This is a genomic window from Cytobacillus sp. BC1816, assembly GCF_051353635.1.
Taxonomy (GTDB): domain Bacteria; phylum Bacillota; class Bacilli; order Bacillales; family Cytobacillaceae; genus Cytobacillus; species Cytobacillus oceanisediminis_C.
Genome location: NZ_CP195611.1, coordinates 219,236 through 276,906, shown reverse-complemented (window position 1 = coordinate 276,906; position 57,671 = coordinate 219,236). Strand labels below are relative to the sequence as shown.

The following is a 57,671-nucleotide window of genomic DNA, read 5'->3' as shown; positions in this document are numbered from 1 at the left end:
TCATTCATAAAACGGAAAGTTAAGGATTTATTCATACGTTCGCTTCCTCATCACTATAGCTTTTTTTCTTGGTTTGCTTTTATCCAATTAGCTTCAGCTTCAGCAATCCTAATATAATTAGGAACAAAAGAGTGAACTTCCTCAGGCTCTCTGTCTCTGCCTAACAAGGCGAGTTCTGCCGGCCTTGGATTATGTTCTGCAGGCGAAGCGTACACAGCCCGGTCTCTAAGGGATTCTGCAAATACCTCTTTATGTAAAGGCAAATCATTCCCAATAAAAAGGACCTTCTCTTGCTGCTCAGAAAGCATTGCTGCCCAATCTTTTGCAAGAAGGAGCTGGTCTTTCATAAGAGATGCTAACTGCCCTTCCTTATATTGATACAGGCCAGTATATATTTGTCCTCTCCGTGCATCAAATAGAGGAGATATGACGCCATTAAAGTATCTGCCAGCCGAAGCCGCATAAATTTCCAGGCTGGATACCCCAACCAGCGGCTTCTTTAAAGTCCAGGCCAGAGTTTTTGCAATTGTTACCCCAATACGGACACCTGTATAGGATCCAGGTCCTTTCGCAACAACAATTTTGTCTAACTCAGCCGGCGTAACACCACAATCTTTCATTAATATATCAATTGCCGGCATAACACGAACAGAGTGATTCTTTTTTACATTGGTAATATACTCGCCTATAACCTGATCACCATCCAAAAGAGCTACTCCCAAAGGATAATTGGATGTATCAATGGCTAAAACCTTCATAATATTATCTCCTTACACAATTCCTCATATCTTTTTCCCTGGGGATCCAGGACAAGCTTTCTTGAATCATTATCATCAAGATATAAATAAATCGTCAACAGCTCTTCGGGCAGCTGTTCTTTAACTAGATGAGCCCATTCTACAACTGTGACCCCATTGCCTTCAAAATATTCATCAAACCCCAAATCCTCAAAGGAATCTTCAACTCTATATACATCCATATGATAAAGGGGCAACCTTCCTTGGTATTCTTTTATAATCGTAAAAGTGGGGCTATTTACATTACGGGTAATATTAAGTCCTTTTGCCAGCCCCTTGGTGAATGTCGTTTTTCCTGCTCCCAAATCTCCTTCTAGAGCAAGGACATCCCCCGGCTGAAGCAGGCTGCCCAGCCTTTCCGAAAACGCCATCGTATCCTCTGGCTTCTTAGAGATAAACTCAAACTGACTCATATGATTCATCACCTTTTATAGTCTAATCTATAAATGAAAAGAAAAGCGGAAGCGCCTTGTCCTCCCCCGACAAGCACAAGACGAGCCGTACGGAAAGGTGTTCTTTACCTTTCTGGGCTTATTGGCTTGTGACCTCGAGGGGGTAGGCGCTGGAGCTAGACAGTTCTCGAAGTACAAAGATATAAATTCTGATATTACAAAAAAACCTTAGGATAAATCCTAAGGAGAATAATCTATATGTAGTTTACCTTATTTTACAGCAATGGGCAAAGTAAGCTATTTTCGTAAATGGAATATAAGCTTAAGATAAAAAAGCATAAAAAAAGACGAAACCAGGTTTCGTTTTGCTTTTTTTAACATTAGAAAATGGCGGTCCGGACGGGACTCGAACCCGCGACCTCCTGCGTGACAGGCAGGCATTCTAACCAACTGAACTACCGGACCAGATTGCGGGGGCAGGATTTGAACCTGCGACCTTCGGGTTATGAGCCCGACGAGCTACCGGACTGCTCCACCCCGCGATAGTATTATTTATGTGATTTTTCATCACAAATTGTTGTTTCGCCCGGCAGCGTCCTACTCTCACAGGGGGACAGCCCCCAACTACCATCGGCGCTGAGAAGCTTAACTTTCGTGTTCGGTATGGGAACGGGTGTGACCTTCTCGCTATCGCCACCGGACTATTTGGTTGAAGAAACTTCGTTCCCTCAAAACTAGATAATGTATGAAGAAGCATATGCCGAGTATTCACCAATGTGGTTAAGTCCTCGATCGATTAGTATCAGTCAGCTCCACATGTCGCCACGCTTCCACCTCTGACCTATCAACCTGATCATCTTTCAGGGATCTTACTAGCTTGACGCTATGGGAAATCTCATCTCGAGGGGGGCTTCATGCTTAGATGCTTTCAGCACTTATCCCTTCCGCACATAGCTACCCAGCGATGCCTTTGGCAAGACAACTGGTACACCAGCGGTGCGTCCATCCCGGTCCTCTCGTACTAAGGACAGCTCCTCTCAAATTTCCTGCGCCCACGACGGATAGGGACCGAACTGTCTCACGACGTTCTGAACCCAGCTCGCGTACCGCTTTAATGGGCGAACAGCCCAACCCTTGGGACCGACTACAGCCCCAGGATGCGATGAGCCGACATCGAGGTGCCAAACCTCCCCGTCGATGTGGACTCTTGGGGGAGATAAGCCTGTTATCCCCGGGGTAGCTTTTATCCGTTGAGCGATGGCCCTTCCATGCGGAACCACCGGATCACTAAGCCCGACTTTCGTCCCTGCTCGACTTGTAGGTCTCGCAGTCAAGCTCCCTTGTGCCTTTACACTCTGCGAATGATTTCCAACCATTCTGAGGGAACCTTTGGGCGCCTCCGTTACTTTTTAGGAGGCGACCGCCCCAGTCAAACTGCCCACCTGACACTGTCTCCCGCCCCGATAAGGGGCGCGGGTTAGAATTTCAATACAGCCAGGGTAGTATCCCACCGACGCCTCCACCGAAGCTAGCGCTCCGGCTTCTCAGGCTCCTACCTATCCTGTACAAGCTGTACCAAAATTCAATATCAGGCTACAGTAAAGCTCCACGGGGTCTTTCCGTCCTGTCGCGGGTAACCTGCATCTTCACAGGTACTATAATTTCACCGAGTCTCTCGTTGAGACAGTGCCCAGATCGTTACGCCTTTCGTGCGGGTCGGAACTTACCCGACAAGGAATTTCGCTACCTTAGGACCGTTATAGTTACGGCCGCCGTTTACTGGGGCTTCGATTCAAAGCTTCGCTTGCGCTAACCTCTCCTCTTAACCTTCCAGCACCGGGCAGGCGTCAGCCCCTATACTTCGCCTTGCGGCTTCGCAGAGACCTGTGTTTTTGCTAAACAGTCGCCTGGGCCTATTCACTGCGGCTCATCAGGGCTATTCACCCTAATGAGCACCCCTTCTCCCGAAGTTACGGGGTCATTTTGCCGAGTTCCTTAACGAGAGTTCTCTCGCTCACCTTAGGATTCTCTCCTCGCCTACCTGTGTCGGTTTGCGGTACGGGCACCTTTTCCCTCGCTAGAGGCTTTTCTTGGCAGTGTGGAATCAGGAACTTCGGTACTAAATTTCCCTCGCCGTCACAGCTCAGCCTATGTGGTAACGGGATTTGCCTCGTTACCGGCCTAACTGCTTGGACGCGCTAATCCAGCAGCGCGCTTACCCTATCCTCCTGCGTCCCCCCATTGCTCAAACGGTAAAGAGGTGGTACAGGAATATCAACCTGTTGTCCATCGCCTACGCTTTTCAGCCTCGGCTTAGGTCCCGACTAACCCTGAGCGGACGAGCCTTCCTCAGGAAACCTTAGGCATTCGGTGGATGGGATTCTCACCCATCTTTCGCTACTCATACCGGCATTCTCACTTCTAAGCGCTCCACGGGTCCTTGCGATCCCGCTTCAACGCCCTTAGAACGCTCTCCTACCACTGACATCGTAAGATGTCAATCCACAGCTTCGGTGATACGTTTAGCCCCGGTACATTTTCGGCGCGGAGTCACTCGACCAGTGAGCTATTACGCACTCTTTAAATGGTGGCTGCTTCTAAGCCAACATCCTGGTTGTCTAAGCAACTCCACATCCTTTTCCACTTAACGTATACTTTGGGACCTTAGCTGGTGGTCTGGGCTGTTTCCCTCTTGACTACGGATCTTATCACTCGCAGTCTGACTCCCATGGATAAGTCTTTGGCATTCGGAGTTTGTCTGAATTCGGTAACCCGATGGGGGCCCCTAGTCCAAACAGTGCTCTACCTCCAAGACTCTTACTACATGAGGCTAGCCCTAAAGCTATTTCGGAGAGAACCAGCTATCTCCAAGTTCGATTGGAATTTCTCCGCTACCCACACCTCATCCCCGCACTTTTCAACGTGCGTGGGTTCGGGCCTCCATCCAGTGTTACCTGGACTTCACCCTGGACATGGGTAGATCACCTGGTTTCGGGTCTACGACCACATACTCATTCGCCCTATTCAGACTCGCTTTCGCTGCGGCTCCGTCTCATCAACTTAACCTCGCATGTAATCGTAACTCGCCGGTTCATTCTACAAAAGGCACGCTATCACCCATTAACGGGCTCTAACTACTTGTAGGCACACGGTTTCAGGATCTCTTTCACTCCCCTTCCGGGGTGCTTTTCACCTTTCCCTCACGGTACTGGTTCACTATCGGTCACTAGGGAGTATTTAGCCTTGGGAGATGGTCCTCCCTGCTTCCGACGGGATTTCTCGTGTCCCGCCGTACTCAGGATCCACTCTGGAGGGAACGAAGTTTCAACTACAGGGCTTTTACCTTCTCTGGCCGGCCTTTCCAGACCTGTTCATTTACCTCGTTCCTTTGTAACTCCGTATAGAGTGTCCTACAACCCCAGGAGGCAAGCCTCCTGGTTTGGGCTAATCCCGTTTCGCTCGCCGCTACTCAGGGAATCGCGTTTGCTTTCTCTTCCTCCGGGTACTTAGATGTTTCAGTTCCCCGGGTCTGCCTTCCATACCCTATGTATTCAGGTAAAGATCCTATCCCATTACGGATAGGGGGTTTCCCCATTCGGAAATCTCCGGATCAAAGCTTACTTACAGCTCCCCGAAGCATATCGGTGTTAGTACCGTCCTTCATCGGCTCCTAGTGCCAAGGCATTCACCGTGCGCCCTTTCTAACTTAACCGTATTTGACAGGTTCATCGAAGATGAACAAGATCAAAGGTTTTTTACTCTATTTAACATAGAGAGAATTCACTAAAATGGCGATTACTCGGTTATTGCTTCTTCATAATCATTATCTAGTTTTCAAAGAACGAATCTTTCATTGAGAGATTGAACTCTCAAAACTGAACGAACAAAACGCGTCACGTTTCATGTAAATATCCTTAGAAAGGAGGTGATCCAGCCGCACCTTCCGATACGGCTACCTTGTTACGACTTCACCCCAATCATCTGTCCCACCTTAGGCGGCTGGCTCCAAAAGGTTACCCCACCGACTTCGGGTGTTACAAACTCTCGTGGTGTGACGGGCGGTGTGTACAAGGCCCGGGAACGTATTCACCGCGGCATGCTGATCCGCGATTACTAGCGATTCCGGCTTCATGCAGGCGAGTTGCAGCCTGCAATCCGAACTGAGAATGGTTTTATGGGATTCGCTTAACCTCGCGGTCTCGCAGCCCTTTGTACCATCCATTGTAGCACGTGTGTAGCCCAGGTCATAAGGGGCATGATGATTTGACGTCATCCCCACCTTCCTCCGGTTTGTCACCGGCAGTCACCTTAGAGTGCCCAACTGAATGCTGGCAACTAAGATCAAGGGTTGCGCTCGTTGCGGGACTTAACCCAACATCTCACGACACGAGCTGACGACAACCATGCACCACCTGTCATCCTGTCCCCCGAAGGGGAACGCCCTATCTCTAGGGTTGTCAGGAGATGTCAAGACCTGGTAAGGTTCTTCGCGTTGCTTCGAATTAAACCACATGCTCCACCGCTTGTGCGGGCCCCCGTCAATTCCTTTGAGTTTCAGCCTTGCGGCCGTACTCCCCAGGCGGAGTGCTTAATGCGTTTGCTGCAGCACTAAAGGGCGGAAACCCTCTAACACTTAGCACTCATCGTTTACGGCGTGGACTACCAGGGTATCTAATCCTGTTTGCTCCCCACGCTTTCGCGCCTCAGCGTCAGTTACAGACCAAAGAGTCGCCTTCGCCACTGGTGTTCCTCCACATCTCTACGCATTTCACCGCTACACGTGGAATTCCACTCTTCTCTTCTGCACTCAAGTTCCCCAGTTTCCAATGACCCTCCCCGGTTGAGCCGGGGGCTTTCACATCAGACTTAAGGAACCGCCTGCGCGCGCTTTACGCCCAATAATTCCGGACAACGCTTGCCACCTACGTATTACCGCGGCTGCTGGCACGTAGTTAGCCGTGGCTTTCTGGTTAGGTACCGTCAAGGTACCGGCAGTTACTCCGGTACTTGTTCTTCCCTAACAACAGAGTTTTACGATCCGAAAACCTTCATCACTCACGCGGCGTTGCTCCGTCAGACTTTCGTCCATTGCGGAAGATTCCCTACTGCTGCCTCCCGTAGGAGTCTGGGCCGTGTCTCAGTCCCAGTGTGGCCGATCACCCTCTCAGGTCGGCTACGCATCGTTGCCTTGGTGAGCCGTTACCTCACCAACTAGCTAATGCGCCGCGGGCCCATCTGTAAGTGATAGCCGAAACCATCTTTCAGCTTTCCCTCATGTGAGGGAAAGAATTATCCGGTATTAGCCCCGGTTTCCCGGAGTTATCCCAGTCTTACAGGCAGGTTGCCCACGTGTTACTCACCCGTCCGCCGCTGACTTCAGGGAGCAAGCTCCCATCTGTCCGCTCGACTTGCATGTATTAGGCACGCCGCCAGCGTTCGTCCTGAGCCAGGATCAAACTCTCCATATAAGAGTTGATTAAGCTCATAAGTTGTCTTTTCAAAAAAGACTAATGATTTAACGTTGACGTTTTTGTTCGTTCAGTTTTCAAAGATCAATCAAGCAACTATATTAGAATAACATCTTAGAAATGATTCGTCAATACTTTTTTTAAAGTTTATTGAGAAATTATTTGCTGTATGTCTTTCTAATATTAAATTCATACTGGCGTTAGCAATGAAAAATATTCCAGTATGTAAGGATTAAAAAAGACAAAGAGCAAGACTCTCTGTCTTCGCCCGGCAGCGTCCTACTCTCACAGGGGGACAGCCCCCAACTACCATCGGCGCTGAGAAGCTTAACTTCCGTGTTCGGTATGGGAACGGGTGTGACCTTCTCGCTATCGCCACCGGACTATTTGGTTGAAGAAACTTCGTTCCCTCAAAACTAGATAATGTATGAAGAAGCATATGCCGAGTATTCACCAATGTGGTTAAGTCCTCGATCGATTAGTATCAGTCAGCTCCACATGTCGCCACGCTTCCACCTCTGACCTATCAACCTGATCATCTTTCAGGGATCTTACTAGCTTGACGCTATGGGAAATCTCATCTCGAGGGGGGCTTCATGCTTAGATGCTTTCAGCACTTATCCCTTCCGCACATAGCTACCCAGCGATGCCTTTGGCAAGACAACTGGTACACCAGCGGTGCGTCCATCCCGGTCCTCTCGTACTAAGGACAGCTCCTCTCAAATTTCCTGCGCCCACGACGGATAGGGACCGAACTGTCTCACGACGTTCTGAACCCAGCTCGCGTACCGCTTTAATGGGCGAACAGCCCAACCCTTGGGACCGACTACAGCCCCAGGATGCGATGAGCCGACATCGAGGTGCCAAACCTCCCCGTCGATGTGGACTCTTGGGGGAGATAAGCCTGTTATCCCCGGGGTAGCTTTTATCCGTTGAGCGATGGCCCTTCCATGCGGAACCACCGGATCACTAAGCCCGACTTTCGTCCCTGCTCGACTTGTAGGTCTCGCAGTCAAGCTCCCTTGTGCCTTTACACTCTGCGAATGATTTCCAACCATTCTGAGGGAACCTTTGGGCGCCTCCGTTACTTTTTAGGAGGCGACCGCCCCAGTCAAACTGCCCACCTGACACTGTCTCCCGCCCCGATAAGGGGCGCGGGTTAGAATTTCAATACAGCCAGGGTAGTATCCCACCGACGCCTCCACCGAAGCTAGCGCTCCGGCTTCTCAGGCTCCTACCTATCCTGTACAAGCTGTACCAAAATTCAATATCAGGCTACAGTAAAGCTCCACGGGGTCTTTCCGTCCTGTCGCGGGTAACCTGCATCTTCACAGGTACTATAATTTCACCGAGTCTCTCGTTGAGACAGTGCCCAGATCGTTACGCCTTTCGTGCGGGTCGGAACTTACCCGACAAGGAATTTCGCTACCTTAGGACCGTTATAGTTACGGCCGCCGTTTACTGGGGCTTCGATTCAAAGCTTCGCTTGCGCTAACCTCTCCTCTTAACCTTCCAGCACCGGGCAGGCGTCAGCCCCTATACTTCGCCTTGCGGCTTCGCAGAGACCTGTGTTTTTGCTAAACAGTCGCCTGGGCCTATTCACTGCGGCTCATCAGGGCTATTCACCCTAATGAGCACCCCTTCTCCCGAAGTTACGGGGTCATTTTGCCGAGTTCCTTAACGAGAGTTCTCTCGCTCACCTTAGGATTCTCTCCTCGCCTACCTGTGTCGGTTTGCGGTACGGGCACCTTTTCCCTCGCTAGAGGCTTTTCTTGGCAGTGTGGAATCAGGAACTTCGGTACTAAATTTCCCTCGCCGTCACAGCTCAGCCTATGTGGTAACGGGATTTGCCTCGTTACCGGCCTAACTGCTTGGACGCGCTAATCCAGCAGCGCGCTTACCCTATCCTCCTGCGTCCCCCCATTGCTCAAACGGTAAAGAGGTGGTACAGGAATATCAACCTGTTGTCCATCGCCTACGCTTTTCAGCCTCGGCTTAGGTCCCGACTAACCCTGAGCGGACGAGCCTTCCTCAGGAAACCTTAGGCATTCGGTGGATGGGATTCTCACCCATCTTTCGCTACTCATACCGGCATTCTCACTTCTAAGCGCTCCACGGGTCCTTGCGATCCCGCTTCAACGCCCTTAGAACGCTCTCCTACCACTGACATCGTAAGATGTCAATCCACAGCTTCGGTGATACGTTTAGCCCCGGTACATTTTCGGCGCGGAGTCACTCGACCAGTGAGCTATTACGCACTCTTTAAATGGTGGCTGCTTCTAAGCCAACATCCTGGTTGTCTAAGCAACTCCACATCCTTTTCCACTTAACGTATACTTTGGGACCTTAGCTGGTGGTCTGGGCTGTTTCCCTCTTGACTACGGATCTTATCACTCGCAGTCTGACTCCCATGGATAAGTCTTTGGCATTCGGAGTTTGTCTGAATTCGGTAACCCGATGGGGGCCCCTAGTCCAAACAGTGCTCTACCTCCAAGACTCTTACTACATGAGGCTAGCCCTAAAGCTATTTCGGAGAGAACCAGCTATCTCCAAGTTCGATTGGAATTTCTCCGCTACCCACACCTCATCCCCGCACTTTTCAACGTGCGTGGGTTCGGGCCTCCATCCAGTGTTACCTGGACTTCACCCTGGACATGGGTAGATCACCTGGTTTCGGGTCTACGACCACATACTCATTCGCCCTATTCAGACTCGCTTTCGCTGCGGCTCCGTCTCATCAACTTAACCTCGCATGTAATCGTAACTCGCCGGTTCATTCTACAAAAGGCACGCTATCACCCATTAACGGGCTCTAACTACTTGTAGGCACACGGTTTCAGGATCTCTTTCACTCCCCTTCCGGGGTGCTTTTCACCTTTCCCTCACGGTACTGGTTCACTATCGGTCACTAGGGAGTATTTAGCCTTGGGAGATGGTCCTCCCTGCTTCCGACGGGATTTCTCGTGTCCCGCCGTACTCAGGATCCACTCTGGAGGGAACGAAGTTTCAACTACAGGGCTTTTACCTTCTCTGGCCGGCCTTTCCAGACCTGTTCATTTACCTCGTTCCTTTGTAACTCCGTATAGAGTGTCCTACAACCCCAGGAGGCAAGCCTCCTGGTTTGGGCTAATCCCGTTTCGCTCGCCGCTACTCAGGGAATCGCGTTTGCTTTCTCTTCCTCCGGGTACTTAGATGTTTCAGTTCCCCGGGTCTGCCTTCCATACCCTATGTATTCAGGTAAAGATCCTATCCCATTACGGATAGGGGGTTTCCCCATTCGGAAATCTCCGGATCAAAGCTTACTTACAGCTCCCCGAAGCATATCGGTGTTAGTACCGTCCTTCATCGGCTCCTAGTGCCAAGGCATTCACCGTGCGCCCTTTCTAACTTAACCGTATTTGACAGGTTCATCGAAGATGAACAAGATCAAAGGTTTTTTACTCTATTTAACATAGAGAGAATTCACTAAAATGGCGATTACTCGGTTATTGCTTCTTCATAATCATTATCTAGTTTTCAAAGAACGAATCTTTCATTGAGAGATTGAACTCTCAAAACTGAACGAACAAAACGCGTCACGTTTCATGTAAATATCCTTAGAAAGGAGGTGATCCAGCCGCACCTTCCGATACGGCTACCTTGTTACGACTTCACCCCAATCATCTGTCCCACCTTAGGCGGCTGGCTCCAAAAGGTTACCCCACCGACTTCGGGTGTTACAAACTCTCGTGGTGTGACGGGCGGTGTGTACAAGGCCCGGGAACGTATTCACCGCGGCATGCTGATCCGCGATTACTAGCGATTCCGGCTTCATGCAGGCGAGTTGCAGCCTGCAATCCGAACTGAGAATGGTTTTATGGGATTCGCTTAACCTCGCGGTCTCGCAGCCCTTTGTACCATCCATTGTAGCACGTGTGTAGCCCAGGTCATAAGGGGCATGATGATTTGACGTCATCCCCACCTTCCTCCGGTTTGTCACCGGCAGTCACCTTAGAGTGCCCAACTGAATGCTGGCAACTAAGATCAAGGGTTGCGCTCGTTGCGGGACTTAACCCAACATCTCACGACACGAGCTGACGACAACCATGCACCACCTGTCATCCTGTCCCCCGAAGGGGAACGCCCTATCTCTAGGGTTGTCAGGAGATGTCAAGACCTGGTAAGGTTCTTCGCGTTGCTTCGAATTAAACCACATGCTCCACCGCTTGTGCGGGCCCCCGTCAATTCCTTTGAGTTTCAGCCTTGCGGCCGTACTCCCCAGGCGGAGTGCTTAATGCGTTTGCTGCAGCACTAAAGGGCGGAAACCCTCTAACACTTAGCACTCATCGTTTACGGCGTGGACTACCAGGGTATCTAATCCTGTTTGCTCCCCACGCTTTCGCGCCTCAGCGTCAGTTACAGACCAAAGAGTCGCCTTCGCCACTGGTGTTCCTCCACATCTCTACGCATTTCACCGCTACACGTGGAATTCCACTCTTCTCTTCTGCACTCAAGTTCCCCAGTTTCCAATGACCCTCCCCGGTTGAGCCGGGGGCTTTCACATCAGACTTAAGGAACCGCCTGCGCGCGCTTTACGCCCAATAATTCCGGACAACGCTTGCCACCTACGTATTACCGCGGCTGCTGGCACGTAGTTAGCCGTGGCTTTCTGGTTAGGTACCGTCAAGGTACCGGCAGTTACTCCGGTACTTGTTCTTCCCTAACAACAGAGTTTTACGATCCGAAAACCTTCATCACTCACGCGGCGTTGCTCCGTCAGACTTTCGTCCATTGCGGAAGATTCCCTACTGCTGCCTCCCGTAGGAGTCTGGGCCGTGTCTCAGTCCCAGTGTGGCCGATCACCCTCTCAGGTCGGCTACGCATCGTTGCCTTGGTGAGCCGTTACCTCACCAACTAGCTAATGCGCCGCGGGCCCATCTGTAAGTGATAGCCGAAACCATCTTTCAGCTTTCCCTCATGTGAGGGAAAGAATTATCCGGTATTAGCCCCGGTTTCCCGGAGTTATCCCAGTCTTACAGGCAGGTTGCCCACGTGTTACTCACCCGTCCGCCGCTGACTTCAGGGAGCAAGCTCCCATCTGTCCGCTCGACTTGCATGTATTAGGCACGCCGCCAGCGTTCGTCCTGAGCCAGGATCAAACTCTCCATATAAGAGTTGATTAAGCTCATAAGTTGTCTTTTCAAAAAAGACTAATGATTTAACGTTGACGTTTTTGTTCGTTCAGTTTTCAAAGATCAATCAGTAAGTTTGGAGCGGGTGAAGGGAATCGAACCCTCATCATCAGCTTGGAAGGCTGAGGTTTTACCACTAAACTACACCCGCATATAATTATCGTTTCCCGAATGGTCGGGAAGACAGGATTCGAACCTGCGACCCCTTGGTCCCAAACCAAGTGCTCTACCAAGCTGAGCTACTCCCCGTAATATGGCGCGCCCGAGAGGAGTCGAACCCCTAACCTTTTGATCCGTAGTCAAACGCTCTATCCAATTGAGCTACGGGCGCATCTTTTAAAAGCAACTCTTATATTATATCAACATGAAATTCAAATGTCAACAACTTTTTTGGTGCGGCCGAGAGGACTTGAACCTCCACGGGGTTGCCCCCACTAGGCCCTCAACCTAGCGCGTCTGCCATTCCGCCACGACCGCTTAATGAAGCGACAAGTAACATCATACCAAAACGTAGTACTTATCTCAATGGTAATTAATGGTGCGGGTGAAGGGAGTCGAACCCCCACGCCTTGCGGCGCCAGATCCTAAGTCTGGTGCGTCTGCCAATTCCGCCACACCCGCAATATGAAATTAAAATGGTGAGCCATGAAGGACTCGAACCTTCGACCCTCTGATTAAAAGTCAGATGCTCTACCGACTGAGCTAATGGCTCATCAAAAATGGCTGGGCTAGCAGGATTCGAACCTGCGAGTGACGGAGTCAAAGTCCGGTGCCTTACCGCTTGGCTATAGCCCAATAACAAATGGCGGTCCCGACGGGAATCGAACCCGCGATCTCCTGCGTGACAGGCAGGCATGTTAACCGCTACACCACGGGACCATCCACATAAAACCGTCGAAAACAAAAAAAGTGACCCGTACGGGATTCGAACCCGTGTTACCGCCGTGAAAGGGCGGTGTCTTAACCGCTTGACCAACGGGCCATTGTGAGAATTTTCTGGCGGAGAAGGAGGGATTTGAACCCTCGCGCCGCTTACGCGACCTACACCCTTAGCAGGGGCGCCTCTTCAGCCACTTGAGTACTTCCCCAAATATGGCTCCGCAGGCAGGATTCGAACCTGCGACCGTTCGGTTAACAGCCGAATGCTCTACCACTGAGCTACTGCGGAATAATAATAAACTTTATCGATAAAACACTTAACATCTTATCGACTCTTCATATTATAAGGACGCAGGCTATAAAAGTCAAGCTTGTTTTTAGAAGAATTTATTAGCCGTTTATCCTGTTTTGTCCTGCGACAATTATTAAATATAAAGTGAACTTAATCTAATGTCAATTCTTTTTTTAAAACTAATTTCCCCTTGCATTTACCGCAAACATATTTCTTCGTATCAACTATTCTTTTTCTTTGATAAGTTTGACGGCAATCCTTACACATATAAACAAGAATCTTAGCAGATCTATTTGTTTTTGGACGATCAGGCAAGGCCGAACAAAATCGGGGTGCTCCCACTTTTTTCATTAGCAATCTGAAATCCTGATCGCGATGTTTATATCCTTTTCCTTCTAAATGCAAATGATAATGACATAGCTCATGTTTAATAATTCCTTCTAATTCTTTGGCCCCAAGCTGCTCATAATACTTTTTGTTTATTTCAACATGATGTGATATCAGCATATATCTTCCGCCAGTCGACCTGAGGCGCGAATTAAAATAAGCCTGATGGCGAAAGGGCTTGCCAAAGCTTTCTAAAGATATCTTTTCAACAAGTGTCTGAAGCTCCTGGTCATTCATAAAAATGTTTTTCCTCTCTTATCGTAAACATGACAACCTATTATAGCATACATTATATATACCTTTTATAGCTCTGAACTCGCTTTGCTGCCCAAGGGAGCGATCATCAGATTCCAATCACGGGAGGTAATTCAGATGCCTGTATGGTTTCAAAATCAAATCCAGCGTGCTTTTTATGAAAAGGACCGCTATCAGATCAAACTGCTGAATCAGTGCTGGTTTTTCTATAGGAAGAAACACTGCTCATAAAATATGGCGAGCCTGAGATATACCCGCTTAAATCAGCTACAGCCCTTTATAAACCTTACAAGCATAAGCCAAATCACGCTAGAAATATTAATTTCCGTCGTGATTTGGCTTATGACTCGAAGAACTAGCTTTTTAACCCAGCAAAACAAAGGAATGTAATTTAGTTAGGCCCAAGCATAGTTAAGGCAACTCTTCCCTTGTGCTTATCAACAGAGTCAACCCAGACCGTTACTACATCCCCAACGGACACGACATCCAGCGGGTGTTTGACAAATTGGCGGCTAAGTTTGGATATATGAACAAGGCCATCCTGTTTGACTCCGATATCAACAAATGCACCAAAGTCGACAACATTTCTCACTGTCCCTTGAAGCTCCATCCCTTCCTGCAGATCTTCAAGTTTCAGCACTTCTTTCTTTAGCAGCGGCTTTGGCAGCTCATCACGCGGATCCCTTTCAGGTCTCATTAAGGCATCGATAATATCTCTCAGTGTAAGTTCACCAATTTCAAGCTCCCGGGCTGCCTGGCTGATATTTATGCCTTTTAGAGCTTCCCTTAATGATAGTGTTCCAAGGTCACTGGATTTAAAGCCGAGATTAGCAAGCAATTTATTTACTACTGCATAGGTTTCCGGGTGGATTCCAGTCCGGTCCAGAGATTCTTTCCCATCGATAATCCGCAGGAAGCCAATTGCCTGTTCATAGGTTTTGGCCCCAAGGCGCGGAATCTTTTTCAGCTGCTTGCGGTCTGTAAATTTCCCTTCTTCTTCCCGTTTCTTGATTATATTCACAGCAACTGTTTTTGAAAGGCCAGCTACATGCTGCAGCAATGAAGATGACGCTGTATTTACATTGACACCCACTTGGTTTACCGCTGTCTCTACAACAAAAGAGAGTGATTCTGTCAGCTTTTTCTGGGATACGTCATGCTGATATTGACCAACCCCCACGGACTTGGGATCAATCTTAACCAATTCTGCAAGAGGATCCTGGAGGCGGCGGGCGATGGATACGGCACTTCTTTCTTCTACCTGGAAATCAGGAAACTCTTCTCTGGCCAGGTCTGAGGCAGAATATACGCTCGCCCCTGCTTCATTGACAATTAGGTAGAATATCTCCTCTTTCATGTCCTTTAAAATGTCAGCGATGAACTGCTCGGTTTCCCTTGAGGCGGTTCCATTGCCGATGGCAACCATTTCTACTTTGTATGTGTTTAGAATATGAACTACTTTCTCTCGTGCTTGTTTCGTTTTGGAAACAGGCGGATGCGGATATATGACACCGATATCAAGTACTTTTCCTGTTTCATCTACAACAGCCAGCTTGCAGCCAGTTCTGTAGGCAGGGTCTACACCCAGTACCACCTTGCCTTTTAACGGGGGCTGAAGCAGAAGTTTTCTGAGATTTTCAGAAAAAATCATGATTGCCTGTTCTTCTGCTTTTTCAGTTAGTTCATTGCGGATTTCACGTTCAATCGAAGGCATAATCAGACGCTTGTATCCATCTTCAATGGCTTCCTTTACAAGTGCCCCTGCAGGGGAGCGTTCATCCTTTACCCACTTTTTATACAAGTACTTTAAAATAAATTCGGTATTTGGCTTAATGTTAATCCTTAAAACTTCTTCTTTTTCACCGCGGTTTAATGCAAGTGTGCGGTGTGGAACAATCTTGCTCACTGGTTCCTCATACTCGTAGTACATTTCATAAACGCCTTTTTCGTCAATCTCTTTATTCTTCACAGATGACTCAATAGTTCCCTTTTTGGCTGTTTCCATACGGATCCATTTTCTGCTTTCTGCTTCATCTGATGCCCATTCTGCGATAATATCTTTCGCTCCAGCAATTGCCTCTTCCGTTGTGGCTACTTCGTTTTCATCAGATAAGAACTCTTTCGCCTTTTCAGCAGGGGTTTCATTAAGGGGAAAGGTGAGAAGCCATTCAGCAAACGGTTCAAGCCCTTTTTCCTTTGCTGCAGTTGCTTTTGTGCGGCGCTTTTGCTTGTATGGCCGGTATAAGTCCTCTACCTCCTGCAGCTTCACCGCTTTTTCAATGTTGGATTTTAGCTCTTCTGTCAACTTGCCCTGTTCTTCAATTAAGCGGACTACCTCTTCTTTACGCTGATTGAGATTTTGTATGTATTGCCAGCGCTCCATGATATCCCGAATTTGAACTTCATCCAGTGCACCTGTCTGTTCTTTTCTGTATCGGGCAATGAACGGGACTGTGTTCCCTTCTTCCAATAAGCTGATTGTGTTTTTTACTTGTTTAATGGCTATGGATAATTCTTCAGCGATTAGGTTTAGTACTTGATTTTGTCTATCCAATGTTTTTTCCAAGATCATTCCTCCATCATAGAGTCTCACATTTCATTTTATCAAAAAGAAAAACAAAAAGCTTACCCTGTTCTAGAGTAAGCTTCCAAGTATGAAAGTAGCATCATCTGAAGTAGATGGATACTGCTTTTTTATATCTTCCGAGATAAGGTCAATAGGGAGAAATGCTTTCAGCAAAGATTTAACCCCTTGAATATTCAAGCCATCTGAGTATATCAAAAACTTAGATTCCGCTTCATACGTAAACCGCTGGGTATGAAACACCTGCGGCCTTCCTGACAGATATCCAGTTACAGGCAGGGGATAGGTGAGTTTTCCAGTAGACGAATACAGGAAAAACCGAATATTCCCTACACAGCTGTATACAAATTCCCTGGAGGCAAAATGGACTTTAAACAGTGCTACTGCTGCTCCTCTTTTTTGTAAAAGAACATCGTTGCAAAGCTTCATGAGCGTATCTACATCTTTCTCATGATGCTGCTCTACGACAGAAACAACAGCAGAAGAAGCTTCGTACGCGAATTCCCCGCTTCCAAGGCCATCTGCCAGCACACATACAAAGTATTCATCAGTTGCAGTGAAGTAATATCCATCACCGCAAAAAGCTTTGCCATCTTTAGCTGTCTGGTGAGCAATCACTTCGATGTTATCCCCAACCAATTTGGTCATGAAAGGCACTCCGAGTTATTTGTTTCAGAGTGGATCGCTTCCTGAAGCTTTTTGATTGCACGGCGCTGAAGTCTCGAGACATGCATCTGGGAAATCCCCAGTTTATCTCCAGCTTCTTTTTGGCTCATATTCTCAAGATATGTGTATTGTATAATTAATTTCTCTCTCTCAGACAGGACATGCAGGACTTTTTCAAGAACAAGCATTTGATTTACTTTTTCATAGCCCATGTCTTCATTTCCGACGATATCCAGTAATGTGACTGTTCCGCCATCAGAATCAGCCTCGATTGAATGGTCAACAGAAAGCGCCTGATAGCTTTTTCCCATTTCCATTGCTTCGAGCACTTCCTCTTCAGATACACCAAGCACATCGGCTATTTCGTCCACTCTTGGAGACCTATGAAGTTCTGTTGTCAGCTCTTCAACGGTCGCTTTAATTTTTGGGCCTAATTCCTTTATGCGGCGCGGAACATGAACGCTCCAGGTTTTATCCCTTAAAAAGCGCTTAATTTCGCCGATAATCGTAGGAACTGCAAAGGCCTCAAACGTTTTGCCAAAAGACTCATCATATCGGCGGATAGCCCCTAATAAGCCGATAATGCCCACCTGGACAATATCCTCATGATAAGATCTTCCCTTTGAGTACTTCCGGGCAATGGCTTCAACTAAATTCTGATATTGAAGTACCAGGGCGTTTTGAGCTTCTTCATCCTGGTGAAGCTGGTAGGCTTTGATTAAAGCATTTGTTTCTTCTTTGGATTTTTGGTTAGGTTGAGATTGTTTTTGCATCCCTCTCCACCTGCTCTCCCTCTAGGTATTTGGTCATGAAGACCGTAACACCCTCTTTGTGATGAATTCTTACTTCATCCATCAATGTTTCAATCAGGTATAGACCCAAGCCTCCTTCACGCAGGAATTCCACAGAATCAGTCTGGTCGTATGGTCCAATGCCTTGTCTTGCAGATTGGAAGTCAAAACTTTTTCCGCTGTCTGCGACCATTACTTCAAGACGGTCAGTGTATAAACCGAACCCGATGACTACTTCCCCTTGCTCATTCTGCTTGTATGCGTGTTGGACTGCATTGGTGCAAGCTTCACTTGTAGCGATTTTAAGATCCTCAATTTCTTCATATGCAAATCCCATTCTGCTGGCAATCCCTGATAGCGTCAGGCGGATTACTCCAACAAATTCCGGCTTGGCCGGAATTTTCACCTCAATATAATCAAATGGCTCGTTCATTGTACTCCACCTTCAATCCCGCTGTTAATATCGATAATATCGGCTAGGCCTGTAATTTCGAAAAGTCTCTTTAAACGGTCCGATAAGCCAACAATCTGGAATTTGCCGTTATTGGCACGGACATTTTTAAATACACCAACAAATACACCTAAGCCGGTACTATCCATATAAGAGACTTCAGATAGGTTGACCACCATTTCCACGCCTTCTTTTTCTGTTAAAGGAAAAAGTTCTTCACGGAGTTTAGGTGCTGTGTACGCATCAATTTCTCCGCTTACCATTGCCTCAATCAGCATATCATTTTCTTTTACATCTATTGTAATATTCATAACTGACCCACCTCTTTACATGTCAACTGCTTTTTACTACTTACCCGTTCTTAAAACCCGTTAAACATTTCTTTTTAAAATAATTAAGGTAAAATCGTCCCGCAATTGAAAATGCTGAAGTTTTTCAAGTTCTTTATATACGCTATTAACAATTTCCTGTGCACTTAAATGAATGTATTTCTTGATTAATTCCAGCAATGATTCCTTTTCTATAAACCCTTCTTCTGTACGGCATTCAGTAACCCCATCTGACATTAATATAATCATATCTCCGGGATTTACTCCTTTTTCGTACTGGCGGTATTTTGTTTTTTTATCAATGCCGAGGAGCAGGCCTTTCGCTGCCAGTTCGGTAAATTCACCTGTCTCAGCCACAAAGAAAAGTCCTGGTTCGTGTCCGGCAGAACCATAAGAGAACATATGGCTGTTCGTATCATATATTCCATAAAACATAGTAATGAACATCGTTAAATCTACGTTCTGTTCTACGACCCGATTCAGATTTTCCAGGACGGTTTTAGGGTCATTGCGGTTTTCAGGCAAACTGTCCATGGCATATTTAATCATGGACATACACAAGGCTGCCGGAAGACCTTTACCAATGACATCAGCAACCGCAATGCTGATCGTGCTGTTTTCATCCTGAACAAAGTGGAAATAATCACCGTTCATATGTTTGGCAGGTACACTTATGGCACCAATATCCAAACCTTCTACAGAAGGAACCTGCGTCCCAAGCAGGGTTTGCTGGACGTTCGCAGCTATCTCCATTTCTGTCCTGAGTTCCTGCTGAATATGCTTTAAGTTCTGATGTTCCCGATAGGCAAACCCATAGCCTATCATGACTTCCAGAAGGATATCAAAAGAATGGTGAACATACTCAGGCAAGTCCGGATAAAGTTCACCCATCAGACTTTTATGAACGCTGATAATCTCTTCAGGAGAGATTTTGTGCTCGATCGACTTCCTGCTGAACTTCTGGCCTTGATACAAAGCCTGTTCAGATTGTTCTTTAATATAATTCTCAAGAATATCCCGATACTTTGATTCCATCATTTCTCGGAAATCCATACTGCTTCCCCCTAACGAAGCCACTTAGTTGCTTTTATATCTGTTCCGGTTCCAGGATTGGAGTCAATTAAGAACTCATCCATTAACCGCTTCACACCCGGCAGGCCGGCTCCTAATCCCCCTGATGTCGAGAATCCGTCTTCCATTACTTGGCGTAAATCATTGATTCCAGGGCCGCTGTCTACCGCAACTATACGCAATCCCGCTTTTCCGCCGTCGTATATTTTTTCAATACAGACTTGCCCCTGTCCGGCGTATAAATATATATTCCGGGCAAGTTCACTAATGGCTGTAGTGATTCTAGCCTGGTCAACTGTACCAAAACCAAGCTCTTTAGCAACATTCCGCCCAAGCTGGCGGGCTGCAACGATGTCCCATTCGTTTATGATTTTAACGCAGGATTGGTTTTCCATACAGTTACTCCCCCAATTCCTGTTGTAATTTCTCCAAACCTTTTTCTAGATCTAATGCAGTAAGGACATCATCTAACCCAATACCTAACTCAATAAGCGTAATGGCTACGGCAGGCTGTATCCCGGTTATGACTACTTTTGCACCCATCAGTTTGGACATATTTATTACGTCGCCGAGAACTTTTGCGATGAATGAATCAATAAAGTCAATGGATGTTAAATCAATCACAACTCCATTTGCGCTGGTCTCATGGATTTTATGGAGCAGATCCTCCTGAAACTGCAGAGCAGTCTGGTCATCCAATTCCCACTGGATGGAGACTAATAGGCAATCGTTCAGTTTTAAAATTGGGATTCTCACTCTCATTCCACTCCCTCCACATTAACAATTTTGCGGCTGGTTAACTCAAGCGCCGCTTCTACACCCTTTTTCAAGGTATTCTTTGTAGTAAACTGATTTAAATCAATTCCCAAGTTTACAATGGTTTGGGCAATTTCCGGACGGATGCCTACAAGCATGCATTTCGCTCCGACAAGCCTTACAGCATCAGCTGCCTGTATGATATGATGGGCTACCATCGTATCAACAACCGGCACACCTGTTATATCAATAAGCACCACTTCTGAACGGTGTTTTACTACTCCATTTAAAAGGTTCTCCATAATCTGCTTCGCCCGCTCCGTATCAATTGTACCAACAAGAGGCATGACTGTAATTCCTTCGAATACAGGAATAAGCGGCGCAGAAAGTTCCTGAAGCGCAATTTTTTGAAGGGAAACAGTTCTTTCCCAAGTGCTTGAATACATATTTACCACTTCATTGACCATGGGAGTCATCCAGCTGTCAAACTCGTAAATGACTTTCATTTGGTTTTCCTGGGTGACAATCCCCGTTTCCTGCATGTCCTCAAACACAATTTTCCCGAAGGTTTGGAGACCTTTTGTCACAAAACTTAGCGGCCAGCCCAACCGTACGATTTTCTCAGAGAAATCACTCAATTTTGAAGTGAATTCCTCATTTGAACTTTTTATATTTGAAATAATCAGGTCAATGAATTCCCGGCTTGTCCCGATAAATACCTGATCAGATACTACCTTTGTAACTCTTTCATCCGCATTTTCCTTTGTGGCATCAAGCCACTCATTGAATATGGAATCTTTGTTGTTTTGTATATAATTCAATATTGTGGAATTCATTTGTTCCTCCCTATTTTAGCATATATCTATTATTAGCCTTCCAATTCCCCTTTATTGTACAGAAGGATAAAAAAATCTTCCTGTCCCGTATATATCAATTAAATGATATCAGTGAATGCCAGTCAAATGATACCTATATGATGCCGAATGAATAAACTCCAATCTTTGGTTAATTCGACAATTTATAATTAAATCCCTTTTTTACCTTCATAACTCAGCGGATTCACATCGAATTTTGAAGTGTATGCTCTATATGAAACGGGTATATTTACAAAACCAGTCAATTTTATATAATAAACGACTCTCTTTTTTACCCTCTTTATAAGAAACTAAACCTTTTTGCTGTATAAAAAAATAAAAAACGCCCTTCAAAAGAGCGTTTGTTAAAATTCGATGAGGCCTAAGCTGATTTGCACGGCTTCATCCACTTTTTCCATCATTTCGTCATCGAGATGGGTTATTTTATCGGTTAAGCGTTGTTTATCAATTGTACGAATCTGTTCTAATAAGATGACCGAATCCCTTTCAAAACCATAACGCTTCGCATCAATTTCAACGTGAGTAGGCAGCTTCGCTTTTTGAATCTGAGCTGTGATTGCTGCAACAATTACTGTGGGACTAAACCGATTCCCGATGTCGTTTTGGATGACAAGCACTGGACGGACGCCGCCTTGTTCTGAACCAACAACTGGGGATAGGTCTGCAAAATAAACGTCACCACGTTTGACAATCAAGGGATTATCCTCCGCTTACTAGACGTTCAACTGTGTGTTCTGCCTCGTATTCCGCTTGAAATGCTTCAGATGCAATCGTCAAATTTATTTTCGCCATCTCCATGTAGCCTCGTCTCATGGACTCGCGAATTTGTCTCTTTTTGCGTTCGCGCAAATACATTTTGGTTGCCTGATAAATGAATTCGCTCCGGTTAACGTTTTCCTGTTTTGCAAATCCGTCTAACTCGGTTAAAAGATGCTGCGGTAACTTCACCATTATCTCTGTTGTTGTGCTGGAATCAGACACAAACATACACCTCCACCATCACTACACACCATTTTTATATCTACCATTTTCAATATTACCATTAATAAAGCCCAATGCAAAGGGGATTCTTTAATTCTTCTGTATTATCGTCCAAAAAAATAGTATTTTATGCATGATTTCAGAAAAGCGGAAGCGCCTTGTTCACCCCCGACAAGCACAAGACGTGCCTCACAGAAAAGCGTTCTTTGCCTTTTTGGGAGGAATGCCCGAAATGTGGCGGCGACTGTTCAGGGACGACAAGCATAAGACGAGCCCTGCAAGAAGGTGTTCTTTCCTTCTGGAAGGGATTGGCTTATGTCTCGAGTACACCTAGGTGCCGAAACAAGACAAGCTTGTGACCTTGAGGGGGTAGGCGCTGAAGCTAGACAGTTAACTAACTTCAGAATTCATCATTCTTATCGTTTCAGAAAGCCGCCGCGCTTATTCCATCCCTTTTTCCGGACGATAGCTCAGCTGGGCAGCAAATAAAGTTTTTACGATTATAACAGATAATTAATTCCCCCGATAATTTTACCATCTCTTTTATATATGCGCGGAACCCGGGAAGATACCATGCAGGTTACTTCATAGTTGATGGTTTCAAGTTTTTCGGCTATTTCATCAACCGGAATCTTTTCTTTCCCCTGCTCGCCGATCAGGGTTACTTTTGTACCGACTGGCATTTCATGCGGAAGCTTAATCATGCATTGATCCATACAAACTCTTCCAACAATTGGAACTCTCAATCCTTCAGCAAGAACCTCCTGCCCCTGAAGTTTTCGTATCCAGCCGTCAGCATAGCCAATCGGCAAAGTTGCAATCCATTCATCTTCTTGTGCCTCATAAGTCGCACCATAGCTGACTTTCTCGCCTTTATGAAGCTTTTTCACATGAACAATAGAGGTATGGAGAGAAAAAGCTTCTTTCAGCTGGAAAGGAAGGTCTGGCTTAATTTCCATGGAAGGAGCCAGGCCGTACATACTGATCCCCATTCTGACAGCATTGAAGTGGGCTTTGGGAAATCTAAGACCCGCAGCGCTGTTGCTGGTATGGATGTACTTCGGCAAAATCTCCAGCCAGCTGGTCATTTCCTCAAATCTGCTCAACTGTTTTTCAAAATAAGCATTCTCCAATGAATCCGCTGTGGCGAAATGCGTAAACACCCCTTCAAGCAGAAAACGCTTGTCCTTTTTGATAACGCTCTCAATTCCCGCAAGCTCATCACGGCTTCGAATCCCCAGGCGTCCCATGCCTGTATCAAACTTTAAATGAATATTCAGGACTTCTCCATCTTCCACATATTCGTATGCCTGTGATAGCCACTCCTTTTGAAAAACGGTCAGGGCAATATTCTTTGCCGCTGCTTCGCCTGCATGCTCCGGGCGGCTCGCTCCCATTACTAAAATCGGCGCTGCAATCTTTTTATTTCTCAATGCCATCGCCTCATCCAGGGTGGCAACAGCCAGAGAGGATGCGCCCGCCTGCAGGGCCGCTTCTGCCACAGCAGCATCTCCATGCCCATACCCATTTGCCTTCACAACCGCAATGACGTTTGTTCCTTCTTCTGCATGTTTTTTCATTGACTCTACATTATATGAAATATGATCCAGATTTATCTCTGCCCAAGTGTCCCGGTACATTTTTGTTTGTTCATTCATCGATGCATTCACGTCCTTTAGCCATTGCTTCTCTACATGTCGATTATCAAACTCGGGCAGAGGATTTGTCAAATGGTTATTTTTTATCAAAAGGCTTTGAAAGCTGATTCCTATGCCGGCAGCATAAAAAAACAGGCCCCCTTCTGGGACCTGCTTTTTTCCGGTGATTTATTTCACCATTTCTCCCTGTACAGTGCGGGCAATTTCGGACATTTCTTCAGGTGATAAATCATTGGAAGCAATCATATAATCCACACCCTGGTAGGTCCAGGAAATGGTGTTGTCAGAAAGTGCACCTATAGTAAAGCCAAGGTCAACAGGCTCGCCTTTCACTGAAGTAACGACGGATGATGTCGGCATGACAGCGGCCTTTTCCTGCACAAGAGTGAAGGATTTTTCTCCATCGTACGTCAATACAACACGCTTGCCATCTTCTGTTTTAACTTCCTGCTCATCAACCAGCTTTACATCAGCCATATCCATCTGCGGATATTTTACAGCGAATTCCTGATCCTCCACCTCAGCCATCACCGGCACTTCGAGCTGGGCGCCCGTCATGTTCTTTTGCATGTCAAAATCTTTCTTATCGAAGCTGGCATTAAACTTTACATTTGAAAATTCTACTGTTACAAGTGCATTTTTATCAGGATCCATAACCTTCACACTGACTGGGGATAAATCGGACTTCTTGAGCTTGATTTCCTGGACAGGAAGCATCTGATTATTTTGATAGCGTGTTTTTGTTTCAAACACATAATGATCTTTTGTAGCGGAGAACTTTGCTTCTTTATCCTCCATAATGTCCTTGACTAATGATTCATATAAATAAGCCTGGCTGCTGTTCTGCGGCCAATCGCTCTGGAAACGGAAGCTCTTGTTCAGCGCAGGAGTGAGGACAAATACACCGTCATCGTTACGCAGAATCATTTGGCTTTGTTCCTTTTGCGCGTTTTTCAGGTTCACCCGGTAAAAGTCAGGCTCCTTATGCCATACTTCTATTTCGTAGGTTTGCGGGTCAGTCCCCATCTGCAGAGTCATCTTGGCCTCCGCCTTGTATCCTTTAACGTCTTCAAGCTTATTGTTAAGATCCTTTACGACGTCTTCCTGTGATTTAGTCCCACAGGCAGACAATGCAAGAACTACCAAAAGCCCGGCAAGCAGCATGAACCACTTTTTCTTCATTCCTTCAGCCCCTTTGTCTCATTTCAGTGAGATCGGCCCAAACTTCCGGCCTGTCTCTCCTATCGCATTATGAATATATGAGACAACCTTAGGGAATATGCTAGAAGGAATGACAAGCTTTTGAAATTCTTCAGCATGCCAAATATCAAGCTTTTTCTATAACCACCTGAGCCACCGCATATTCTCTGCTATGGGAAATCGACAAGTGTATCCCATCTTTAAATGGCTTCGAAATATAAGGCTTTCCCTTTTCATCCTTTTCAATTTCAATATCCTGAAAGGAAAGTTCTTCCCCAATCCCTGTGCCCCATGCCTTTGAAAAAGCTTCTTTTGCCGCGAACCTCCCGGCAAGATATTCAGCCCGTCTCTTTTCCGTCAAGCAGCGATAGCCATCCAGCTCTTTGGATGTCAAAATCCGTTCAGGAAACCGCTCCTGCCTGGCAATAATTTTTCGTATGCGCTCCAGCTCTGCAATATCAATTCCAATACCGGAAATCATCTCTCATCTTCCTTCTATTTATATTATTCGCTGCATAAAGAATACAGTAGAAGCAGTATTATGTACACATTATCAAGTGAATAAGTGCTATCACATGCTGAAAAACCGCTTTTCAGGCTATGATGTAGATACACGGTCCAACAATTCAAGCACGGAGGAGAGCCATGTTTACAAGAACGGAAAGCTTTAAGGAATTTATCCGCTACTACCCTGTTGTTTCTGCTATCATTTGTATCCATATGATCATCTATCTATTAACAGTCATTCCCCTATTTCCAAATACACTTATTTTCGAAAAGCTTGCAGGCGTCAATTTATATATTGTTCAGGGTGAATACTGGCGGCTGCTGAGCCCAATCATACTGCACAGCGGTTTCCCCCATGTATTATTCAACAGCTTTTCTCTCGTTCTCTTCGGCCCTGCACTGGAACGATTGCTAGGAAAAACCAGATTCATTCTGCTTTACATCACTGCTGGTGCAGCAGCAAATATTGCAACACTGCTTCTTGAACCATTGACATATATTCATGTGGGCGCCAGTGGTGCGATCTTTGGCCTGTTCGGATACTTTGCGGCAATCATCGTATTCCGAAAAGAACTTTTATCCAGGGAAAACTCACAAATCATACTGACTATTACGATAATCGGCGTAATCATGACCTTTCTGCAGCCAAACATTAATGTTACTGCCCATTTATTCGGCCTGCTTGCAGGTTTCCTGATTGGTGCGGCATCACTTGCCAAAGGCCGTACATCTTCTTCATCCAGCATAATTCGGCCCGGGGGTCTTTCCGGCATCAGGCCTTCATTAAAAGGTGTGCCTGCATCAAGGCTTGTTCTCTGGGGAGTCATTATCATTTTGGCTGTCTTGGGGATTTTATCCAGATAATCCCAGCCCAAAAGCAGGAGTGCCTTGATCAGGTGAACTCCAACTAAAAACCGCCACGCCCTGCGGCAAACTTGAAGCCAGCAAGTCCTGCAGGCATAAGGCATCACGCAGGAAACCTCAAAGCAAGTTTGGACCCGCGATGCATCTCTGCCAAAGAGTTCCTTGTCCTGATTTCTGGAGTGATTTGGAGTATGCCCCGGGTGGCTAGGCACTGTGGCTGGATGCAGACAGCCTTTCCATAGAGTTTCACATTGATCCACTTTATAGTTTCTTATACAACAAAAAAAGCGCTCATGTGCGCTTTTCCTTTTTCAAATTACTTCTGTTTAATCCAGTATAAGAGTACCACTTATAAATAGCATACACTTCTTTCCGGTCAAGATCAGGAACCGTTCCGCCTGTCCCCCCAATCCCTGACATGGCTACAGCTTCTATGGTAGCCAGGCTGCGCTTTTTCTGAAAATAACTTTCGCTCATGGTGAGGGACTGTATTCGATTTCTTTTCATAAAGACAGTAGTCCTTACAATCCCCCGATATCTGAGAGCAAGCTGCTGAGAACTGATATCCCAGCCTGCATCCCTGTATTTGAGATATGACCATCCCAATGAAAGGATCAGCACCACTAAAGAAAAGTATCCCCATGGTCTGAAAAAGAGGAGCGGCACAGCCACAAAAGGCAGTACCCACAGAAACCCTCTCCATAAATAGCGGTTAAGCGCCCTTTTTGGAGCATTAAAAAATCCGGGCTGCAGTTCATAGTGGGACAAGTGGGGCTTTAACAGACCGGCAATCCGTGTTTTTTTCACAATCGGCAGAATCATAAGACGGGCGCTTTCATTGTCCTCAATGGAACCTCCTGCACTTTCAATATAAACAGTCGCCAGGCCAAGTGGCTGTCTAAGCAGATTTTCCCTGAACTGAATTGCCTGGATGCGATTCAGCGGAATCGTCATCTGCCTCTTTTCCAGCAGACCTCTTGTGACAATTAATTCCTTATCAGTCTTTATTAAAGTAAAATCGGCATATTTTAGCATACTGCCAATAAGAGCAATAAGCCAGGCAATAAAAAAGACAATGAAGACCAGGATACTCACAAATATAATTCCGTTGGCAATAAATCCCTCTAGCCCTACAAACACTTTTTCATACGGAATAATTTCTTCAAATTGAAAAACAAAAGCAAAAACCGCCGAAATAACAACACCTGCCCCGCCTGAAGTCGATGCCAGAAGGAGCAGCTCGCCAGGTGAAATTTTAAAAATCACTTCCCGGTTCTGAAATGTGGTTTCCATTTCGGAAGGATTCTTTTTAGCTGCTGAAAATGCCTGTTGAATGACCGCTGCATCTTTTTTAGAAATAGCCGTCAATACCGCTTCTGCCTCACCAGCACCGCTTGAACCTGCTGTCTCCACCTTCATCTTCACAAGGCCAAAAGGCCTTTGCAGCAAACCTTCCGATAAGTCGAGACTTTGAATTCTTTCAAGCGGAATATACCTCTTCTTCCTTATCAGAACACCATACTCGATTCGAAGCTCGCCTTCTTCCAGTCTAAAAGTATATCTCCACCAGGTAAGGATCCCTATCATAAATACTGCGATTATGACCCCTAAAGACAGGACAAGCTGAACAATTTCCCCATTTCCTCCTCTGCTTCCAAAGACGACAAAAACAAGAAAGGGCACCAGCATTTCCTTTAGGTGTTTCAGGAAATTGGCTACCGCTGATATTGGGTGCAGCCGTTTCGGATTAGACATCATCATCTGCAGCCCTTGCCAGCAAGGAAATGAAAAAGCGCAGTTCCTCCGCTTCATCCACATCTAAGGCCGGTATTTCATGAACGGTTGCAGCCGTCGAGATGGTTACAGTTGCAAGACGATATTTACGCAATATCGGCCCTTGCCTGGTATCCACATGCTGCACCCGGATCATGGGAACAAGGGTCCTTTTAATAACAAATATCCCGTGTTTAAGCTCTATTTCATTTTCCCGGACCTCATACCTCCATCTTTTCCACCTTAAAGAGGGGAAAGTCATGATGACTAGGTAAGCATAAGCTGAATAAAACATTAAGGAAGCTCCAATAACCCAAATAGGCCAATTAAACAGGAAAGCAGCAGCAATTGCTCCCCCTGATAACACAAAAGGAAAAACAGAGTGGACTGTGCCGGAGATTCTCCATGCAAGCAGCCCCCTTGCCGGTAACCTTTTATGCGGCTCTGTAATCATGCAGTACCCCCCGCAATACCAATATTAATAGTCATTCAAACACGCCCAGAGTCAGTTCATCGCTCAGAACCTCATTCGCACATGGTGCGTTGACAGCTCTTTTCACTTCTATAAGTATACATGACAGAAAAAAGAAGTGTCTCCCTTTTATGAAAAAAGTGGGGGTACTACTTATATTTCAAAGCTGGATGAATCAATAAAAGTCAAATCGGGGTTCGTTCTTAAATCTTCCGCAAGCTTAAATAGTGCGCTGTCCTTCATTTTCGCTTCGATCATGCAATGAATTTCAGGCACTGACCCCTTAATGTTCTGAAGAAACTCCATGAACATATCAGCATTAATATAATCGGCATGCGCTCTGAAATCTTTGTCTGATTTCGGACTGGAAATATGCATTTTCACAGGCAGTTCTGAATGATCCCATGTTGCTGCGACCCTTTCCCATTGCCCCGTCCAGTTATCATTCTCAAAATTGGCAAGGTGATGGTGATAATCAAATACAAGCGGAATCCCAAGCTTTTCACAAAGATAGAGCGTATCATCAAGGGTAAAGGTGGTATCGTCATTCTCGAGGATAATCATTTGCTGGATTCCTGAAGGCGTAAAGCCCCAATTATGGATAAATTGTTCAAGAGCCTTCTCTTTATCATCATATCCTCCACCCACATGCAGTACACAGCGGTGAGCCGGATTCAGCCCCATGCCTTTCAGAAGGGCTTTATGCATTGCCAGCGTTTTAATGGACATATTCAATGTATCCACTTTCGGTGTATTAAGGAGCACAAAATGGTCCGGATGAAAATCCACCCGCATGGGGTGTCGGTCCAGAAAGTCACCGATTTTGGATAGAGCTTCTTTAAGAGGGTGCATATACTTCCAATCAGAAAGTTCCTCATGATTGGCAAGAGGAATCAGCCGGGAACTAAAGCGAAAAAAATGGATATCATGGGCTGCATTGTGCTTTAGCAGCCTCAGGCAGTTTCCAAGATTTGATACGGCAATCCGCTCCAGTCTTGCTACAGCCGCCTCGCGGTCTTTAATGGCCGAGAATTGCTTAAACGTCATTGTTTGGGATGGTGACGCATTTTTCAGAGTCATACTCATCGCGACATACCCAAGGCGTACAATCGTCATGTCGATTCCTCCCGCATTGCATTTCCCTTAGTATGTACGGCTGCCGCTGAGAAATTGCGCATGGACGGCCCTTAATAGCGGGACCAAATTAAAAAGAAAAAGAGAGCAGAATCTCTGCTCTCCTTTTTTAAAGTACTGGTTTACTTTTAATATTCGGAGGAACGCCCCCTACAGGGTCAGTGGTGGGCAAGGCGCTTCCGTTTTTCTTATTAACGATAGCTGCTGCTATTTGAACGGTTATTGTGGCTTTGACGTTTTCCAGTGTGGCCTTGACGGGATTTATATGATCCTTTCTGGCCTCCTTGTCTGCCTTTTCCGTTATAGCCTCCGCGGCTGCGGTCATTCGGCTTTCTGTCGCGCTTAGATGGAAGCGGCTTTTCCTCTGTTAATTTAACAGGAGTTGTATCCGGTTCTTTTGTCAGCATCTTCAGCACGGCCTGAACCACTGTTGAAGCATCCTTTTGTGCCAGAAGCTCATCTGCCGCTTCTTTATAGCTCTCAAGATTGTTTTCCTCAATGGTTTGCATGATTTTTTCCATGACTGCTTTTTGCTGGCCTTCAAGGGCCTCATCCAGTGTTGGAGCATCCATGCGTTCCATTTTTCTCTTGGTTGTACGTTCTACGACATGCAGATACGATTTTTCGCGCGGATTGATGAATGTCATCGCAACACCTGTTTTTCCAGCACGTCCTGTACGGCCGATGCGGTGAACATAGCTTTCAGGATCCTGAGGAATATCAAAATTGTATACATGTGTGACGCCGGAAATATCCAAGCCTCGCGCAGCAACATCTGTTGCAACGAGGACGTCAATGCTTCCCTCTTTGAACTTGCGAAGAACAGAAATCCTCTTAGCCTGGCTTAAGTCACCGTGGATTCCTTCAGCCATGTATCCGCGAAGATTCAAGGCTTCGGCCAGTTCATCGACACGGCGCTTTGTACGTCCGAATACGATTGCCAATTCCGGTGATTGAATATCCAGAAGTCTTGTCAGCACATCAAATTTATTCTTTTCATGCACCTCAATATAGTATTGTTCAATAGATGATACAGTCATTTCCTTTGCTTTTACGCGGACAATTTGAGGGTCCTTCATGAAGCGTTCCGCCATTCTGCGGATTGGCGCAGGCATTGTAGCAGAGAAAAGCAGCGTCTGGCGCTCTTCCGGAATTTGTGCAAGGATTGCTTCAATATCGTCAATGAATCCCATGTTAAGCATTTCATCCGCTTCGTCAAGGATGGCTGTATGGACATGATCAAGACGCAATGTTTTGCGGTTTATGTGGTCCAAAATACGTCCTGGCGTTCCAACGATAATATGCGGTTTGTTCTTCAAGGCGCGGATTTGGCGATTAATATCCTGGCCTCCATAAATGGATAGGACTTTCGTTCTTTTGCCGTAGCCGATTTTATACAGTTCTTCCGATACCTGTATTGCCAGCTCGCGAGTCGGAGCAATCACAATTCCCTGAATGAAATCCTTCGTGTTGTCGATTTTATCAATCATCGGGATTCCGAATGCAGCAGTTTTTCCTGTTCCTGTCTGCGCCTGCCCGATCAGGTCTTTATTCTCTAAACTCAATGGAATGGTCTGGGTCTGAATAGGAGTCGCTTCTTCAAATCCCATTCGCTTCAGTGATTTCATTGTTTCCGGGCTGATGCCCAAGTCTTGAAACTTTGTCAATGTGTTCATTCTCCTTCTAATCATAGAAAAATTTTGTCCCTGCAAACCCGCAGGCAGGAATTCTCCTGAAAATTGGCCTATGAGTCACTCTTCCGGACGATTATAAGATAAGTTAGGGCACCCCGTAAGGAGCCTTTTAACCGGCAGTACCCGGTCTCTAGATGCTGTAACTTCTTATTTTTATAAAAAGTGCGGTTATGTTTCGTTAAGAAGAGTCCCACTCACTATGAAACCCGCTTGAGGAAAGGATGAGGTAAATTCTATCCAAATTGTTCACGGACAATCAGGTCTCTAAAAATGAGTTCTTCCGTAGAGAAGCACTCATCTATTTATGGCCATACTGAAGTATAATGTTCTCAGCAATACTTCTGTATTTAATGAAAAAAGACATTCTCCTGCTGGAGTATGTCCGGGTTCTCAAAAGAAGTTCCTGTTGGCACTTTGGTGTTTATATTACCATTTTCAAGTAAGCATTGCAAACTTGAAGGCTGGCTGAAAACCTTATCATTCCGGCATTTTTTGAAGAAAACCAAGGATCTCCTGAAAGAGGCGTTCCCCTTCCCCGCAATGGCAGATAAGGTGTTTCGAGTCCTTTATAAAAATTAATTTTTTGGCAGATGAACTTATATTATTGTATAAATATCTGGCACTTCTTGGTGGCACAACTCCATCACTTTCGCCTTGCGCAATCAATGTCGGCACAGTGATCTGATTTAAGATAGGCTTGATAGAGGCAACCAGCCTGCGGAATTGAAGAGTTGCCGTAATCGGTGTCGCACTTATTTTCCGCTTATATCTGACGAACATCTCATTATCGGCCAGGTTTCCCTTGAAGGCATCCCTTGCCATCTCTTTAATATCGAAGAAAAGCTGTTTTGGATTTACGTAATAAGCAGCTGCACTAAGCAGAACCAGCTTATCCACAGGGTAATGCACTGTTAAGTAGCTGGCGATCAGGCCGCCCATCGAAAAGCCGACTACATACACTTTCTCACAGCGGCTTATGAGCCTTTTCAGCTCTTCTTCTGCATGCTCAATCCATTTGTTATAGGCAATTCCTTTCAGCTTCAGTTCATCGCCATGACCCGGCAATGTCGGCACAGAAATCTCCCAGTCTGTATGTTCCTTCAAATACTCTGCCAGAGGTTCTACTTCAAATGGAGCTCCTGTAAAACCATGTATGCACATGCAGCCAATCATCCTCGAGTCACCGCCATTTTTTATAATTTAAGTCAATTCTATTTTACACTTTTTCCTTTTTGCCATACTAATCAAACCTGTTGAAGATAAAAATTATAACGAAGGAACTATATAAAAATAATATAAACCCCTGTTTCACGTGGAACAGGGGTTTATTTCCATAATAACAGATATATCCAAAAACAGAATTAACAAGGTGTGAGGATTGCATGTTATTTTCCAGCTGTTTCAGTCTTACCATGATATCTGTTAAAGTGTTATTGTTATTCTTTTTACAATTATTGAAGGCTTGAGACAACCTCTTCAAGTTTCATGCCCCGTGATGCCTTAACCAGTATAATCGTTTCCTGATCCACATGTTTCTTAAGCTCTTCGATAAGCGGCTGTTTGTCAATAAAGGCCGCCACCCGTTCGCGAGGCAGGACCTCCTTCGCTCCCTTGGCGATATATTCGCCAAGCTTGCCGAAAGTAAATACATAATCAACCTTTTCAGGATCCACAGATTTTCCTATGGAGTAATGGAAATCCTCCTCCTGCGGACCAAGCTCCAGCATATCGCCCAGAACAAGAATTTTCTTTTTATACCCTGGCAGGTTGGCGATCAGTTCAATCGCCGCATTCATGGATGTTGGGCTCGCATTATAAGCATCATTGATGATTTTTTCTCCACCTTGACCCTCGAGAAGCTCCATCCTCATATTCGTCAGCTTTAAGCTTGCGAAGCCTTCGTTCATCTTTTCGTACGGAACGCCGAAATGGGATGCTGCAATCATGGCTGCCAGGGCATTGAGAACATTATGGGTGCCTAACACAGGCAGATAAAAATTACCGCTGGACACATTGATTCCAAATGTACTGCCTCTGTCATCCTGCTTTATATCCATCGGGTATACATCATTTTTACCGGTTCTTCCAAAAGTTCTTAAAGCTGCCGAACCATTGTAGGATTTCAGTTTTTCATCCAGGAGAGGCTCGTCGCCGTAATAAATAACCAGGCCATTTTCCTGGAGTCCATTTACAATCTCAAGCTTAGCTTCGGCAATCCCTTCTCTGGAACCTAAATCCTGCAGGTGGGATTCGCCTATATTCGTAATAATCACAGCGTCCGGTCGAGCAAGCTTCGTAAGGAAATCGATTTCCCCCCTACCGCTCATCCCCATTTCCAGCACCGCGATTTCCGTATCTTCCTCAAGATCCAGAATGGTTAAGGGCAAACCGATATGATTGTTATAGTTACCTTCGGTTTTTTGAACTTTATATTGCAGGGAAAGAAGGCTTGCGGTCATATCCTTGGTGGTTGTTTTGCCGTTGCTTCCTGTAATGCCTGTGACTTTTACCTTTAATTCATCGCGATAGCTTCTCGCCAATTCCTGAAGAGCTGTTAGTGTATCTTCGACGATCAGGATCGGAAGATGAAGAGGGGGATTGGGAACATCCTTTTGCCAAAGAGCCGCGGCTGCCCCTTTTTCGATGGCATCTTCTAAAAATCGATGGCCGTCCGAATTTTCCCCTTTGAATGGTACGAACAGATTGCCGTGATTGATTCTTCTGGAGTCAATGCTAACGCCCTGTATGAATGTGTCATTAAAAGATGATACATCATTATCTATTTTAATCATCTGTGTAATTTCCTGAAGTGTTTTCTTAATCATATGGCGCCTCCCATTCGGCAATATCAAAAATTTCATAGTATATATCAAATATTGCCAGTTATGTATGAACAAAAGGAACACGACAAAGATGCCGTGTTTCCTTTAACTGTTAACCTTTTACATTGTGTGTTTAATGCTTTGTTTCTCAGCATGGCGTTCGATGGCCAGATTAACAAGCTTTTCGATCAGCTGAGGATATTCTACTCCTGTATGCTTCCACAGAAGCGGGAACATGCTGAAAGGTGTAAAGCCTGGCATTGTATTGACTTCATTAATGTAAAGCTTACCCTCTCTTGTTAAAAAGAAATCAGCTCTGACCAGACCTGAGCAGTCAAGGGCTTTAAATGCTTTAATGGCCATGTCCCTCAGTTCACTGTACTCAATTTCTGATATTTCAGCAGGAATGATTAATGCTGTGTCCCCATCTTCATATTTAGCTTTATAGTCATAGAATTCAACTTTCGGGACAATCTCACCGGCAACAGAACATTCCGGATAATCATTGCCCAATACGCCAGCTTCAATTTCTCTGGCTGTAACGCCTTCTTCAATGATAATTTTACGGTCAAATTGGAAAGCTTCTTTGAATGCCCCCTCAAGCTCTGAACGGTTCATGCACTTGCTGATGCCTACACTCGAACCTAGGTTGGCCGGTTTTACAAAACACGGGTATCCGAGTTCCCTTTCCACTTGATCATAGGCTGCCTCGGTCTCATTTTCCCACTCACTGCGGATAAACCAGACATACTTCACCTGCGGCAGGCCAGCCTGAGCAAAGATATTCTTCATGATGACTTTATCCATCCCTGCAGATGAAGCCAATACTCCATTCCCCACATATGGCAGGTTAAGCAGCTCAAGCAAACCTTGAACCGTGCCGTCTTCCCCGTTTGGACCATGAAGCAGCGGGAAGATTACATCAAATGGACCTTTATCCTGACCATCCTGGAAAAGAGTCGGTGCCAAAGCTGTTGGAGGAAGTGCTTCCCCCTGGGAAAATTCCAGCTCCTTCACACTGGAAACAGGTCCTTGCAATTGAGGGCCCTTTACCCATTGACCTTCTTCAGATATATAAATAGGATGAATTTCAAATTTCTCTAAATCCAATGCTTTAATAACAGCCATTGCAGTCTGCATCGATACTTTATGCTCTGCAGATTTTCCGCCGTACAAAAGGCCAACCTTTGTTTTCATAAAAGAACCTCCAATATTCGATCATGGACTAACCGGCTTCTCATGCCGCTTTATTCCCTCATTATTTTGCCTAAGCTGATTTATATGTTCATTCAAGCTACTCTTTATTGTAACACTTTCACATTTAAGAAAGGGAGTGATTACGTGTTCAATTCCACAGGAATTTTTTTCTCCACATACGCCCATATTCCTATATGTATGAAATGGACCTGAAAAAGGAAACTTTTCTTATCTGAAACCAATAAAATAATTTCCTTTTCTGGCATTAATTTAAACCACCTTTTATCTATTATTATCTTGAGAAAACGTTTAACCGCCTGTAATAGAGCAATTAACGAGAATAAGCCTTAATCCCCGGTAAATAATCAGACTTATTTTATTATTACAACAAAAACTTTATCTATTAACTTTTAACGTAAAACAGGATATAATCCTCCTAACAAAAACAACTGTATTTTTTAGGAGGACATAAAAATGAAATTCGGTTTGCTTCCCAGAATTATTGCAGCCATTGCACTGGGTATTTTATTAGGTTCTTTTTCTCCTGAATGGCTTATTCAGCTATTTGCTACTTTTAATGGACTGTTCGGAAACTTTCTTGGTTTTGCGATCCCATTAATTATTATCGGATTTATCGCGCCAGGTATCGGGAGCATGGGAAAAGGCGCAGGGAAACTCCTGGGGATTACAGCTGGTTTTGCCTATGCTTCTACAATCACTGCTGGTTTAGTCGCCTATTTTTCTGCGACGGTATTATATCCAATTCTTTTAAAAAACCAAAGTTTCAAAGAGTTTGAGAATCCTGAGGATGCTTTGCTCTCACCCTTTTTCCAGGTGGACATGCCTCCTGTAATGGGGGTCATGACCGCACTGCTGATTTCATTCACTCTAGGCCTTGGATTGGCTGCAATCAAAGGAAACACTCTGCAAAATGCTATGAATGATTTCCGTGATATTATTGAAAAACTGATTGAAAAGGTCATCATTCCATTGCTTCCTGTCCATATTTTTGGGATTTTCGCCAATATGACGCAGGGCGGACAGGTTGGCGCCATTATTTCTGTATTTGCCAAAGTCTTTGTCATGATTATTGCTCTTCATCTATTATTTTTACTGCTTCAATATTCGGCGGCCGGCAGCCTTATGAAAGCCAATCCGCTTAGACTCATGAAAAATATGATGCCTGCCTACTTTACGGCACTTGGAACCCAATCATCCGCATCTACCATTCCTGTGACGCTTAAACAGGTCAAAAAACTTGGTGCACGTGAAAAAGTCGCAGATTTCTCTGTTCCATTACTGGCAACGATTCATCTCTCCGGAAGCACAATCACCATTGTGAGCTGTGCAATCGCTGTAATGATGCTGCAGGGTCAAACAGCATCATTTGCAGAAATCCTGCCTTTCATTTTAATGCTTGGCATCACGATGATCGCAGCTCCCGGCGTCCCAGGAGGGGCTGTCATGGCCGCATTGGGTTTGCTTGAAAGCATGCTCGGATTCAATGAGACCATGCTTGCGCTAATGATTGCCCTATACCTTGCCCAGGACAGCTTTGGAACTGCGTGTAATGTAACAGGTGATGGTGCTCTGACGCTGCTGTCTGATAAGGCAAGCGGCAAAGATAAGAAACTTCAGCCTCAATCTGCTGCGAAAGCCGGCTAATAGAAAAAAGATGTCCCTGCTGGGGCATCTTTTTTTGTGCGGTTTTATGAATTTTGCGGCACTAAGCTGGCATATCGGTTACTTAGCTTAGTTTATCGGCCAGTTTTATATTTTATCGGTCACATTCTAAATATATCGGTCAGAACGGACTAGATGTCGGTCACTTTTTTTATTTATCGGTCACTAGGCGCGGCATCCGCTTTCCATTACCAGGAAAGTGGAAAGTATATATCTGTACTTACTTAACAATCAAAACAGGCGCTTTCACACGTTTGGCTATTTTATGGCTAACACTTCCGAGTACCATTTCCTGAAGCGTATTCAGACCCCGGCTGCCAACTACAGCAACATCAAGATCCATTTTGTTGGCAAATTCCACAATGGCTGGTCCAGGCTCTCCCTGCAGAATCTTTATTTCATATGAAATACCCTTTTCTTTTAATAGGTTTTCTATTGGCTCTAAACGTTTTTTCCTCACCTGGTCCACTATACTCTTATCAAAATGATGAAGGATATCTTCTTTTGAGGTCTGGCCATCCACAGCATACACTACGGTAACTTCAGAATCAGGATTCTGTTCAGCCAGTTGAATGGCTTTAGCGGCTGCACGGATGGAATGATCGGATCCATCTGCAGCAATCAGTATTTTTTTAAACACAGAGCCTCACCCCTAACATATTCTTATAAAAAAAATACCACAGTCAAAGCCGACTGTGGTATTAATTCCATTTTTTTAGTGGCCGGATAATTTCGCACCAGGTTTGCGGTGAACGGCCAAACGCTCAATCAAGTTCGAGCTTGGCGCGTTTAATCCTGATAGGCGGACTAGCACACCGTTGTCACGAAGCTTTAATACAATCTTATCTATGGCAGCTACACCTGAGTCATCCCAGACATGCGCCTGTGTAAAATCAATCTCAACTTCTTTTAATTCTTCAGTAAAGTCGAATGCTGCTACAAGTTCATCTACAGAAGCAAAGAAAACCTGGCCCGTTACAGCGTAAATTTTCTTATCACTTTCAATTCGTGATGCAACATGCACTTTCGAAATTTTAGCGACAAAGAAGATCGCACTTAGGATGATTCCCGCGAAAACTCCTTTGGATAAGTCATGAGTGAAAACAGTTGTAACAGTCGTTGTCACCATAACAACTGAATCTGTGACAGGCGTCTTAGCAAGTCCTTTAATGGATGACCAATCAAAGGTACCGATCGAAACCATGATCATAACACCGACTAATGCAGCCATCGGTATTTGTACAACAATATTTCCTAATACTAAAATCAGAAACATAAGGAATGTGCCGGCTGTCAAAGCAGACAGTCTGCCTCTTCCGCCAGATTTCACATTTATGACGGACTGTCCAATCATGGCACAGCCTGCCATTCCGCCGAATAGACCTGCTACGATATTCGCAATTCCCTGTCCGCGGCTTTCCATATTCTTATCACTGGCCGTATCGGTCATGTCATCAACTATGGATGCAGTCAGCAAGGATTCAAGCAAGCCCACGATCGCAAGGGCAATTGAGTATGGGAAAATAATCTTCAGAGTCTCAAGGTTAAATGGAACATCCGGTATAAAGAATGCCGGAAGAGCTGATGTGATAGTTCCCATGTCGCCAACTGTGCGCACATCACTCTTTGTCATGATGGCAATGATAGTAATAACAATAATAGCCACCAGAGGAGATGGTACTGCTTTAGTAAATCGCGGTAAAATATAAATAATCGCCAATGCACCGGTAACCATCGCATACATCACCCATGTTGCATCGACAAACTGTTCAAGCTGAGCCATGAAGATCAATATAGCCAGTGCGTTAACAAACCCAATCATAACCGCACGCGGAATGAATTTCATAAAGCGGGCCAACTTAAGCACACCAAATAAGATCTGCAGAACTCCTGTCAAAATGGTCGCAGCAAATAAATACTGCAGTCCGTGATCCGCTACTAATGTAACCATTAATAACGCCATCGCACCAGTTGCAGCAGAAATCATTCCAGGCCTTCCGCCAACTATTGAAATGGTTACAGCAATACAGAAAGATGCATACAATCCAACCATTGGATCGACACCAGCAATAATCGAGAATGCAATCGCCTCTGGAATTAGTGCCAATGCCACTACGATTCCAGCAAGAATGTCTCCCTTAACATTGCCAAACCATTGTTCTTTTTTTGATAAAACTTTCAAATAAACACCTCTTTATTAATAGATTTATAGTAATGACTTTGAACTCTCATCAAAGTCGGGCCGACAAAAACATATAGAATCATAACACATATTTACTTAAATTTACAAACCTTTATGTAAGCGCTAAAAACACTTAAAATCTATGTTTTTCTTTTGAAATCAATAGATTGCTATGCATATAAAAAATAATTTCCAACAAAAAAATGACCCTGGAGCAGAGTCATTTCTAACCGATAGGCGAACAAATCTCAATATAATGTCCATCCGGATCTTCCACATATGCCACTTTCTGGCCCCATGGCTTTTCAACAGGCTCGAGCAGGACAGGCACTCCTGCGGCCTTTAGCTTTTCTACAGCCGCTTCCACCTCTTCTGTGACAAAGCCCAGCTCAAATATAAAGGAGGTATTTTCCCCTTTTAGAAGAATGTATAAACTTTGGAATCATTTAATAGAGGTGCAGCAATGAACTGGAAAGAAATCGAACATCAGATGTACACGATGTGTATGGTTACAGACGGAGATCAGATCCTTCTCATAAAACGGCCAGATTATAAAGGCTTCCCTGGCTATCTCGCACCAGGCGGAAAAGTAGAGTTTCCCGAGAGCATTACGGATGCAGCAAAACGCGAAGTGCTTGAGGAGACAGGGCTGCACGTCAAGAATATTATTTTTAAAGGTTGGGATGAGTACGTAAACCCCCAGATGAATGTGCGCTACATGGTATTTAATTATCTGGCAGACTCCTTTGAAGGAAGCCTTCTTGCCGATCCTCCTGAAGGAGAATTGCAGTGGGTTTCAAGACAAGATGCAATGGACCTTCCCATGCAGGATTGGTTTAAGAGAAAGCTGCCGCTTTTTTTCGAGGAAGGGACTTTTGAGATCCATTCAGTTTGGGATGAAGAGCACAACACAGAAGGAACAAGCAAGACAAGGGTTTTCACTAAGATTTAATGGAGGGGTAGCTGCTATGATCGAAGATACAGCCCTAAAGGTGAAGATTCGTCCCATACAGGAAGAGGATTTGCCTATTTTATGGGACTATATTTACGGAACAGACAACCCTGAGTGGAAAAAATGGGATGCTCCCTATTTTCCGCTTGAGTATAAAGACTTTGAAGCGTATAAACAGGAATTTCTTCAAAAGGCAGCAGAATACCCGCCTCACAGCATGGTAATTGCAGCGTCGGAAAAGGTAATCGGCATTGTGGGATATTACTGGGAGCATCGAGATTCTAATTGGCTTGAAGCAGGAATTGTAATTCACGACCCTGGGTATTGGAATGGCGGATATGGAACGGAAGCACTTACTCTCTGGGTGGACTTTCTATTTTCCTCTCTTCCGCTTGCCCGGGTGGGCATTACCACCTGGTCAGGCAACAAAAGAATGATGAAAGCCGCTGAAAAGATCGGCATGCAGATTGAAGGAAGAATGCGGAAATGCCGGATTGTTAATGGGAAGTATTATGACAGCATCCGGATGGGCGTTCTGAGGGAAGAATGGGAAGAGAGGGTCATTAATAGAAAATAGGCTCGTTTTTTAACGAGCCTAACCCTTATTCGCAGTGAGCCATGCATCCTTCTAAGAGGAATTCCTTTTTACCCTGGTCGATCTGCAGGATGGTCAGGCTGGTTCCATGAATAAAGGGCGGGTCCCAAATGCGTTCGACAGCTGCATTGCGGCAAAGCATATAAAGAGCTTTGACAGCAACAGCATGGGTAACAATCAGCACACTGCCTTCTGATGAGGTTTTTTGCAGGTCTTCCAGAAAGGAAGCAACGCGGTTTGCCACATCGTAAAAGCTTTCTCCTCCTGCACTTTCATAGGACTCCGGCCGGTTCCAATAGGCATCAAACGCAGCCGGATAAAGCTCCCTTATTTCACTTTCCACTCTTCCCTGCCAATCACCAAGGTCTATTTCCATAAGCCTTTCATCTGTCTCGACCGGAATCTCCCTTATTCCTCTTACAAGCTGTGCTGTATGTAAAGTGCGTTTGCTCGGTGAAGAGATAATGCGCTTAAATTTTATATCCCTTACTCTCTCTCCCAGCAGCTTCGCATCACGTCTGCCTTTCTCCGTTAAATCAGAATCCAGGCGCCCCTGCATTCTTTTCTCTTTGTTCCATTCCGTTTCACCGTGCCGGATGATATATAAAGTCAGCATCCCTTTTTTTCATGCCTTTCTTTCAGTATATGAAAATAACTTCCTGCCAGTTTCCTGATTTCTTCCGATTTCGCTTCGGAAAAAACGGCTATAAAACAAGTGGAGGGGCCTGCTGATTTTTCCAGGTCCACTTCTGATTCAAGGTCCTTAACCTCAAACTTCCTGTTGGAGAACAGCCCGTTCAGCTCTTTCAGAATACCTTTTGAACCTACAGGAAGCGTCTCAGTATCTTCAATGGAGTTAATTATTTTAAAAAGCTTCAGCGGTGCTGCCTCCACCTCTCTCTCAATCAGCTCCTGGCCAACCAAGGGGGAACCTATAACCGCTATCCTTGTATCATCTGTATAAATTAGAGTCTCAGCAGGAAGCGCCCCCTGCCTTTTGCCAAGTACAGATAAACCTACCGCAGATTGAAGCAGGTTAAAATTGCTTTCTGTACTGCCGGTGATTTGCAGTTCCGTTAGGCCTAATTCATCGGCCCCCTTCTTAATGCCCCATATAAGCTGATCCCAGGCATCATCTCCGCAGAAATTCTGAAGGGCAGCAGCAAATGGCTGAGCACCTGCCGACAAACATTCCATGACAGCGACACGAAAGGAATAATACGAAACGGTCTCGTAAGGAACCTGGACAGCATCCTGTTCTTTCTCGCCGATTGCTCCGCTATTATCACTGGCTACCACAATCATTTCTTCAGAATTAAAAGGAACGCTTAAGACATCCCTCACTGCTCAGCACCCGCTTTGGTCATAGCCGGCCCCACAAGCTTGACTAGTCTCGGAATCGCTATATAAGCAATAACAGCATTTATCACAGAACCTATAAAAAGGGAAGGCACAATTGCCAGGTAAAAAGCCTGGCCCATTATAAAGATAAATGGAAGCGGGGCTGCAAAGGCATTGCCTAACACAAAAAGAATTCCCGCCAGCCAGTGCCTGCCTCTCTGATACAATGAACTGAAAATAAAGGCTAACAGTGCCATTTCAACAGCAATCAAGAGATGAAGAGGCCCTAATGGCATTCCGCCCAATAACGCCGACAGCAAATGCCCGATGGCAGCAACGGCCGCACCGCCATAGCCTCCAAGCAGCACGGCTGCAAGCAAAGCAGGAAATGCATCCAGCGCCACGCTTCCGACAACGGCCGGAACTTTAATCGCTGCGCCGATTGCTGTCAGTGCAACAAGCATGGCTGCCATGCCCAGCCGCATGCTTTTCATTCTTTATCCTCCTTGCGCTTTCCTTCACGGAATACATTAGCACTGCGAACATACTCCACATCTTTCTGGTTAAGACGGAAATTAACCACTCTTGCCAGGGCAAAGAAGTAATCAGATAAACGATTCAAGAATTTCAGTGCTACTGCAGAGGTTTCCGGATCCGCTTTTTTCAGTGAAACCACGAGCCGCTCCGCTCTCCGGGTTACTGTCCTGGCGATATGAATGGATGCAGATGCGGGTGCTCCCCCAGGCAGAATAAACCTTTCAAGCTTTGGCGCTTCCTCAATCAATTTATCAATCTTAGTCTCCAAATAATCTACAGATTCCTTCGTCAATTTCAGCTCCCGCTTTTTCGAAACATTTGCAAGGTCGCCGCCACAGTCAAAGAGCTCATGCTGAATCTTCTCCAGATCCTCCAGGACATCCTGAAAAATGGACGGATCCAGCTGTGTCATAGCCTGCCCGACAAAACAGTTGACTTCATCCACTGTTCCGTATGCTTCAACCCTTACATCATCCTTTTCCACCCTGCCTCCGATAATGCTTGTTTTTCCCTCATCACCAGTTCGTGTATAAAGTTTCATCAGCAATTCCCCATTTCATTTTATATTTTGACTGATGCCATACCAAATCAAATCAACTCTATCTGCAGCAGCAGCCGCATCCTGAAAGGCCCAGCCTGACGCATCCCGCCACTTTCGGTCAGCTGCTTCCATTGGAACTATGCCTTTTGTAATATCAGATCCGATTAAAATTATCTTTCGATTGACAGCTGTTTTTTCCCACTCTTGCCATTTTGCCAGCATCTCCTGCCATTTGTCCCGAATCTCTTCAAACTCCAGAGCATGTGACCATTCCCGAATCATCAGTTCGATTCCCTCATAGACGATTAGATTTTGATCCAAATCGCCAGCCACCTCACCATGATAAGCAGAAATCCATTTATGAGGAGTATCATCCAATTGATAAAATCCCTTCACCCATCCGGATTTCCCGTTAAAGGCGCCTCCTGTAATGAAGTGCATCTTTCTCCCCTCCTAAACTCTTCCCGTGTCCATCTAAGCTCAAAGCCTCTTCCAAACGGAACTTGCCATTCCCAGAATTCTTTTTTCTCCGGTGCATACTTTCCAAGAAGGTATCTTATGACTCCGCCGTGTGTAATAACAGCAGCACACATATCCTTCTGAAGCAATTTATCGGTTAAATTCTGCCACCCTTTATCTACTCTCGCTGTAAATGCTGAAAAGGATTCCCCTCCAGGCAGCACCCCTGAGAAAGGGTCTTCCAGCCATTTTTGATAAGCCGGGTTATCTTTCAGCTCTTGATATGTCCTGCCTTCCCACTCACCAAAATGCATTTCTCTCCATTCAGGACAGGATTCTATAGAATGCTCCGGGAAAAGAATTGCTGCCGTCTTCATGCATCTGCCTAAATCACTTGCAAAAATTCTTCTATAGTCTTGAGGCGCCGCGGCAAGCTTATCCCTATGTTCCGGACACAAAGGGGAATCTGTCCATCCCAGATAAGCATGGGACTTATTGGCTTCTGTCAGCCCATGACGAAATAATGCAACAGCCACAGTATCATCCATAAAAGCACCTCCGTCCCTTCCACACTGGCCCCAAGTACATCCCCTGTCATCCCGCCAAACCAGGCAATGGCTTTCCTTGATAAGAATACGATTAACAATATTGAAAATAGAACCATGATAAGAAATCCAACAATGGCCGGGATACCAGCCAGCCCGGCAGCTGCCCCGGCAGCCAGAAGGAAGATAGGATAAATAGATAAGGTGGTTTTCGAAGCAGCCTTCTGAAATAATGAGCCCAGCCCCTCTTTTTTGGCAGCCTTAACTTTTATCAGCAATACCCCCATTACCATCTTGCTTAAAAAAGGAATCACTGCGATTAAAAAATAGGAATATGGACTTGATAAAAGTACAATTTCATAGATAAATAGAAAACGGGTCCCCAGCAATACGATGATGGACAGCACCCCGAACGCCCCCACCCGGGGATCACTCATGATTTCCAGCCGCCTCTTTTGATCGCGATAGGAGAAGAACGCATCGCTCGCATCCATCCACCCATCAAGATGAATCCCGCCAGTCAGCAAAATGCCGGCCAGCCAGACGGCAAAGGCTGCAGCCAAGAGCGAAAAAGGAGTCCATTCAAGAAAAGCATAGAGAATGAATGCGTATATGCTTCCCTGAATGAGGCCTGCTATAGGGAAGGTTCTGATTGCCTTCTCCAAATGAGGCTTATCCATGGGCAGAGACATTGGAATGGGAATGCTTGTGAAAAATTGAAGGTTGATCAATAATCCTTTAAGCCATTTCATTTTGATTTCTCCAGCTAAAGACGATTTCCTTTAATTTTTCCCAATCAAGATGCTGAATCATATTTTCCGCCAGTTCGTTGTATTTCCTATCCTTCAGGGCCTTTATTCGGACAGGCTCCTTACTTGGAATGCCTTTTTGCTTGCGCAGGGAATTAAGCCACGCACCCCTCCATTCATCATTATGGAAGATGTGGTGCATATACGTCCCTACCAGACGGCCTTCATTTCCATAGAATCCATCTTCTTCGCCATTTTGAAACAGTAGAAGGCGATTGCCATCAAAGTCTTCTTCAAGAACTGTTTCACCTAAATGGATTTCATATCCATCCAAGATTTCTTTTAAGGGAAGGTTCGTGCTTGAATGCAGAATGCCCTTCACCTGCACGGTCTTCTTGCGTTCATGAAAAACGGTATCTGCCGGGATCAAATTCAAGCCCTTTTCCTTTTCATTAGGATTCCCGGTATCAGAACCTGCCATATCGATTAATCTCCTGCCTAGCATCTGGTAACCTCCGCAAATGCCGGCAATAGAACCTCCATCGGCAGCATAGCGCACAATCCAGTCCGCCAGACCTTTTTCCTTGAAATAGCGCAAATCGCGAATCGTGCTCTTTGTGCCGGGAATGATCACCGCATCAGGCGAGCCAGCCTCCGATAGATGCCTTACCCATCTAATGTTCACGTCATCTTCATAGTAAAACGGATCGATGTCACTGAAGTTTGAAATAAATGGCGGCCGAAGCACTGCAATATCCAGAATACCTCCTCCAGCCCTGGGAACAGCAGCCTGAATGGATAGGGAATCCTCTGCATCGATCATATGGTCTTCCAAGTAAGGCAGAACTCCAAGGACAGGGATGCCCGTCCTTTCCTCGATCCAGCGGATACCATCCTCAAACAGGGTGATATCTCCGCGGAATTTATTAATGATAATGCCCGCAACCCGCTGTCTTTCCTGTTTGGTGAAAAGCTCCAGGGTTCCAACAATGCTGGCAAAAACACCGCCCCTGTCAATATCGGCAACCAGGATGACTGGCACATCCGCCATTTCGGCGACTTTCATATTAACAAGCTCTTTATCTTTTAAATTAATTTCAACAGGGCTGCCAGCCCCCTCTATCACAAGCAGCTCGTATTGATCATCAAGCAGACTCATTGCCTCTCTGATGGTCTCCAGTCCCTTTTCATAAAAGGATTCCCGATAGCTTCTTCCTGATAGGGAACTGACTGCTTTTCCAAGGAGAATGACCTCCGCATTCTGAGCGGATTGAGGCTTAAGGAGAATGGGATTCATCCAGACAGCAGCTTCAGTTCTTGCCGCTTCAGCCTGAATGCCCTGTGCCCTTCCGATTTCATTTCCATCCTTTGTCACGTATGAATTATTGGACATATTCTGGGATTTAAAAGGAGCCGTTCGGAAACCTTCATTGGAAAATGCCCTGCAAAGAGCCGTAGCAATCAGGCTTTTACCGGCATCGGATGAAGTCCCCTGAATCATTATCCCTTTCATTCCGGTTCTCCTTTCATTTGTATAGGGATGCCAGCTTCAACCAGATAGGCTTCATCAGCCATATCTACTATATTCGTGTGAAGCATCCCAAGTATTTTTGAATAGGTAATCACCAGTTCATTTTTGCCAATCGGCTCATTCAAGACTTCGTTGCTGACAACGATCAAGGCCCTGCATTTATTGCGGATTTCAGTGATGGCCCTGAGAATATCAGATGACAGATTTTCCTGGAATTCTCTGTTCCGCCAAACGTCCTCCGCTCTAAAAAGTTCATTATTCAGGAGAGTGGTCAAACAATCGAAAAGAATAATATCCTGATTATTAAAGTTTTCCGAGATCTCTTCCAGTGCGGATGGCTTCTCCCAGGTTGTCCAGTTCAAACCGCTCTTTTCCCGGTCATCCTGGTGCCTCTGAATCCGTGCCTCCATCTCGGGATCGTATGCTTTTCCTGCAGCAATATAATGAAGCTTTCCTCCCGTCTTTATTGCCAGCCCGGCAGCAGCCCTCTCTGCATAGGAGCTTTTTCCGCTCCGCACTCCACCGGAGATAAAAATCAGCGATCCTTCCGCCATTCCAGCATCGCCTCCATCAGCACATCGTTGTCCTTCGGCCCTTTAATCGCAAAGCGCAGCCACCTTCCTTCCAGGCCAGGGAAATTCATTGTGTGCCTCGGGATAATTCCTTTCTCAAGCAAAAATCGAAAAAGAGGCAGCTGCACATCAACGCTTGGATCTCTCAACAAATAGAAATTAACCGAAGAAGGAGAAATCTCAAAATCCGATTGCCGATAAAATTGAACCAGCCTCTCTCTCTCATGCCGGATCAACTTCTTTGTCAGTCTGACATGCTCTTTGCTGTCCAGACACCATTCTCCTGCTTTTAAGGCAAGGGCATTCACGCTCCAGTGGGGTTTCAGAGCAGCCGCTCTTTCGATTAACCTCTCACTTGCCAGCATGTATCCAAGGCGCAGGCCCGGTATCGAATACATCTTTGTCATGGAGCGCAGCACCACAACATTCGAATCCTTTCCTATGAAAGGAACGGTCGATTGATAGTCGCAGGCAAAATCATAAAAAGCTTCATCCATAATAAGCAGGCAGCTATGGAAATGACACTTCTCAACCAATTCCTTCACAATGGAAGATGGGTAAAAAATACCTGTCGGGTTATTTGGGTTGCAGAAGAAAACAGCATCGGCTACTTTTAGCTTTTCAGATAGCGCTTCCATATTGAATTCCCAGTCTCCAGGCTCCAGCTGATGATAAGAGACTGTACAATGATTAACTCGGCAGGCCTCTTCATATTCCGAAAAAGCCGGCTGAATAATCAGCACCCTTTTTCCGGCTATCATCCGGCCAATCAGGGTGATTAGCTCGGCGCCTCCATTTCCCACCAGAATCTGTGTTTCTTTTATTCCCTCTGCAGCCGCCAATTTGCTTTTTAATAGAGAAGAATGGGGATCCGGATAATCGCTAATAAATTGGAACAGGTTTCCCCATCTTTCTTTTAATTCGCGGGGAGGACCAAGGGGATTGATATTGGCACTGAAATCAATTCGCTCCTCAGGCATTGGTATATCGATCGATTCATACAAATATTGCGGGTTAGATCCATGTGAAGGCCAATTCAAGGAACATCCCTCCTGTCCATAATAAAAGCAAGAATAAGAAAACCGTCTTGTTCATGATCGAAATGCTTTTTATGATATGTTCTTTTTCAAGCAGCACCATTGGCATTCCCATCGTTGCACGGTTTGAGATTACACCCTTATAAAAATTGATTCCTCCCAGCTGAACGCCCAGAAGGGCTGCAACAGCTGCTTCGCCCCAGCCGCTATTTGGGCTCGGGTGCTTTGGTGCATCTCTTAAAAGGATTCCCCATGCTTTTCCATATGGAGAATGCTCCGGCTTTTGTGTAAGCATGATGCAAACCGATGTCAGCCGGCTCGGGATCCAGTTCGCGATATCATCCACTCTGGCAGATGCCCACCCAAAATCTATATACCTTTCACTTCTATGGCCGACCATCGAATCGCATGTATTAATGGCCCTGTAGATAAGGGCCATTGGAGCACCGCCAATCATGGCCCAAAATAATGGAGCTGTAATGCCATCACTGGTGTTTTCAGCCACTGTCTCAACAGCAGCCCTGACAATACCTGGTTCATCCAATCGATCTGTGTCCCTGCCGACAATGTATGAAAGCTTTAATCTTGCTTCTTCCATATCTCCTGCTGCCAGAGGCTCATAGACCTCCAGTGCTGCATCTTTTAAACTCTTTTGTGCAATGGCTGTGAAGATTAGAATGCCCTCTGCCAGAATACCGGCAATCGGGTGAATTTCATAGAAGAGCCATATGATTAAAAAAGTTATACCTCCTGCTGCCATCAGGACTATAAATAGCATGATAATCCCTTTTAATTTTCTATAGCGGCCTTTATTAAGAACTTGTTCAAGTTTATGTATCAGAGCACCCATCCATCTGACCGGATGCGGCCAGTTTGGCGGGTCCCCTATCACCTTATCTATTATGCAGGCAAAGGTTAGAGCGATCAGGTGGTATAAAATCATCTCTTTATCCTTCTTTGCGATTTTTTTATCGCCTCAACAGTACATTCGTAGACACCTTTTCCGACCACTTTGCCAAGCGGTGTAATCGTACCTGCATACTCAAGGTTTTCTCCCTGCTGTGTGGCCGCAATCATAATACTGTCTGTCGATGTTCCGGTCGCTATCGTCCCTGTGACTGCATCCTTTACTTTCTGATCATATAAGGCTCTTGTCTTTGCCTCGGTTGCAGTCATAATGCATTGAATAAAGGCTTCCTCTGTCAGATTGCCATTAACGAAAACCCATGTATTGATTGTACCCGGAGTCAGATGATAAGAATGTGCTTCACTTTTCGAAGCATCAACAGCATTGCCGACACCTGCTGTCACGACCACATACACAGAAAAGGTTCCATCTTCATAAAATTTACTGCTATAATCCTCAACATATACAGCGGTCATCATCCCCACGGTTTCACCGGGTTCAAAGCCGATTTCCCGGACAAAATCCGCCATCTCCGCTCTATGATCACTGCAATCATAATTCTTGCTCACATGCCGGTTTAGAAATATGCGATTCCAGCCGGTACCCGATCCGGTTACACCTGATGACATGGTTTTCAGCGGAAATGGAGAGCGAAGGACAAGTAAGTCTTCCTTTACCTCAAGACTGGATCGATCAATTCGTTTCACTGATTGGCTTTCTGCCTGAGAGCGTTGCGGCACCAAAACCATCTGAGGGGCCGGGACTCTTGGATGCGGAAGCTTCTCAATCTTCGTCCTATAGACCTCACGTATTCGGCCTTCTTTTAAGACCTCATTGGGAACGTGGTTAATATTGACTTCGCCATTCTCCAGCAGTAATAGGCGATCACAGTACAGGCCAGCCAAATTCAAATCATGAAAAATGGAAATGACCGTCAGCCCGCAGTCTTTTGACCATACAGAAAGGAGATCAAGCAATTCTTTTTGATAGGATAAGTCAAGATGGTTAGTCGGCTCATCCAGCAATAATATTTCCGGCTCCTGGGCAAGGGCCTGGGCTAAAAACACCCTTTGTCTTTCGCCTCCGGATAATTGCTGAATATCATAATCCTGAAAATGGGAAATGCCTGTCTGCTCCATGACGCGATTGACCGCTTCTTCATCTTTGCTGGACCAGCTCTGGAACCACCCCTTTTGATGGGCATATCGGCCAAGGGAAACCGTTTCCTTTACGGTGTAAGAAAAGGCCTGAGAGGAGTGCTGCGGCAGAACAGCAATAATTTTTGCAAGCTCTTTCGGTGTATACTGTGAAAGGTTCTTTCCTTTGATCAGTATATCTCCTGACTTATGAGGCAGAATGCCGCTCAGCATCTTCAGAATCGTGGTCTTGCCGCTTCCATTCGGCCCCAATATTCCGAAGAGCTCCCCTTTTTCCACTTCAAAGCTGATATTTTTCACAACCGGTGCACCGGCATATCCGCCAGTAACTTGCTGAACGCTTAGCATGATTAACCACTTCTTTCTGAACTAAGATACGCCTTCGGAACAAGTAAAAACCGCTTGTTCCTGCAAACAAAACCCAAGGAAGTTTCCCCTTGGGCGCCCCCTTTGAATGGGTGGACGCCTGCGCTGGACAGTTATCGAAGTTCAAAGTTTATTCTTTCTTTTAATTAAAATAATGGCAAACGCAGGTGCACCGATTATCGCTGTAATCACACCGATTGGAAGCTCTGTTGGTGCAATGATCGTTCGTGAAACCAGATCGGCAATAATAAGAAAGCCTGCACCCATCAGAATGGATAGCGGCAATAAATGCCTATGATCCGGTCCCCATAACAGCCTGGTCAGATGAGGGATCACAAGGCCGACAAATCCTATCGTTCCAGACACAGCTACAGCCGCACCAGTCAAGATGGAGCCAGCTATCAGGACCATCATCTTTCTCTTCTGAACGTCCACCCCTATATGCTGGGCCTTTTCTTCTCCGAAGCTCATGGCATTAAGCTCTTTGCTGTTCACTAAAAGAAGGATGGCACCCAGTACAAAAAACGGAATGATAATTTTAATATACGCCCAGCCTCTCATGGATACACTGCCAAGAAGCCAGCCAATAATCTGTCTTAGCTCCTCTCCAGTAAGGGCAATCATCAGAGAAATTAGAGCGCCAAGAAAAGAACTGAAGATAATGCCTGTTAAAATAATCGTTTCCACTTTCATGGATCTTTCAATTTTCCTGGCAAATAGCAAGACGGCAAAAATGGTTAAAAAGGAAAATAAAATGCTGAATAACGGCAGTGTAAACATTCCTGCAAACGGAATGGATAATCCTAAGAACAATGTTAAAACAGCACCGAGTGAAGCCCCGGACGAAACCCCAATTGTATATGGATCTGCCAGCGGATTTCTTAATAAACCTTGAAAGGCGGCTCCCGCAATTGCAAGAGACGCCCCTACTAAGCCAGCCAGCAATACGCGAGGCAGGCGAATATTCATAATGATATTTGAATGCATAGCATCCGTGTTTTCCAATGAAATAAAAGGAAATAGCTCAGCGCTTATTACTCTGATAATCGTCATGGGGTGAACAGACACTGTTCCAATTGAAATCCCCATCAGAATGGCAAAAAGCAGGAAAGCAGCTGCTGTTATATAAGCTAAAAATTTATTATTTAAATACGTCCGGATATACTGCTTTTGCAAGTTCCTCGACTCCTTCAATAATACGAGGGCCAGAGCGGGTTACCATATCGGAATCAACATCGGCAACCTGCTTATTTTTCACTGCGGTTATATCCTGCCAGCCATCCCTGCCCATTACATTGCCGACAGCATCTTCAGTGTAATAGCCATGAGTTGTGATGATTACATCAGGATTCCTTTCGATAATCGCTTCCGGATCCATTTTTGGCCATCCTTCTTCCGTAATGATATTTTCTGCATTGATGGCACTTAACATTTCGTCCATAAATGTTTCTGTACCTGCTGTATAGATATCAGGAGCAGGTGAAACTTCCACGAATACCGATTTGCGGTCTTCTTCTTTTATGCCCTGAGCTTTTGTTTTAATTTCCTCGAGCTTGCTCTTCATATCTGAAACAAGCTGCTCAGCTTTATCTTTCTCTCCCGCTGCGGTTCCAACCATTACAATGGATTCATAAACCTGATCAAAGCTCTTCGCATCATTGACAACAAGGACGGTCACACCTGCATCTCTTAATTGCTGAAGCCCAGCTTCCGAATTATGTGCGCTTGAAGCGTGAGCAAGGACAAGATCCGGATTTAAAGAAATAATTTTTTCGACATTGAATTCCATGCCGCCAATCTTTTCTTTTTCTGTGGCTTCGGGCGGGTAGTTATCAAAATCGGAGACTCCGACAACTTCTTCTCCAAGTCCCAATTCAAATGCAATTTCGGTGTTGCTTGGAATCATGGACACAATTCTTTCAGGCTTGGAGTCAATGGTGATTTCATTATCAAGAGCATCCTTTATCGTTACAGGAAAAGCAGCCTCTTCCCCGCCGGCATTCTGCCCTTCCTCAGCCTTTTTCTCTTCTTTAGGCTGTTCAGCACTCCCGCCGCAGCCTGCAAGCACTCCTGCAGCCAGAAGCATTGTTAATAAAAATGCATACAATTTTCTCATACTCAGCAATCCTCCTAGAACTTTCGACAAAATTCGAGTGGTGTCTAACACCATCTTAAAAAATGTTCTCATAATATTTTTTAGCTTACAAACGAAGCGCGTTGATTTCCGAGGATCAAGTACACTCCGCTGCAATCAACTCAGTGGCAGAAACTAAGTTAGCCGCCCATAGACTTTTAGAATCAGCCAAATAAAAAACATCCCCTCGAACGGCAAGGAGATGTTGGTATGGTCATTTATCAATCAGTGCAAAAGGGATGGCCGGACCAAACACCTCCCTATCCTCGTAGGTTTATGGGTGCTTAAGAATCAGGCAGGTCTCCTGGCTCATGGTCAATGCGTTCTGCTCCTTCCCATACATTCCTGTACAGTGGATTTACAGACAGCTTCCATTTACAGTGGCGGGACCGCGCTGGAATTTCACCAGCTTCCCTATTAAGTCTTCAAAAGAGCCTGTTTTAAAACCCTTTTGAGAAGACACCTATTCTATGCGGATATAAAATTTTCTATCTCCGATTATACACCATCACATAGAAAAAGTAAGAGAAATTTGCTGAATGTTGTAAAAAAGTTCAGAATTCTAACGCGAGTATATTTTCCATTCCCTTGTTTTCTTATCAAACACAACCTTCGCCTCACATGGCTCTTTTACAATGGCTTCATACTCATCATACATATCATCCATATTCGCAAAGTCACCAATAATCCAAATAGGAATTTCTATCCGGACCCGATTCTGTTCGATATCCTTAATGGAAAGGACCGCTCCTTCTTTCATAAGAGCTTTTAAGGAAAGCAGGACATCTCTGGTGATTGGAGGATACGTCTTTTTCTTTTTTATGCCAAGGAGCGTTTTTTCGACTTTCATCTGTCCCATTTTACCGGGGATTACTTCCCCAAGCATGCGGTAAAAATCGTTCAGATCGCGATAATATGTGCGGTTAAACCAGCCATCATCATGGGCAAGGTACACATAGCGATTGCTCAGATAATTGTAAAAAGGCGGCTTAAGATGTTCCTTGACATGGCCGAGATAAAGGAGCTCAGCAATTGTCTGGCCGGGAAGCTCATTCACCGCTTCCTCTTCCTCGAAATCAATCCAGCAAAAATCGCCATAGCCATATACATCATCCTCAACCAGCCTGCCCAGCTTGTCCCTTGACACATAATCAAACATCGTGTGGGTATTAAAGTCCCCATGCTCAAAACGATGCTTTAACAAAAGCAGATTATTAATAGAATCTGAGAGAGTATGGGCAAACTCTGCAAACTCAATTCCATAAGTCATCACATACTGATCCTGTTCATTAAGATGGATGTAGATGAGATCACGAATAGCATGATTCCTTCTTTTCAATGGCGAAACCTCCGAACCGTTACCCAAAGTGGTGTTTTCAAAGAAAAGCACTGGGCTAGACAGATAAGAATAGCGCAAGCGCCTTCACAAATTAGTAAAAAGACAGCTTCTTTTGAAACTGCCTGTTAAATATCCAGTATTTTATTCTCTTATTGTAGCAAAAATAGCTGAAAATATCTTGCCGATGAGAAAAAATTTTAAATTGCATCATTCCCGGATTTTTTGAAAATACAGGAAACCATCATGCTGATTCATTCGTCTAACTACATGCAGAGAAAAAATGTAATCTGTTCTCCATTGTAAGGGTTATTTTTCTTTGTTAGGATAAAAATGTAAAAAAAGGTAAAGAAACCAGGTGTATACAAATGAACAAGAATAATAGATTCTCAGACCGATTCGATTGGACGTTATGCTTTCTTCTGCTGCTATTTTTCCTCATCAGCTGCATCGCTATTTACAGCGGACAATCCTCCAATCAATATGAAGGGAATTTTGTCGTCTCACAAATAAAAAATTATGTTGTCGGAGCTATCATTGTGGCAATTGTCATGTATTTTGACAGCGAGCAAATCAGAAGGCTTACTTGGCCGCTGTACGGTTTAGGCATCCTATTGCTTGTCGGGTTATTCATTGCACCGGATAGCATTGCACCAGAGCGCAAAGGGGCTACATTGTGGTATATCATTCCTGGACTTGGTTCTGTGCAGCCTTCTGAGTTTGTTAAGGTATTCCTTATCATTGCCCTCAGCAAAATCATCGCTGACCACCATCTGAAATTTCAGGCAAAGACCGCAGGCACGGACTTTTTCCTTCTAATCAAATTAGGGGCAGCCACATTGCCCCCATTAGGATTGATTATTATTGAAGACCTGGGTACCGCCCTTGTCATCATCGCCATATTAACAGGAATCATCCTGGTTTCCGGAATCACCTGGAAAATCCTTGTTCCGATTTATGGGATCCTGGGCGCCTTTGCAGGAACCGTTCTATATCTGGTCATCATAGCACCGGAGATTTTGGAGAAGTACCTTGGGATAGACCCCTATCAGTTCAGCAGAATTTATTCCTGGCTTGACCCGGTTAATCACAAGCAGGGAGCAGGAATGCAGCTGTACAACTCCATGCTCGCAATCGGCTCAGGATTAATATCCGGTAAAGGGTTTACTGACAGACAGGTGTATGTGCCTGATGCCCATACTGATTTTATTTTTAGTGTCATTGGCGAGGAGTACGGCTTCTTTGGTGCCAGTGTAGTAATCAGCCTTTTCTTTCTGCTCATCTATCACTTAACTAAAACCGGCTTGGAGACGACCGACCCTTTTAATACCTATATTTGCGTCGGGGTCATCAGTATGATCACGTTCCATGTATTTCAAAATATCGGTATGACTATTCAGGTACTGCCAATCACCGGCATTCCGCTTCCGTTTATCAGCTACGGCGGAAGCTCGCTTATGGGAAACATGATGGCGATGGGACTGATTTTCAGCATTCGCTACCATCATAGAACTTATATGTTTTCAACAGATTCAAATTATGTTGCAAAATAATTCCAACAGCGTATAATAACATTAATATATTTAGTGTCTATGATGAAGAGAGTAGCAAAGGGCTCTTTCCTAAAAGCGAGACAGGGGCGGTGCAAGCCTGTCGGAAAACCTTTTTGCGAAGCGCACTTCGGAGATGCATAGCTGAATGGAAAGTAGGCTATGCCGGGTTAGGAGTCCCGTTACCAAACCTCATAAGGAATGCGTTCAAATATTAGGAAACGTCCTTTCGCAAGAGGTCCTTTGGACAATCAGAGTGGTACCGCGGGCAGATTCAGCTCGTCTCTATATTTTTATAGAGACGGGCTTTTTTATTTTCCAGGAGGTGTAATATGATCAATTTCAAAGCTATTTTCACAGCTCAGCTGGCTTCAGTGCTGAATGGGCAGCTTTCTGACGAAGCAATTGCAGACTTAATTGAAGCGCCAAAGAATCCGGCACATGGCGATCTTGCTTTTCCTTGTTTTACACTCGCCAAAGCATTCAGGAAATCACCTGCCTCCATTGCTGAAGAGACAGCATGCCTGATTCAGGGACCGCATATCGAAAAAGCTGAGGCTGCTGGTCCTTACATTAATATCTTCTTTTCCAAAGAGTCAGCCGGTGCAGGCATAATGGAAAAAATCTTAAACAAAGGTAAGGAATATGGGCAGCTGAATGATGGCGCAGGCAAAACAGCCGTGCTTGATTTCTCTTCGCCAAACATCGCAAAGCCCTTCTCCATGGGCCATTTGCGGTCTACAGTCATTGGAAACGCCCTAGGCAGTCTAGCTGAAAAATGCGGTTATACAGCGGTCAGAATCAACCACTTAGGCGACTGGGGCACACAATTCGGCAAGCTGATCACCGCTTATAAAAAGTGGGGCAGCCCGGATAAAGTGAAGGAAAATCCAATAAAGGAACTGCTTAGCCTTTATATACGCTTCCATGAAGAAGCAGAAGCTAACTCAGCCCTTGAAGATGAAGCGCGTTCCTGGTTCAAAGAGCTTGAAAACGGAAATGAGCAAGTTCAGGCACTGTGGAGCTGGTTCAGAGATGAATCATTGAAAGAATTCCAGCGGGTTTATGATATGCTTGGCATTCATTTCGACTCATACAATGGCGAAGCCTTTTATAATGATAAAATGGAGCCCGTCATAGAGGAGCTGACGGCAAAAGACCTGCTGGCTGAGTCTGAGGGTGCAGAGGTGGTTCAACTGCCTGACGAAGGCCTTCCTCCATGCCTGATAAAAAAATCCGACGGAGCGACCCTGTATGCAACACGGGATCTCGCAGCAGCTTTTTACAGAAAAGAAACTTATCAGTTTGATCACTCCCTATACATTGTCGGTCAGGAACAGAGCATCCATTTCAGGCAGGTTAAAAGCGTTATCAAAAAGATGGGATATGAATGGGCGGATAATATGACACACGTCCCATTTGGCCTCTATTTAAAAGATGGAAAAAAGATGTCTACCCGAAAAGGCAGAGTCATCCTTCTTGAGGAGGTCCTGAATGAAGCAATCCTTCTCGCAAAGAATAATATCGAAGCTAAAAATCCCGGCTTGGAAAACAAAGGTGAAGTCGCTGAAGCAGTCGGCATCGGGGCTATTCTGTTTCATGATCTGAAAAATGACCGCATGAATAATATTGAATTTTCACTTGAAGATATGCTGACATTTGAAGGAGAAACAGGACCCTATCTGCAATACACCAATGCCCGGGCCTATTCCCTGCTCCGTAAGGCAGACGATGTCCCATCTGCTGAAAATGGGCTATCTGATTCTTATAGCTGGGAAATTATCAAGCTGCTCTATCAGTATCCTGAAAAAATCAGACAATCTTATATGCAGCTTTCCCCTTCTGTCCTGGCTAAGTATTTGATTGATGTGGCTCAAGCCTTCAATAAATACTACGGACAGGTAAGAATATTGGAAACGGATAACGGCGTCAAATCAAGACTTGCCCTTGTCAAAGCAGTCACAATTGTTCTTTCCGACGGCATGCAAACACTCGGCATGAAGGTGCCCCGGCAAATGTAAAAGGAGAGGC

Annotated in this window: 50 protein-coding genes, 13 tRNA genes, 6 rRNA genes, 1 riboswitch and 1 other annotated feature (1 of these 71 cut by a window edge); of the genes, 7 read left to right on the top strand and 62 right to left on the bottom strand. The window is 45.3% G+C overall.

Translation table 11 applies throughout. The features are described from left to right. The 23 genes from rimI to ACR42H_RS01445 all read right to left on the bottom strand — a co-directional run. A protein-coding gene (gene rimI / locus ACR42H_RS01555; protein ID WP_113885269.1) for a ribosomal protein S18-alanine N-acetyltransferase crosses the window boundary here: on the bottom strand, positions 1-35 show its start. It extends 415 nt beyond the left edge of the window; 35 of the gene's 450 nt are visible here — the first part of the coding sequence; it begins with the start codon at positions 33-35; the stop codon falls past the left edge of the window. A gap of 18 nt (positions 36-53) precedes the next feature. After that, positions 54-758 (bottom strand): tRNA (adenosine(37)-N6)-threonylcarbamoyltransferase complex dimerization subunit type 1 TsaB, encoded by a 705-nt coding sequence (gene tsaB / locus ACR42H_RS01550; RefSeq protein WP_436374517.1) that lies wholly within the window; start codon positions 756-758, stop codon positions 54-56. Continuing rightward, positions 755-1,210 carry a tRNA (adenosine(37)-N6)-threonylcarbamoyltransferase complex ATPase subunit type 1 TsaE gene (tsaE, locus tag ACR42H_RS01545; protein ID WP_113885267.1) on the bottom strand — a complete coding sequence of 152 codons (456 nt, stop codon included), beginning with the start codon at positions 1,208-1,210 and terminating at the stop codon, positions 755-757. Before tsaE ends, tsaB begins: the two co-directional genes overlap by 4 nt. Positions 1,211-1,577: 367 nt before the next feature. Beyond that, positions 1,578-1,654: transfer RNA gene (locus ACR42H_RS01540), tRNA-Asp, on the bottom strand. A gap of 3 nt (positions 1,655-1,657) precedes the next feature. Then, positions 1,658-1,731 (bottom strand) — tRNA-Met (locus ACR42H_RS01535). Between the two features lie 42 nt (positions 1,732-1,773). After that, positions 1,774-1,890, bottom strand: a 5S ribosomal RNA gene (gene rrf / locus ACR42H_RS01530). 75 nt (positions 1,891-1,965) lie between these two features. Then, a 23S ribosomal RNA gene (locus ACR42H_RS01525) occupies positions 1,966-4,901 on the bottom strand. A 206-nt stretch (positions 4,902-5,107) separates the two neighbouring features. Beyond that, positions 5,108-6,657, bottom strand: a 16S ribosomal RNA gene (locus ACR42H_RS01520). A gap of 266 nt (positions 6,658-6,923) precedes the next feature. Beyond that, positions 6,924-7,040 (bottom strand): 5S ribosomal RNA (gene rrf / locus ACR42H_RS01515). Between the two features lie 75 nt (positions 7,041-7,115). Next, positions 7,116-10,051: ribosomal RNA gene (locus ACR42H_RS01510) — 23S ribosomal RNA — on the bottom strand. 206 nt (positions 10,052-10,257) lie between these two features. Further along, positions 10,258-11,807 (bottom strand): 16S ribosomal RNA (locus ACR42H_RS01505). The 16S, 23S and 5S rRNA genes sit together here with 13 tRNA genes alongside, the layout of an rRNA operon. Before the next feature lie 98 nt (positions 11,808-11,905). Then, positions 11,906-11,979, bottom strand: a tRNA-Gly gene (locus tag ACR42H_RS01500). Between the two features lie 21 nt (positions 11,980-12,000). Further along, a tRNA-Pro gene (locus tag ACR42H_RS01495) sits at positions 12,001-12,077 on the bottom strand. Positions 12,078-12,082: 5 nt separating this feature from the next. Further along, positions 12,083-12,159, bottom strand: a tRNA-Arg gene (locus tag ACR42H_RS01490). Between the two features lie 60 nt (positions 12,160-12,219). Continuing rightward, positions 12,220-12,305 (bottom strand) — tRNA-Leu (locus ACR42H_RS01485). Between the two features lie 59 nt (positions 12,306-12,364). Continuing rightward, a tRNA-Leu gene (locus ACR42H_RS01480) sits at positions 12,365-12,449 on the bottom strand. Between the two features lie 15 nt (positions 12,450-12,464). Beyond that, a tRNA-Lys gene (locus ACR42H_RS01475) sits at positions 12,465-12,540 on the bottom strand. A gap of 8 nt (positions 12,541-12,548) precedes the next feature. Then, a tRNA-Gln gene (locus ACR42H_RS01470) sits at positions 12,549-12,623 on the bottom strand. An 8-nt stretch (positions 12,624-12,631) separates the two neighbouring features. After that, a tRNA-Asp gene (locus ACR42H_RS01465) sits at positions 12,632-12,707 on the bottom strand. 31 nt (positions 12,708-12,738) lie between these two features. Next, positions 12,739-12,810, bottom strand: a tRNA-Glu gene (locus tag ACR42H_RS01460). Positions 12,811-12,825: 15 nt separating this feature from the next. Then, positions 12,826-12,916: transfer RNA gene (locus tag ACR42H_RS01455), tRNA-Ser, on the bottom strand. Between the two features lie 5 nt (positions 12,917-12,921). Next, a tRNA-Asn gene (locus ACR42H_RS01450) sits at positions 12,922-12,996 on the bottom strand. A 153-nt stretch (positions 12,997-13,149) separates the two neighbouring features. Next, the gene (locus tag ACR42H_RS01445; RefSeq protein ID WP_113885010.1) at positions 13,150-13,623 is read right to left on the bottom strand and encodes a SprT family protein; all 474 of its coding nucleotides are present in this window, start codon (positions 13,621-13,623) and stop codon (positions 13,150-13,152) included. Between the two features lie 135 nt (positions 13,624-13,758). On the opposite strand from ACR42H_RS01445, the gene cmpA reads away from it, so the two are divergent. Next, the gene (gene cmpA, locus ACR42H_RS01440) at positions 13,759-13,872 is read left to right on the top strand and encodes a cortex morphogenetic protein CmpA (protein WP_009336300.1); all 114 of its coding nucleotides are present in this window, start codon (positions 13,759-13,761) and stop codon (positions 13,870-13,872) included. A 160-nt stretch (positions 13,873-14,032) separates the two neighbouring features. Here cmpA and ACR42H_RS01435 read toward each other — a convergent pair whose 3' ends face one another. The 14 genes from ACR42H_RS01435 to acpS form a co-directional block, all read right to left on the bottom strand. Further along, positions 14,033-16,213, bottom strand: coding sequence for a Tex family protein (locus tag ACR42H_RS01435; RefSeq protein WP_181782404.1), 2,181 nt, complete (start codon positions 16,211-16,213; stop codon positions 14,033-14,035). Between the two features lie 63 nt (positions 16,214-16,276). After that, on the bottom strand, positions 16,277-16,873 hold the full coding sequence (locus tag ACR42H_RS01430) for a PP2C family serine/threonine-protein phosphatase (protein WP_113885012.1): 597 nt from the start codon (positions 16,871-16,873) through the stop codon (positions 16,277-16,279). Beyond that, on the bottom strand, positions 16,870-17,664 hold the full coding sequence (gene sigB / locus ACR42H_RS01425) for an RNA polymerase sigma factor SigB (protein WP_113885013.1): 795 nt from the start codon (positions 17,662-17,664) through the stop codon (positions 16,870-16,872). Before sigB ends, ACR42H_RS01430 begins: the two co-directional genes overlap by 4 nt. Then, the gene (gene rsbW, locus ACR42H_RS01420) at positions 17,642-18,115 is read right to left on the bottom strand and encodes an anti-sigma B factor RsbW (RefSeq protein ID WP_009336304.1); all 474 of its coding nucleotides are present in this window, start codon (positions 18,113-18,115) and stop codon (positions 17,642-17,644) included. The genes sigB and rsbW overlap by 23 nt, the downstream gene beginning before the upstream one ends. Then, positions 18,112-18,444 carry an anti-sigma factor antagonist gene (locus ACR42H_RS01415; RefSeq protein ID WP_009336305.1) on the bottom strand — a complete coding sequence of 111 codons (333 nt, stop codon included), beginning with the start codon at positions 18,442-18,444 and terminating at the stop codon, positions 18,112-18,114. Before ACR42H_RS01415 ends, rsbW begins: the two co-directional genes overlap by 4 nt. 60 nt (positions 18,445-18,504) lie before the next feature. Further along, positions 18,505-19,515 (bottom strand): PP2C family protein-serine/threonine phosphatase, encoded by a 1,011-nt coding sequence (locus ACR42H_RS01410; RefSeq protein WP_113885015.1) that lies wholly within the window; start codon positions 19,513-19,515, stop codon positions 18,505-18,507. Positions 19,516-19,526: 11 nt separating this feature from the next. Beyond that, the gene (locus ACR42H_RS01405; protein ID WP_113885016.1) at positions 19,527-19,928 is read right to left on the bottom strand and encodes an anti-sigma regulatory factor; all 402 of its coding nucleotides are present in this window, start codon (positions 19,926-19,928) and stop codon (positions 19,527-19,529) included. Between the two features lie 4 nt (positions 19,929-19,932). Then, complete coding sequence (locus tag ACR42H_RS01400) at positions 19,933-20,295, bottom strand: STAS domain-containing protein (protein WP_009336309.1); 363 nt, start codon at positions 20,293-20,295, stop codon at positions 19,933-19,935. Continuing rightward, complete coding sequence (locus ACR42H_RS01395) at positions 20,292-21,125, bottom strand: RsbT co-antagonist protein RsbRA (RefSeq protein ID WP_113885017.1); 834 nt, start codon at positions 21,123-21,125, stop codon at positions 20,292-20,294. Before ACR42H_RS01395 ends, ACR42H_RS01400 begins: the two co-directional genes overlap by 4 nt. Positions 21,126-21,508: 383 nt before the next feature. Next, entirely contained in the window at positions 21,509-21,859 is a 351-nt protein-coding gene (gene ndoA / locus ACR42H_RS01390; RefSeq protein WP_009336311.1) for a type II toxin-antitoxin system endoribonuclease NdoA, read from the bottom strand. A 4-nt stretch (positions 21,860-21,863) separates the two neighbouring features. Continuing rightward, a complete protein-coding gene (locus ACR42H_RS01385; RefSeq protein WP_026041666.1) occupies positions 21,864-22,145 on the bottom strand; it encodes a CopG family ribbon-helix-helix protein in 282 nt (93 codons plus the stop codon). Positions 22,146-22,645: 500 nt separating this feature from the next. Beyond that, positions 22,646-23,803, bottom strand: a complete 1,158-nt coding sequence (gene alr / locus ACR42H_RS01380; RefSeq protein ID WP_113885018.1) for an alanine racemase — start codon at positions 23,801-23,803, stop codon at positions 22,646-22,648. A 168-nt stretch (positions 23,804-23,971) separates the two neighbouring features. Beyond that, entirely contained in the window at positions 23,972-24,985 is a 1,014-nt protein-coding gene (locus ACR42H_RS01375) for an outer membrane lipoprotein carrier protein LolA (RefSeq protein ID WP_113885019.1), read from the bottom strand. A 145-nt stretch (positions 24,986-25,130) separates the two neighbouring features. Then, a complete protein-coding gene (acpS, locus tag ACR42H_RS01370) occupies positions 25,131-25,484 on the bottom strand; it encodes a holo-ACP synthase (RefSeq protein WP_113885020.1) in 354 nt (117 codons plus the stop codon). Between the two features lie 164 nt (positions 25,485-25,648). On the opposite strand from acpS, the gene ACR42H_RS01365 reads away from it, so the two are divergent. Continuing rightward, positions 25,649-26,374, top strand: coding sequence for a rhomboid family intramembrane serine protease (locus tag ACR42H_RS01365; protein WP_113885021.1), 726 nt, complete (start codon positions 25,649-25,651; stop codon positions 26,372-26,374). Between the two features lie 291 nt (positions 26,375-26,665). Here ACR42H_RS01365 and ACR42H_RS01360 read toward each other — a convergent pair whose 3' ends face one another. The 7 genes from ACR42H_RS01360 to ACR42H_RS01330 all read right to left on the bottom strand — a co-directional run bounded on the left by ACR42H_RS01360 (position 26,666) and on the right by ACR42H_RS01330 (position 35,466). Further along, on the bottom strand, positions 26,666-28,135 hold the full coding sequence (locus ACR42H_RS01360) for a PH domain-containing protein (RefSeq protein WP_436374516.1): 1,470 nt from the start codon (positions 28,133-28,135) through the stop codon (positions 26,666-26,668). Then, entirely contained in the window at positions 28,122-28,601 is a 480-nt protein-coding gene (locus ACR42H_RS01355; RefSeq protein ID WP_113885023.1) for a PH domain-containing protein, read from the bottom strand. The genes ACR42H_RS01360 and ACR42H_RS01355 overlap by 14 nt, the downstream gene beginning before the upstream one ends. 171 nt (positions 28,602-28,772) lie before the next feature. Beyond that, positions 28,773-29,735, bottom strand: a complete 963-nt coding sequence (uvsE, locus tag ACR42H_RS01350; RefSeq protein WP_436374515.1) for a UV DNA damage repair endonuclease UvsE — start codon at positions 29,733-29,735, stop codon at positions 28,773-28,775. 209 nt (positions 29,736-29,944) lie between these two features. Further along, positions 29,945-31,420, bottom strand: coding sequence for a DEAD/DEAH box helicase (locus ACR42H_RS01345; protein WP_436374514.1), 1,476 nt, complete (start codon positions 31,418-31,420; stop codon positions 29,945-29,947). A 504-nt stretch (positions 31,421-31,924) separates the two neighbouring features. Continuing rightward, positions 31,925-32,620, bottom strand: a complete 696-nt coding sequence (locus tag ACR42H_RS01340; protein WP_113885026.1) for an alpha/beta hydrolase — start codon at positions 32,618-32,620, stop codon at positions 31,925-31,927. A gap of 278 nt (positions 32,621-32,898) precedes the next feature. Continuing rightward, on the bottom strand, positions 32,899-34,272 hold the full coding sequence (locus tag ACR42H_RS01335; protein ID WP_436374513.1) for a UDP-N-acetylmuramoyl-tripeptide--D-alanyl-D-alanine ligase: 1,374 nt from the start codon (positions 34,270-34,272) through the stop codon (positions 32,899-32,901). A gap of 117 nt (positions 34,273-34,389) precedes the next feature. Further along, positions 34,390-35,466 carry a D-alanine--D-alanine ligase gene (locus ACR42H_RS01330; RefSeq protein ID WP_436374512.1) on the bottom strand — a complete coding sequence of 359 codons (1,077 nt, stop codon included), beginning with the start codon at positions 35,464-35,466 and terminating at the stop codon, positions 34,390-34,392. Between the two features lie 474 nt (positions 35,467-35,940). Between ACR42H_RS01330 and ACR42H_RS01325 the strand changes: the two genes are divergently transcribed. Further along, entirely contained in the window at positions 35,941-37,131 is a 1,191-nt protein-coding gene (locus ACR42H_RS01325; RefSeq protein ID WP_113885029.1) for a dicarboxylate/amino acid:cation symporter, read from the top strand. 238 nt (positions 37,132-37,369) lie between these two features. Here the strand turns inward: ACR42H_RS01325 and ACR42H_RS01320 are convergent, their stop codons facing one another. The 3 genes from ACR42H_RS01320 to ACR42H_RS01310 form a co-directional block, all read right to left on the bottom strand. Next, on the bottom strand, positions 37,370-37,789 hold the full coding sequence (locus ACR42H_RS01320; RefSeq protein WP_436374511.1) for a universal stress protein: 420 nt from the start codon (positions 37,787-37,789) through the stop codon (positions 37,370-37,372). 75 nt (positions 37,790-37,864) lie between these two features. After that, a complete protein-coding gene (locus tag ACR42H_RS01315; RefSeq protein WP_436374510.1) occupies positions 37,865-39,331 on the bottom strand; it encodes a SulP family inorganic anion transporter in 1,467 nt (488 codons plus the stop codon). A gap of 226 nt (positions 39,332-39,557) precedes the next feature. Beyond that, positions 39,558-39,728 (bottom strand): VOC family protein, encoded by a 171-nt coding sequence (locus ACR42H_RS01310; RefSeq protein ID WP_436376802.1) that lies wholly within the window; start codon positions 39,726-39,728, stop codon positions 39,558-39,560. A gap of 66 nt (positions 39,729-39,794) precedes the next feature. Here ACR42H_RS01310 and ACR42H_RS01305 point away from each other — a divergent pair, with 66 nt between their 5' ends. Together ACR42H_RS01305 and ACR42H_RS01300 are read left to right on the top strand one after the other, a co-directional pair. After that, the gene (locus tag ACR42H_RS01305; RefSeq protein WP_436376801.1) at positions 39,795-40,283 is read left to right on the top strand and encodes an 8-oxo-dGTP diphosphatase; all 489 of its coding nucleotides are present in this window, start codon (positions 39,795-39,797) and stop codon (positions 40,281-40,283) included. A 16-nt stretch (positions 40,284-40,299) separates the two neighbouring features. Further along, positions 40,300-40,860 (top strand): GNAT family N-acetyltransferase, encoded by a 561-nt coding sequence (locus tag ACR42H_RS01300; protein ID WP_436376799.1) that lies wholly within the window; start codon positions 40,300-40,302, stop codon positions 40,858-40,860. 25 nt (positions 40,861-40,885) lie between these two features. On the opposite strand, the gene ACR42H_RS01295 is transcribed toward ACR42H_RS01300, so the two are convergent. From ACR42H_RS01295 to ACR42H_RS01225, 15 genes are all read right to left on the bottom strand, one after another. Then, the gene (locus tag ACR42H_RS01295; protein WP_436374509.1) at positions 40,886-41,494 is read right to left on the bottom strand and encodes a histidine phosphatase family protein; all 609 of its coding nucleotides are present in this window, start codon (positions 41,492-41,494) and stop codon (positions 40,886-40,888) included. Further along, entirely contained in the window at positions 41,488-42,222 is a 735-nt protein-coding gene (locus ACR42H_RS01290) for an ATP-binding protein (protein WP_436374508.1), read from the bottom strand. Before ACR42H_RS01290 ends, ACR42H_RS01295 begins: the two co-directional genes overlap by 7 nt. Continuing rightward, complete coding sequence (locus ACR42H_RS01285; RefSeq protein WP_113885036.1) at positions 42,219-42,713, bottom strand: ECF transporter S component; 495 nt, start codon at positions 42,711-42,713, stop codon at positions 42,219-42,221. The genes ACR42H_RS01290 and ACR42H_RS01285 overlap by 4 nt, the downstream gene beginning before the upstream one ends. Next, on the bottom strand, positions 42,710-43,297 hold the full coding sequence (locus ACR42H_RS01280) for a cob(I)yrinic acid a,c-diamide adenosyltransferase (protein ID WP_113885037.1): 588 nt from the start codon (positions 43,295-43,297) through the stop codon (positions 42,710-42,712). Before ACR42H_RS01280 ends, ACR42H_RS01285 begins: the two co-directional genes overlap by 4 nt. A gap of 15 nt (positions 43,298-43,312) precedes the next feature. Next, positions 43,313-43,738 carry a bifunctional adenosylcobinamide kinase/adenosylcobinamide-phosphate guanylyltransferase gene (locus tag ACR42H_RS01275; RefSeq protein WP_113885038.1) on the bottom strand — a complete coding sequence of 142 codons (426 nt, stop codon included), beginning with the start codon at positions 43,736-43,738 and terminating at the stop codon, positions 43,313-43,315. After that, complete coding sequence (locus tag ACR42H_RS01270; protein ID WP_436374507.1) at positions 43,690-44,304, bottom strand: histidine phosphatase family protein; 615 nt, start codon at positions 44,302-44,304, stop codon at positions 43,690-43,692. Before ACR42H_RS01270 ends, ACR42H_RS01275 begins: the two co-directional genes overlap by 49 nt. After that, positions 44,262-45,053, bottom strand: coding sequence for an adenosylcobinamide-GDP ribazoletransferase (gene cobS, locus ACR42H_RS01265; protein ID WP_436374506.1), 792 nt, complete (start codon positions 45,051-45,053; stop codon positions 44,262-44,264). The genes ACR42H_RS01270 and cobS overlap by 43 nt, the downstream gene beginning before the upstream one ends. Next, positions 45,040-46,563 carry a cobyric acid synthase gene (locus ACR42H_RS01260; protein ID WP_113885041.1) on the bottom strand — a complete coding sequence of 508 codons (1,524 nt, stop codon included), beginning with the start codon at positions 46,561-46,563 and terminating at the stop codon, positions 45,040-45,042. Before ACR42H_RS01260 ends, cobS begins: the two co-directional genes overlap by 14 nt. Further along, entirely contained in the window at positions 46,560-47,135 is a 576-nt protein-coding gene (locus ACR42H_RS01255; protein WP_436374505.1) for a bifunctional adenosylcobinamide kinase/adenosylcobinamide-phosphate guanylyltransferase, read from the bottom strand. Before ACR42H_RS01255 ends, ACR42H_RS01260 begins: the two co-directional genes overlap by 4 nt. Beyond that, positions 47,117-48,193, bottom strand: coding sequence for a threonine-phosphate decarboxylase CobD (gene cobD, locus ACR42H_RS01250; protein WP_436374504.1), 1,077 nt, complete (start codon positions 48,191-48,193; stop codon positions 47,117-47,119). The genes ACR42H_RS01255 and cobD overlap by 19 nt, the downstream gene beginning before the upstream one ends. After that, complete coding sequence (cbiB, locus tag ACR42H_RS01245; protein WP_113885044.1) at positions 48,168-49,133, bottom strand: adenosylcobinamide-phosphate synthase CbiB; 966 nt, start codon at positions 49,131-49,133, stop codon at positions 48,168-48,170. The genes cobD and cbiB overlap by 26 nt, the downstream gene beginning before the upstream one ends. Further along, positions 49,130-50,602: an adenosylcobinamide amidohydrolase gene (locus ACR42H_RS01240; RefSeq protein ID WP_113885045.1), complete on the bottom strand. Its 1,473-nt coding sequence runs from the start codon at positions 50,600-50,602 to the stop codon at positions 49,130-49,132. The genes cbiB and ACR42H_RS01240 overlap by 4 nt, the downstream gene beginning before the upstream one ends. A gap of 141 nt (positions 50,603-50,743) precedes the next feature. Further along, the gene (locus ACR42H_RS01235; RefSeq protein ID WP_113885046.1) at positions 50,744-51,796 is read right to left on the bottom strand and encodes a FecCD family ABC transporter permease; all 1,053 of its coding nucleotides are present in this window, start codon (positions 51,794-51,796) and stop codon (positions 50,744-50,746) included. Then, on the bottom strand, positions 51,762-52,736 hold the full coding sequence (locus tag ACR42H_RS01230; RefSeq protein WP_113885047.1) for an ABC transporter substrate-binding protein: 975 nt from the start codon (positions 52,734-52,736) through the stop codon (positions 51,762-51,764). Before ACR42H_RS01230 ends, ACR42H_RS01235 begins: the two co-directional genes overlap by 35 nt. A gap of 295 nt (positions 52,737-53,031) precedes the next feature. After that, positions 53,032-53,236: riboswitch (cobalamin riboswitch) on the bottom strand. Between the two features lie 80 nt (positions 53,237-53,316). Further along, on the bottom strand, positions 53,317-54,093 hold the full coding sequence (locus ACR42H_RS01225) for a hypothetical protein (RefSeq protein WP_113885048.1): 777 nt from the start codon (positions 54,091-54,093) through the stop codon (positions 53,317-53,319). 365 nt (positions 54,094-54,458) lie between these two features. Between ACR42H_RS01225 and ACR42H_RS01220 the strand changes: the two genes are divergently transcribed. Together ACR42H_RS01220 and argS are read left to right on the top strand one after the other, a co-directional pair. Beyond that, entirely contained in the window at positions 54,459-55,643 is a 1,185-nt protein-coding gene (locus ACR42H_RS01220) for an FtsW/RodA/SpoVE family cell cycle protein (protein ID WP_113885049.1), read from the top strand. A gap of 30 nt (positions 55,644-55,673) precedes the next feature. Next, positions 55,674-55,930, top strand: a binding site (T-box leader). Positions 55,931-55,975: 45 nt separating this feature from the next. Next, positions 55,976-57,661 (top strand): arginine--tRNA ligase, encoded by a 1,686-nt coding sequence (gene argS, locus ACR42H_RS01215; protein ID WP_181782408.1) that lies wholly within the window; start codon positions 55,976-55,978, stop codon positions 57,659-57,661. Positions 57,662-57,671 lie beyond the last annotated feature (10 nt).

Coding starts and splice junctions, on each gene's coding strand:
- tsaB (WP_436374517.1), bottom strand. CDS start 758: ATGAAGGTTTTAGCCATTGATACATCCAATTATCCTTTGGGAGTAGCT.
- tsaE (WP_113885267.1), bottom strand. CDS start 1,210: ATGAGTCAGTTTGAGTTTATCTCTAAGAAGCCAGAGGATACGATGGCG.
- ACR42H_RS01445 (WP_113885010.1), bottom strand. CDS start 13,623: ATGAATGACCAGGAGCTTCAGACACTTGTTGAAAAGATATCTTTAGAA.
- cmpA (WP_009336300.1), top strand. CDS start 13,759: ATGCCTGTATGGTTTCAAAATCAAATCCAGCGTGCTTTTTATGAAAAG.
- ACR42H_RS01435 (WP_181782404.1), bottom strand. CDS start 16,213: ATGATCTTGGAAAAAACATTGGATAGACAAAATCAAGTACTAAACCTA.
- ACR42H_RS01430 (WP_113885012.1), bottom strand. CDS start 16,873: ATGACCAAATTGGTTGGGGATAACATCGAAGTGATTGCTCACCAGACA.
- sigB (WP_113885013.1), bottom strand. CDS start 17,664: ATGCAAAAACAATCTCAACCTAACCAAAAATCCAAAGAAGAAACAAAT.
- rsbW (WP_009336304.1), bottom strand. CDS start 18,115: ATGAACGAGCCATTTGATTATATTGAGGTGAAAATTCCGGCCAAGCCG.
- ACR42H_RS01415 (WP_009336305.1), bottom strand. CDS start 18,444: ATGAATATTACAATAGATGTAAAAGAAAATGATATGCTGATTGAGGCA.
- ACR42H_RS01410 (WP_113885015.1), bottom strand. CDS start 19,515: ATGGATTTCCGAGAAATGATGGAATCAAAGTATCGGGATATTCTTGAG.
- ACR42H_RS01405 (WP_113885016.1), bottom strand. CDS start 19,928: ATGGAAAACCAATCCTGCGTTAAAATCATAAACGAATGGGACATCGTT.
- ACR42H_RS01400 (WP_009336309.1), bottom strand. CDS start 20,295: ATGAGAGTGAGAATCCCAATTTTAAAACTGAACGATTGCCTATTAGTC.
- ACR42H_RS01395 (WP_113885017.1), bottom strand. CDS start 21,125: ATGAATTCCACAATATTGAATTATATACAAAACAACAAAGATTCCATA.
- alr (WP_113885018.1), bottom strand. CDS start 23,803: ATGAATGAACAAACAAAAATGTACCGGGACACTTGGGCAGAGATAAAT.
- ACR42H_RS01375 (WP_113885019.1), bottom strand. CDS start 24,985: ATGAAGAAAAAGTGGTTCATGCTGCTTGCCGGGCTTTTGGTAGTTCTT.
- acpS (WP_113885020.1), bottom strand. CDS start 25,484: ATGATTTCCGGTATTGGAATTGATATTGCAGAGCTGGAGCGCATACGA.
- ACR42H_RS01365 (WP_113885021.1), top strand. CDS start 25,649: ATGTTTACAAGAACGGAAAGCTTTAAGGAATTTATCCGCTACTACCCT.
- ACR42H_RS01360 (WP_436374516.1), bottom strand. CDS start 28,135: ATGATGATGTCTAATCCGAAACGGCTGCACCCAATATCAGCGGTAGCC.
- ACR42H_RS01355 (WP_113885023.1), bottom strand. CDS start 28,601: ATGATTACAGAGCCGCATAAAAGGTTACCGGCAAGGGGGCTGCTTGCA.
- uvsE (WP_436374515.1), bottom strand. CDS start 29,735: ATGACGATTGTACGCCTTGGGTATGTCGCGATGAGTATGACTCTGAAA.
- ACR42H_RS01340 (WP_113885026.1), bottom strand. CDS start 32,620: ATGATTGGCTGCATGTGCATACATGGTTTTACAGGAGCTCCATTTGAA.
- ACR42H_RS01335 (WP_436374513.1), bottom strand. CDS start 34,272: ATGATTAAGAAAACACTTCAGGAAATTACACAGATGATTAAAATAGAT.
- ACR42H_RS01330 (WP_436374512.1), bottom strand. CDS start 35,466: ATGAAAACAAAGGTTGGCCTTTTGTACGGCGGAAAATCTGCAGAGCAT.
- ACR42H_RS01325 (WP_113885029.1), top strand. CDS start 35,941: ATGAAATTCGGTTTGCTTCCCAGAATTATTGCAGCCATTGCACTGGGT.
- ACR42H_RS01305 (WP_436376801.1), top strand. CDS start 39,795: ATGAACTGGAAAGAAATCGAACATCAGATGTACACGATGTGTATGGTT.
- ACR42H_RS01300 (WP_436376799.1), top strand. CDS start 40,300: ATGATCGAAGATACAGCCCTAAAGGTGAAGATTCGTCCCATACAGGAA.
- ACR42H_RS01295 (WP_436374509.1), bottom strand. CDS start 41,494: ATGCTGACTTTATATATCATCCGGCACGGTGAAACGGAATGGAACAAA.
- ACR42H_RS01285 (WP_113885036.1), bottom strand. CDS start 42,713: ATGAAAAGCATGCGGCTGGGCATGGCAGCCATGCTTGTTGCACTGACA.
- ACR42H_RS01280 (WP_113885037.1), bottom strand. CDS start 43,297: ATGAAACTTTATACACGAACTGGTGATGAGGGAAAAACAAGCATTATC.
- ACR42H_RS01275 (WP_113885038.1), bottom strand. CDS start 43,738: ATGCACTTCATTACAGGAGGCGCCTTTAACGGGAAATCCGGATGGGTG.
- ACR42H_RS01270 (WP_436374507.1), bottom strand. CDS start 44,304: ATGGATGATACTGTGGCTGTTGCATTATTTCGTCATGGGCTGACAGAA.
- cobS (WP_436374506.1), bottom strand. CDS start 45,053: ATGAAATGGCTTAAAGGATTATTGATCAACCTTCAATTTTTCACAAGC.
- ACR42H_RS01260 (WP_113885041.1), bottom strand. CDS start 46,563: ATGAAAGGGATAATGATTCAGGGGACTTCATCCGATGCCGGTAAAAGC.
- ACR42H_RS01255 (WP_436374505.1), bottom strand. CDS start 47,135: ATGGCGGAAGGATCGCTGATTTTTATCTCCGGTGGAGTGCGGAGCGGA.
- cbiB (WP_113885044.1), bottom strand. CDS start 49,133: ATGATTTTATACCACCTGATCGCTCTAACCTTTGCCTGCATAATAGAT.
- ACR42H_RS01240 (WP_113885045.1), bottom strand. CDS start 50,602: ATGCTAAGCGTTCAGCAAGTTACTGGCGGATATGCCGGTGCACCGGTT.
- ACR42H_RS01230 (WP_113885047.1), bottom strand. CDS start 52,736: ATGAGAAAATTGTATGCATTTTTATTAACAATGCTTCTGGCTGCAGGA.
- ACR42H_RS01220 (WP_113885049.1), top strand. CDS start 54,459: ATGAACAAGAATAATAGATTCTCAGACCGATTCGATTGGACGTTATGC.